This window comes from Nocardia asteroides (assembly GCF_900637185.1).
In the GTDB taxonomy this organism is placed as follows: domain Bacteria; phylum Actinomycetota; class Actinomycetes; order Mycobacteriales; family Mycobacteriaceae; genus Nocardia; species Nocardia asteroides.
Genome location: NZ_LR134352.1, coordinates 3,640,311 through 3,697,981, shown reverse-complemented (window position 1 = coordinate 3,697,981; position 57,671 = coordinate 3,640,311). Strand labels below are relative to the sequence as shown.

Below are 57,671 nucleotides of genomic sequence, written 5' to 3'. Positions count from 1 at the left end.
GCCCGGTACGACCGGCGAGACGCAGATCTACGATGCCGACTACCCAACCTACCGGGCCCGCTACGACGAACTCTGGCCCCAAGGCTGGCGGCTCAAGCTGATCGATGTCGTCAACGTCAATGGTGAACCCCGCTACACCGCGGCGTGGAGTCCGTCCACCGTCGGAGAATTTCAGATCTACGGCGCGACCCTGGCTCAGTTCCAACGACGCTACGGCGAACTCTGGTCAGCGGGTTGGCGGCTCAAGTTTCTGTCGACCTACAACCTCGACGGCGCACGAATCACCGCGGTCTGGCGACAAACGAAAGAACCCGAGGAGTGGGTGCACGGCTGGGATTTCGACGACCTGAAGACCCGCTACGACGAACTGTGGCCCCAGGGATGGCGACTCAAGGTCTTCGATCGATTCACCGTTTGACAACACCGAAGGAAGTTCAGCCGATCGCCTGATCGCCCACCTACCGGCGCTGGTGATGCCGAATGAGCATGTGACCCCATCGAATCGACGCACCCAACGATGTCACCGAGATCGCAACCAGCACACCGATCGCGATGTAGAAGTGGCTGACATCGTGGGACCACATCATATCCGCGCGCAGGGTTCCTGCCTCTTCGATTCCTACGACCGAGCCGAATCCGGCGATCGCCCAACGAACCGGCGAGAGATAGGAAACCCACGAAAGGACAACCGCGCCACCGCTGAGTTGCCCCAATGGAACCACTACTCCGGAGAACACGACACAGAGGGCAAGGACTGCGGACATTCCCCGTACCGCGGTGTCCATCGACTTCGCGCAGGTACTGATCATCGTCCCTACACAGACAGCCGCGACCGCCAGGCTGGCCAGGATCAGCCAGACACTCACCACCCAGGGCAGAGGGCCGATAGGATCCTCCGGTCCACTGCACAGCAGGGCGAGCGCGAGTGTCATGGTGGTCGCTTGTCCCACCGCGAGTAGCGACCGTGTGCCGGCGCGAGCGAGGATCGCGGAGGAGATGGGCAGACCCCACCGCCGCTCCCGCCATATGACCCGGTGGTCGGCGACGACCGTCGGAACCGACAACGACATCGCGAAGAACGCCGCAAGGATGCAGTTGACGGCGAGGACGATAGCCAGATCCGGGTTCGGGGCGAGCTTGGAGCCTTCCAGGCCGCGCGGTGAGGCAAGGTAGGCGATGAGGGGCCCGGTCAGGGGAACAGCGAATACCATCGCCGCGATCTTGTTCCATTGCAGACGAATTCGGGCGACTTCGCGTGAAAAGAAGACCCGAAAGGCATGCCCCCCGGACACACTGCCTCCGCGCCGGAACTGTGTGCGCGGGCGCGTCGGGTTCGGTCGTACGGGTTGTTCCGGGAGGAGGGCGGGCGCCTTTTCGCTGCGGAGCCGATCGAACACATCGGCTGTGGAGGAAGCTCCCAAGCCGGCGCTTAGATCGGCAGGCCGCCCGACGAATCCGATCGTGGAGGGCTGTTTGCCGGACTCGTCGCAGGTGAAGGCGGCTACCGAGTCTGCGATACCGAGATGTGGTGTGGCGTGGGTAACGACCACGACCATGCATCCCGACTGTGCGAGTTCGGCGAGATCGTTCATCAGGCTGCGGTCGAGCCCATCGTCCAATCCCGAACTCGGCTCGTCCAGCATCAGCAGGGCCGGTGTCGTGATCAACTCGAGTGCGATGTTCACTCGGCGCTTCTGCCCGCCGGACAATGTCGACACCCGGGATTTGTGTTGTGCCGTGAGGTGCACCTTTTCGAGGATTCCGTCGATCCGGCTGCCGATCTCGTCGTGGGTGACATCGCGTGCCAGCCGCAGGCGGGCGGCGAACCACATCGTGTCGTAGACAGTCAGTTCCTCGAAGAGTTCGATTCCCTGGGGTACGAAGCTCACCAGCACCGGATCCGGGCAAGCACCGCCGATTAGGTCGATTTCGCCCAGCGTCGCGCTTCCGGCAAAGACTGTCGCCTCGCCCAGTATCGCGTTGCAGAGAGTTGACTTTCCGGCGCCGGAAGGGCCGATGACGGCCAGCAGACCTGACTCCACGGTGAAGCTCACGTCCGCGATCTTGGCCTGGGCGACACTGCGATCGTATCCGGCGGTCAGCGAATCGACCGCCAGAACTTCGCCGAGGGTGAGGTCGGCGAATTCGAGATGGTTGGCATCGACGAGCCTGAATCTGGTGTGGCCGATGATGAACTGATCGCCCACTTCGAGCGCGGCCTGGATGATCGGCCGGCCGTCGAGGAATGTGCCGCTCCCCTGGCTCAGGTCACGCACCGCTGTCCCGGTCGAGGTCCGAATCACGCGTGCGTGGACCGCGGCGACGTCATCACCGCCGATCTGGATGTCAGCGCCATGCCCGGTCCGGCCGATGCTTGTCCGCGCTTGGGTCAAGGCGATGGATCGTCCGGAACCCCTGGCGATGTTTGGGCCTACCGGTACCGCGGGGGAGCGTATCGGCGTGGGGGCCGACATCGGGGGTTGTGCCGGTATCGGAGGTGGTGCTACACCAGCTGATGCCGTCGGGTTCAACGCGGCTTCGATGGTGTACTCGGAACCGGCGAACATCAGCTTCAGCCGCCGCGTTTCGCCGTCTCGGACACGGACGCGTGTGCTGCCGTCAGCCTCCGGCGGTATCTGCGTCCCTGATTCGACCAGTCGGATCTGCGGGTCCAGCACGGTCAAAGTCCACACGCCGGCGTACCGGAGGCGAAGCCACCTGCTGGGTCCGGTACCGGTCGCGATGTCGGCGTCTGGACCGTGTCCGACGACTACCGGCCGATCGGGGGCGATGTGGTGGGTTGTGCCGTCCGGCAGGACGAGGTTCAGGTGACCGGACATCATTGCCTCTCGAGCGATCCAGCGTTCAGAACAGCCAGTGCCATGCGACGACAATCAGCGCGACTACGATGCCGAAGCCCACGAGCAAGATCACCGCTCCGAGGATGGCCTCGAAACGCTCCGAGTCTCCCGACGGCGCCTGAGCAGTGCGAGATACAGTCTGAGTTCGCCGACCGGAGCTCACAGACGATGACGCGGTCGACCTGGTGCGTGTGGTGGATGTTGTTGCCGGTCGTCGGACGGCCTGATGGGCGGGGCTGCGGACGGGACCGGTTGCCGGGACGTAACAAGACTCGCCGTCCCACCGCACCGGAATAACCGCGTTGCCGCGGTATCCCCGTTCGCCGCGTACCCCGACACACGCTTTCCATGCCGCTGCCATGCTCGACGCGTGGGCGGCCGAGGCATCGACCGCTTCCAGTCGCAGGAATCGGTTGAGCATGTCGCGGTGATGTCGCAACATATGGATTCCGACGGTGTCGTCGACGGCCAGCGACGATGTCTTGCCTATCGACTGAACCGCCACCAGCCCGAACTTGTACATATCGGTTCGCCGATCGAGTCGATCCGGCCAGCCGGCGAGGTGATCTGCACGCGAGCCCTCTCGCTCAGCATGTTTCAGCGCGCGCTCGCCATCGATCAGGGTCGCGTCACAGTCGAGCAGATACGTCGCCGGTGTCGTGTCGAATCCGCTGATAAGGATGTTTCCGCGGTGCAGGTCGCCGACGACGACCCCGCGCTGATGCAGGAATGCCAGTGTCTCGAGGAAATGGCCGAGCCGCGCCATTGTGTGCGGCACATTGAAGAACTCCTTGTCATGCCGACGCGCGCGGTCGCGCTGGGCCAGCAATTCCCCCATGTCCCGAGGCACGGTCGTGCCGAGTTTGCTCATCCAGAAGGCGTCCGGGGCCGCGGGCACGATCACTCCCGCGACATTCGCGTCGGCATCGAGCACCACGTGGCGCACCCAGGCAGCGCGCCCGTCGAGGTAGGCGCGATCTGCCACGCTCAGCTCGCGGCGCCAGCGTGCCCAATCATTCAGCCGCTCACGCGAATCCGCCATCAGCGAGCTGTGATCATAACGTTTGTAGAGCGCCACAGAGGAGTCTGGGAGCAACTTCCAGGCGATCGCACTGGACTGTCCGCCGCCGTCCATCTCTGCGATTCCGGCATCGAGGAGGTCTCGTTCTCGGATTTCGATGTCAAGTTCAACCACGCCAGCACCTGCTCACTGCGATTCGAACATCCCCGGTGTGATTCCCTTTGCCATCACGATCGTGCGATCGTCGTTCAGCCCGCCGATTTCGAAATCGAGCAGAGTCGCGAACTTCGCGGCCGAGACCTGGGTGTGCCATGCCTCGGCCAACGCCTTGGCGAAATCCTTCGGCGCCATCGCGATCGCGTCACCGACACCGTCGCTGGCCGCGACGACCACCTGATCCGGCTGAAGTGCCAGCGAACCAAACTGCAGTCGTCGCTCGTCACCGGGCAAAGCCGGTGTCGCCGCGGTGGGCGGGTTGGTCGGCTGTCCCGATACCCATTGCCAGGTGTTCGTCGACAGCGACAGCAGGAGCAGCGGGCTGTCGCCGTAGGCCGCCCAGTACAGCTTCGACCGTTCGCCGTCGTGGCGAAGCACGAACCCGGTCAGCGTGGATTTCGGTGGGGCCATGCTCTTTCCCCGCTGCGAGGCAGTCGCCGGGCCGGCGCCTGGTGCGGTGGGGATGCTGCGCTCTTGCACCGCGTAGAGCTGTTGATTGACTTCCCGTACAGCCGTGCGGGCAGTGTTCTCCCATGAACCCGCTGCCGAGTTTGCTCGGCACACCGACGCGGTGAATGTCAGCACGGCAGCGGTGGAAGCCACCGAAGCGTTGGCGGTAGAGCCGAGCCCGTCGCCGACCGCGATCACGCAGTTCGTGTCGTTGACGGCGTCAGCGGCGTAGGCGTCTTCACGGCGAACGCCCTCGAGCGCATGCGACAAACCGACGGCCGAAGCAGCATAGATCCAGGAGTTCCCCACCACTCCGGCGTCAGCCGCCAATGCCGCGCTCGCCGAATTGACCGGGCTCGGACACCGCCGCAGCGGCAGCTGGCCGCCCCTCCGAGTTGCGCCTGCGGGCTGTGAGTTCGCGACGTTCTGCGTATCGGGCGGGGTGTTGTCCGAGTTCGCATGTTCTGGACCGGTTCCCCGGGGCATCATCTGCGCACCCAACCCCTTTATGGCCTCGACCAAGCTCGGTCTGCGACGGGGCTCGGCCCCCTCAGCCTCGGTCATGGCCGGACCGAATCCAGGCGCTGCATTCCCTCGGGCACCGTGAAGACGAAGTTGCCGCCATCGGTCGACAACGAGATCGACTTGATGATGACATCAATGATCGACTTCAGCAGGACATTGGCCGGGACACCAGCCTTGGCCAGACAGGCTGCACCTGGTGGGTCGTCCGATCTCAACGCGAGAACGGTCGCTTGGTTGACATCGCCCATGCCCAGCGAGACAACTCGCGGGCGCAGCCGGTACATGCCGTCACACAGCGCATCCTTGATGGGCCGCCAGGTGGTGATCGGCTGCGAGATATTCTTCGCGCCCGCGTTCCCGTCGGTGATGAAGAAGATGACCGGCTGCTTGAGGTGGTAGTTCTGCCTGGTCAGGCGATCCATGTCCGCGCGGACCGTGGCGTTGAGGTGTTCCCACGCCCCGACGAAGTTCGTCCAGCTCCCCTGCGGCAGAGCCTCACAGGTCGCGGGGTCACCGATCGAGCGCAACGGGTAGTGCGTCCATGCTTCGTGGGCGAACGCGATGATCGAGATGTGTCCGATGAGCGCAGCCTCGTTGTGGCTGTCGAGAGTGTCGAGCATCGGGGCGATCGAATCACTGACGATCTCCCACGGGGTCGTGCCCGAATGCCACGAGGGTAGCCACATCGATTCCGAAACATCGCACACAACGTAGAACGGCCATGCCTGCTTGATCGAGTTGGCATCAAGCACCGGCATATTCGACATACCGATGGTCATCTGGTGACTCCCTCATCGCCTCCGCGACGAGGTCGGTCGCGGAGAGTACCCGAGTACTCTAAAGCCGAAACCTGTTCGTTTGCAGGGTAACTGGCGGGTAGATGATCAAGCGGCTCAAGTCGGTACAGGCCAGGAGCTGATGAGCCGACCACGGCCAGGCATCATCGTCGTAGCGTTGACAGATAGCGTGCTTCACCGAGGTAGCGGGGCGTCTACGATATTGTCGAGTCCGCCGACCTCGAGTTCGACTAGCTCGCGCAGCGGATTCTCGATCAACGCCAGATCCTGCGTCGCAAACTCCTATCCGGTCAAGCAGGACCCCCCTGAGGACCCGAAACTTGCGCGGCCGGCCGGCTGGCCGCGCCGTGCAGGTGGGCCTGCGGGCGGGAGCGATCGGGCGGCGCTCCCCGGGGTTTGACGTCGTCGGCCGTCTATGAACGAGACGACAACCCGGCGACCGTATCGGCCGTCGAACAGGTAGACCTGAAGGAGCCGGGATCGCGAGGCTCGAGCGCCGATGAATCGGTTGCGTCGCTGGGCCAGGGCCGCAGCATCCTCGGAGGTCAGCACGACCCGCGCAACTGCGGCCGCGAGCTACCCTGGTACCCCCAATCGCATCAGCACCCACCCAGAACACCGAGCGGCGCTGGAGGAAACGCGTTGGAGGTATTCGCGATTGGGTACCCGGCCGCACCCAGGCTTTGAATGGTCGGCGCAGCGTCACCTCCTACTCCGCAGCCACCGGGCACTGCCGACGGGAGCGCCACCCAGTAGCGATCCCCTGGCACTGCACCCGCCGCGCGGGATCGGCAAGATATCCGGTATGCGATCGAAACAGCTGCGCAAGACCGCACGCCCACATCAGATCTCACGCTCAGCTGGCCTCGCACTGGGCGCGATATTGCTGTCGCTGAGCACCGCAGCCTGTGCAGGGACCGTGTCCGGGCAGGCCGAACCCACCGCCGGCATCGCCGACCCGAAGCTCGACACCACAACACCGAAGCTGCCGAAAATCGGTGACTGCACCAAGATAGACAACTTCACCCACCACGGCCCGATCACCGTCATGGACTGCAACGATCCCACCGCAACGAAGAAGGTCACTGCGGTCGAAATCGTCACCGACGACCAGAAACGCACCGTCGACTGCCTCGACAAAGAAGTCACCCTGATCATCTCCGGACTCAAGGACGGCTCGTTAGGCGTAGCCCACGGCTGCGCCGGGCAGAACCTCACCATCGGACGCTGCTATGTCCCCATGGTCAGCCTCTTCACCTACGACTCCACCTGCACCGACCCCGGATCGATTCGACTCGATCGGACACTGACCGGCATCACCGAGATCAGCCAGTGCGACCCGGCGTTCGCCCCCAACGACTACGCCGCCCAGATGAAATACATCACCGCGAAGGTCTACAACTTCATCGACAAGCGCAGCGGAGTCGCCTACTGCTTCCGAGAGAAGTGAACCGGGTGGCCACTGCCGCCCGCGCACCAACTCGCCCAGAAGGCTCCGACCAGACACACAACAACCACACATAAATGACCGGATTCAGCGGGAACCAACGGGAACTAGCGAGTTTCGTCCCAACCTTAATCATATTGTCTACCAGCATCTTTGGGGATCCATCGGCACCTTCCGACTGAGCTGAACCTTCCCCAGGCGGACTCCCATCTCGCTGCCCTACGCGCAGCCGGGATCTGCCGGAACTCTCCGAGAAGATCTCCACCCGCGCCCAGGCCCGCCCCGAACTCGACCGTGCAGTCAGACTCGCACGCGGAATCCGAGCCTCGGTGCCGAGAGATACCCTGGTCGTGCACGACCACGAACTGATCAAGCGCGGCTTCGAACTCGCCACTCTCGCCGAGCAACTCGAGGTCGGCGATATCGGCCTGGAGTTCCTCACCGGGAAACCCCAGGGCCCCTGAACCGTCCGGGGTGGTGTTCACCGTGCTTGCCGCCATGTCGGTGATGGAACGCGAGTGCATCCGCGACCGCACCCTCGAAGGCCACGAATCCGCCCGGTCCCGCGGCAAACCATCGGCGGCGCCACCATTGCCGATGACGCCAGTTCTCGATGGAGAACCAGTGCCGTCTGACTGTCAGCGGGCGCCGAAGGCCGACGATGTGTCCCGACCCTGGCGATATTCGCGCGGAGTCATCCCCGTGTCCTGCTGGAACAGCCGGTAGAAGTGCCGTTCGGAGGCGAACCCCGAGGCGAACGCGACGGCGGCAGGCGACAAGGAGAGGTCCCGGGTCAGCAGCGCCTTGGCGTGGCGCAACCGCAGTCTGCGCACCACAGTCGCGAAAGTGTCCGGAGTGCCATCGAAAAGGCGAAACAGCGTGCGCCGGGAGATATGGCAGGCCAGGGCCACCTCCTCGATCGTGAGGTGTCGATCTGTGTAGCGTTCGCGCACATAGCGCAGTACGTGTTCGCGGCTGAGTGCCTCGGCCGAGGTCTCCCCGGGGCGCACTCCGGCGGTCAACAGCACAGCCGAGGAGATCAGGTCCAATGCGTTGCCGGCGAGCAGGTCGGCTTGATCCGGGGCATGCTGCCGAATCCGGGCGAGGCTGCAGAAGAACCCGGCCACCACCCCGGCCGCGCTCGACGCCGGTACCGCCACCGCTGTCGGCAGATCGAGCCGATCGAGGCCTGGCTGACGCCGCAGCAACGAGATCGGGATCTGGACCACGACCTGTTCGAAGGCCGAGTTGTTGGTCCAGTGGTAGGGCTGGGAAGTGTTGTAGAAGACCATGTCACCGCCACTGACTGCCGCTGCACGTCCGTCCTGGTTCAGGCAGGCCCGACCCTGGGTGTGGATGCTGGCCAGCAGGTACTCCTCATCGGAGCGGGCGATATGACGTGCGGCGCGACGGAATTCCTGGTGGCTACCCGCAACCGTAGTGAGGCTGAAGTCAGCCGGACTGACCAGAGTCCCGGTCGTGACCCGACCGTAGAACGGTGCTTCCGGGTGGGTGTCGACCGAGAGCGGCACGTAGGTCTGCGACATCAGCGACTCCCACTCGTCGCGCGCGTCGCTGCGTGGGGTCGGCGATGAGAACGTCAGAGTCGTCGGAACTTCAGCCACTACCCACCCCAAGAGAAACGCCAACTCGCACCGTAGACGAGGGTACGACAACGGTCGAGGGTAGCCCCCATCATTGACATCCCACGGTTCGAAAGCTCACCGAATCGGTGAATGGGACATTCACGTGCACCGCCAAGTGCTCCTTCCCACGAGCGTGCCCGCGGCGGTGAGTACCAGGCGGGTGCGTGCCCGCGCCGTCAGCACACTCCGCCGAAGTCGCCTTCCCGGCACTACGGCCGAGCCACGATCTGCTCACCGCCGCTCGCAGCGAGCAGGTTCGGGCGATGTGGCTCGACCTCGGCGCCGACCAGCGAGCGCGTTTCCTCGAATTCGCCGCTACCACACTGCGCCACCGGCGCTGTTTCCTGCGACATCGCCCCGAAGGGTCACAGCGAAGGCCTGCATTCGGCTACCGGCGTGAAACGCTGATCTTGAGGAGCCGGTGCGATAGCGCTGGACATGCGCTGGCGCATCGATTAGTCGAGGTAGGACGTACCGCACCAGCCCGGCACTGGCGCGAAGTCCGGGGGATGTCAGCGCCTGGTCACGGGCATCGAGTGGTTCGAGTACAGCGCGGCCGGCGGCCTTCGGGCCACGCGAGTGCGTGACGAGATGAGCCTGGCACCTATGACCGGACCACCGACCGACGATCGCCATCAGGACCCACCGGTGTGCGGCGTCTCGGCGTAACGCCATCCGCCGTCACCACGTAGCATCGGCATCCGCTGCACATCGACGTGACGTGCCCTCCGAATCTGATTCGTGCTCAGGACAATTGTCCGCGAAAGCGTGCAGCGGGATGGGGATGAGGCGACATGACATCAGCCGCGACCGATCGCGCCGACGAATTGCTGCTGAATAGGCTGACCGGTGCGGATCAAATCTGGCTACGCGTGTGCCGCGCCGCGGTGGCCGACGGCCCAGAGGCTACGCGTGCCCTGCTTGCCGCCCGCCCGGAGACCACCGTGCTTGCCCGTAGCTCGCTCGCGCGGTGGAAAGGACAGCGCGACGAAGAGGACCTGCTCGCCGAGGAAGCGGAATACCCCGACGCGGAGGGATTGCGAGCGACCGCGGACTTCTCCGCTGCCATCGCTTTTGCCGAACTCGCCGGCGCCTTGACCGGATCACGCCCGGCCGATACCGCGGCGGCGACCTTTCTCGATCACGCCGAGCGGGCGGGCCTCAATTCCGTGGGCACCCAGCTCCTCCCCGCCGGCACCCCGTTGACCAGCGGGTCCGGCCATCTCGGCGCCTTGGTGCTCCACCTGCTCGGTCGAGGTGATCGGACGGCCCGCGGCTTCGCCATTCTTGCCGCCTCGGAACTGGCGGGACAGCGCCCGCCGACGCTGCGCACCGCCGAGACCAACGTGCTCTTCGTCGATGCCTATGGAAGCGGCCGAGTCGGCCTGCTGCGACTCATCGAAGTTGCGGGCGGCCCGAGCGGTCTGCATCCGGATCCGGCGCGCATGGGTTTTCTGCAGGCGGACTCCGCGTTCACGGCCAGTCTCGCCGATGCCTGGCAGGTGAGCACGCTGGCTACCACCGACGCGTGCGTGCTGTGGTCGGTGACTACAGAACTCGGCGCACCCGCCAATGACATCAACGGCGAGTCGCTCGGCGCGGCAATCGCTGTCGCGCTGGACGATCTAGCGCCCCGCCTGCGATGGGCGCGCCGGCTCCGGCCGCGCCGCCTCGACCCGGCCTGCGCGGTCACGGCAGGCCTGAACGACCACACCCTCACGAAAGTCGGCGGATACGCGGGGAAGCTGAAAGCGGCGGACCAGCATTCTCTCCGGGTCGTCGTCGCGGCGGCCGGCGTGACGGACGCGACCAGTGCCGCACCGCCGCGCTTGCTCGACCGAATCGACTCGGCGGACACGGTCGAGGAAGCGATCGCCCGCACCCGCACGCGCCCCAACCTCGCGCTGTGGTCGTCGATCGCGGCCATCGTCGCGGTCCTCGTCCTGATGACCGGTGGCCTCACCGCCGTAGTACAGCAACGGATCGAGAACTCCGTGGTCCGTGCCGAACTGAGCTCCCGACTGTATGCCAACACCGCTCGTCAACACATGGTCACCGACCCGGCGCTTGCTCAGCAACTGGCGCTGGCGGCGTATCGCACCCGCCCGACAGCCGAGGCGCGCGCAGCGCTCATCGACAGCAGCGCCGCGAATGCGCCGCTGCGGGTGACAACAAGGTTCGGATTGGATCGGAGACTGGATTTCATCACCGACGCGCCGCGGCTGGCGACGACACATCACGGCGACCTCATCGCGATCGGCGAAGTCGACGGCACGATCGAGCTCGCCGGGGTCACCGATGCCGGCCTGACCCGGTGGCCGCGATTCGATACCGGAAGCGGAGCAGTGACCGGGCTGGCACTCAGCAGTGATCAGCGCCTGCTCGCGGTCGCGGGTGCGACGCGTACGACGATCTGGAATATCGCCGATCGCGGATCACCACGCCACGCTGCCACACTCGATCTGAGTGGCGGGCGTTCGTGGTCTGCGGCGTTCAGCCCGGACGGACGCTATGTCGCGGTGAGCGGCCAGCAGATGCCGGATCCGGCCGACCTCACCGCACAGTCCCATGCCACGCTGGCCGTGTGGGATCTCGCCGCTGGACTGCAACAGCCGATGCAGGTATTGCACCGCGCCTTTGCGGGTGCCACGCAAATCAGTGTCACGCTCACAAACCAGATGCTCGCGGCAGCGGTACCGACCTTCTCCATGAACACCTTTCACTGGTCATCAGAGTTGATTGCATGGCGGACAATGGATTTTCCCAGCGGAGAGCCGTTCCACACCGAACTGATCAGCGGCGGGGAGGACCGTGAGGCCCGGTCGGCCGAATTCAGTGCCGACGGCTCGACACTGACGGTCGGCATGAACCCAGGCCACGTGCTGCGTTGGGATTTCACGAATCCGGCAGCGCCAACGCCGCTACCCGGACTCACCGATGTCGAGAACCAGTACTTCGATGTGGCATCCAGCCCGGACGGTGCGGACGTCGTTGTGGTCGGGGGTGATTCGACAGTTCGCCTACTCGACGTCCACGAGCGCGAAACGGCGGCCACCTTCCCCGCCGAATGGGTTGTCCGAGCACGATTCCTGCGATCGGGACGCTCGGTCGTCACGAGTAGCATCGACCATGGAATCCACGTATTCGAGGTCTCCGGAGCGCCTCTGCGCACGGGAACACTCACTCTCTTCCGACTCCCTCAGGATCGCATCGACGCTCCGGCATCCACGCAGCCCGACGCGTTGTTTCCCGCACTGCGAACCATCGCACGCCGCCCCGTCGATCCTTTCGCGGACAGCCGACACGGTGACCCGCCTGGACTGCTGGGCAGGGTCGCTATTTCCCCGGATGGCCGACGGGCTGTGGAGATCAACGAACGTGACCTGGTGGTGTGGGACATCACCGGTCCCCGAGCCCCCAGAAAGCTGGGCGAGCTCGATGCCACCGATGTAGATCAAGACGGTGTGCTCTTCACGCCGGAAGGCACTCTCGCGGTACAGCATTGGCTACAGCAGTCGATCACGTTCTGGGATGTGTCGGGCCCGCCTGTACGAGTGGCTCGCGCATCGGTGGGTGTTCCCCTCGCGGGGTCTCTCGCGTTCAGCGCGGACGGCAGGCAGTTCGCGGTGGGCAGCTATGTGAACGGCCGCGTCGCTGTCTACAACAGGGGCGACCCGGCGGAGCCCGTCGCCGAGATACAGCTCGACCGCTACGGCGGCTATCTGATGGCGCTCGCGATCGCCGGGAACCGGCTCGCTGTCGGGGGGCTCGGTGGCGTCGAACTGTACGACATCGCCGAACCCGGCCGACCCAGGCGGCTGGATCTCCCCCTCGGGCCCGACACGCTGACGGGAACCGTGGCCTTCGACGCCGCCGGGACGAAGCTCGCCGCGCCGGGTTCACTCGACGTCGTCCGGATCTGGGACCTCAACGACCCCGATCGGCCGCGACTGGACGTCGACCTGCACCGCGGACTGACCCATTGGAAGCGCACCATGATCGCCTTCGCCGATCATGGTGAGGTCCTCGCCGAGTCCGCTGCCGACGGCACCCTCCGGCGGTGGCATATCGATGCCGACGCCATCGCCCGCGATATCTGCGCGAGTGGAACAGCACCGATCACCGAGCAGGAATGGGCGCGGGTGCTGCCGGGCAGGCCGTTCGTTTCGACCTGCCCGGCCTGATCACGACCGAACTCGTTCCACGAAGGCGCTGTAGGCGTTGTTCATCGGTTCGTTGACCACGCAGTGCAGATCGTGTCCGACAACCACTTCCACGTCCACGTGATGCGCGGTGAGATCGCGGGCCAGCTTGGCGTGCAGGGGCGACGGCACCACCGTGTCGAGGGTATTGACCATGAGCAGGATCGGCTCGGTATACCCGCTGGTCGGTACCGCCATATAGCCGTCGAGGATCGTCCGCAGCGGTTCACCGTCGAGCCTGCGCGCGAAGAGTTCGTGTTCGGCGGCTGCCCGCTCGGTCTTGTCGGCGATCGTCATGATGCAGTCGGCCGCGATGTCGTCGAGCAGCGCACGACCGTGCTCGGTCAGGTAGCTGTCCACATCTGCATCGGGGCGAGCCTTCCGCAACCCCGCGAGCAGCGTCGACAAGAAACCCGCCCCCAGCTTCAGGTCCGGCACGATCGGGATGCCCGGTCCGATCAGCGGCAGCAGGTGCTCGACATCGGATTCGGGATCCAGGGCCACCGACCCGCGGTAGTCGAGCTCGGGGACATGGCTTCGATGGTGCCGTCCGACCGCCAGCGCGACCTGCCCACCTTGCGACGTGCCGAGGGTGAACCATCGAGGCGAGAGGTCGGCACGCAAGGTGTGTGCTGCCCGGAGCAGATCCGTCGTCGCGGTGACCTCGGTGTCGATGTTCAGGTAGGGATGCGGCCCGGTGTCGAATCGCCCGAGGCCGAGGAAGTCGGGGGCGATCACCACGAAGCCTTGGGTGAGCAGATATCCGATGGATCCGTCTTCCATCCGTTCGCCCAACTCGGTCACGTACTCGGCGGGATTCGACTGCGGGCTGCAGCCGCTACCCAGGCCGGCGGTGCCGTGCAGATACACCGCAACCGGCCTGCCTCCCGGTGGTGGAGCACCGATCGGCTCGTACATGACGCCGCTGGCCGGTTGCGGCGAGCCGTCCGTCCCGGTCGTCCAGTATTCGACGATGCTGCTCACGGCCGCACCGTGAAATCCGGCGGCCTGTGGTAGCACCGCGATCACGGCACCCGGTGCCGCCGACGCCCGCGCCGGAGTCACGGTCACGGGCGCGACCACGGCCAGCATGAGCGCGCACAGGGCGGCTGCGCGCTGCCTGACACTTCGATGAAGGGTCATCCGAGACAACCCTCGAGCCACGACACGGTCTCCGCGCGCAGCACCATGTCGTTGTGATCGGACTCGACTCCGGGAAAGACGTCTTCGAAGACCTGATTTGTGACGCCCGGCTCGTCGATGAATTGCGCCGTCTCGATTGGCGTGTTCCACACCTCGCCGCGACTGGCCAGCACGCAGTACCGCACCCCTGGTTGGGTGAGCCCGCCCCGGTGCAGATCCTCGAGCACGTCCGAGCCGACGACGACATCGCGCAGCGAGGGAATGGGCGCGGTCACTCCCGCCACGACGACTCGGCTGCCCGGCAGCTCGCGATCCAGTCCGCTGACCCCACCGGGCACCAGTTCGCCGAGCTCGGTTCCCTTGCTCACCGGTGCGATCAACGCGACGTGCGCCAGCTGCCGGGCGCCGCCGAGAAACTTGGCGTAGTAGTGGGTCACCAACGCACCGAGCGAATGGGCCACGATGTCGACTCGGTCGCTGCCGGTTGTGGCCCTGATCCGGTCCAGCACAGGCGCGATCTCCCGCGCGGAGTCAGCCACCGACCGCACCCCGTTCACATCCGCGACCACCCCGTACGGCACGTAATAGGCACATCGACCGGCGCCGGCCAGCGCCGCCCGCAGCGGTTCGAACGCCTGCGCACCGCCGGACAGGCCGCCACCGGCCAGAATCACCACCGGCACGGAACTGCGGACACAGCCCTGATCACCGGGTTCCGCAACCGCCGACCCGGGTATCGCCCCGCCGATCAGCACGCCGACAGCGACCGCTGTCCCCCACCACCGTCCACCCATGGCCGCGCGGTTCCTCTCCCTCGAACACACTGTGCCGAAATCGTATTCACCCTACGCCGCCCGCGCAGGCGCGCTGGTCCGCGAACCGGATTCGCGTGATTCCGCATCTGTGAGTTGGAGTCGGCGAATCTCCGCGAAAGACGGCGCGCCCGACTCGAATACCCTGCACGATAGGAGATTCGATGGCCATGGAGCGGCCGCCCGGTGACGGCACCCCCACCGATGATCACCCGTTCGCCAAATGGCAGCGCCGACCGATGATGGAGGTACCGGAGCCGGACCAACCCGCGGTGCGGGAGTGGATCTTCCGTCCGACGTCGAAGGATCGAATGCAGGCGGATCGGGCGTCGCGGCACTGGTTCTACAGGTCCATGCTCCACCATGCGACCGACCAGGCCGCGAAGTCGCTCCGTGACCTCGGGCGCAGTCTGCGACTGCTCGATGCCGGCGACATCTCGCACGAGGTGATGGCCCGGATCGAACAGCGACTGCCAAACCGGATGCGCGCGGACGGCGCGTGGCGGGCATACCTCGGCGTCGCCACTCGTCAGCGGGTGTTCGAGGAACTGCGGAAGGTCGACGGGCCGCCTTCGGTGAACAAATCCGAGGAGCAGCGGCGAAAGCCGAGGACGACCTACCTGCCCGAGAGCGCCGAACACCTGTACGGCGAGCACACGGACACCGCACAGCAGGACTGGATTCCGCTGCGCGACCAGCTGCGCCGCGAGGTTCCACCGCGGTTGCGCGATGCCAGAGACCGCGCGGTGTTCGACGCGTGGATGCCGATTCCGGACTACGTCTGGGATATGGACAGTCATCGATCCCGACGCGAGATCGCCGAGCTGGTCGGGCTCGACGAGTCGATGGTGCAGCGAATTCAGGAGTACATCAAGACGATCATGAGAGACGTACTGAGGAGATGGCTGGGTGACGACGATGACTGACAACGCACAACAGGGCAGGCAGCGAGAACTGTTCGAAATCCTGCTCGCCGTCCTCCACGAGGAGGATCCGCCGGACTCCCGGACCCCGATCACCACAGCTTCGTCGCAGTTGTTCGCGGCGAGCGGGAGCGAACCCCGTCGACATGGCGTCGAGGTGGTGCACCCGGAGTCCGGGGTGCGTTTCCGGCTCGAGGCAGGTCAGGACGGGGTCACGACGTTGACGGTGACACCGCAGGACCAACGATCGGCCGCCACCGGTGATCTCGTCTGCTACGTACCAGCCGATGCCGTCCCCTGGTTGGTGGTGCTCTACAACGACGGGCAAATAGTGACGGCCCAGCTCGCCGTGCGCGGTCTCCCGGTCGACCCGGCGGGCTCGACCTCGCGACGGTTGGCGCTGGGTGATCTGACACCGGCGGATCTGGATCTGGTTCCCCGTTCGGTGGCGGCCGCCGGCCCCGGGCTCAACGCGTGGCGGAATCTGGCGCTTATGTTGCCGCCGGACAGCCCGCTACGGGCCGCGATTGTCACCGGCCTGACCCAGAATGACAGCGAGGGCCAGCACTGAACCCCCCGTTGCCCGACAATTTGGCCGATCCCGACCCGATCGGCGACGACCGGACGCGGCTCACCAGCCTCACCGGCGCCGATCAGCAGTGGCTGAAGGAGTGCAAGTCCGCCGTCGACGCTGGGGCCGCGGCTACCAGCCGGCTCCTCGAGCCGGGGGGCGCCGACCATCGAATCCTGCGCTATCGCTCGGGGACGACCTGGCTGCGTCGCCTGCCCGATGTGCTGACCATCGACGACGGTCCGGATTTCTCCGCAGCGCTGGCGCTGTCGGACCTCGCCCGCGCCTTGACCGGAGCATCCGGGGTCGAGCAGGCGACAACGACCTTCCTGCACCACGCGGACCGCGCGGGACTGCGTTCCACCGGCATCCAGTCGATCGGCCACCACCTGCTCACCAGCACGGGATCCGGCGCGGTGGTTCATCGGCTGGGCGCGGTGATCCAGTACCTCAACGCGACGGAGGAAGAGTCCGCGACCGGCTACACGGTGCTCACGGCGCTGGAGCTCGCGTCCCGTCGCCCACGCACCGTCCGGACCACCGCCGTACCGGTGCTGCTGTTGCGCGGCAGCGACGGCGCGGCAGCAGCGGTCGGCACCCTGACATTCACGGTGCTGCGCGCGGGCCCGAGCGGGCTCCACCCCGATCCGGCGGTCATGAGCTTCGCGCAGATCGCCGACGAATTCCTCGCGGGCCTCCAGAAGGCCTGGGGGACTACCGCTCTCGCTGCCCGCGGGTCGTGCGTGGTCTGGTCGGTCGCTACGAAGGCCGGACCGGCCAACAAACTGGTCGGCGATTCCGCCTCGGCCGCCGCCGCCGTGGCCCTCGACGATCTCGATCCGCGGCGCCGATGGCTACGTACCATGCACCTGAGCAGATTGCGCTGGCACACCCTCGACCGCCGGTGCGCCGTCACAGCGGGACTCGACGGCACACAGCTCACGAAGGTTGGCGGCTACCAGCAGAAGATCGACGCCGCGGCGGCACATCGCCCCGAGCTGCGGGTTGTGGTCGCCGCCGAGTATCGCGACGACATCGCCGGGACCGCGCCGCACGGATTCGGCGACCGCATCACCGGCGCGTCCGACCTCGCCGCGGCGATCGCGCAGACACGCTCGAAGATCAATCCGCTCGCGGTCGGCGTGCTATTGATGGTCGTTCTCCTCGTCGTGAATGTCGCGGCGCTGGCCACGATGCAGATTCGCGGGGACCGGACGCGACTCGAACAGGACACCGCCGACCGACTCACCTCCGATGTCCGCCAGATCCTGCGCGGCGTACAGGCCGGTGGCGTCGAACGCGCGATCCAACTCATGCTCGCCGCCGAAGCGATCCGACCCGGCCAGGATCCCGGCGCGCTGTCGGACACGCTCGTTGGCCTGCGCGGCGTGGTCACCGCCGAGCCAACCAGGATCAGAGCCGTCGCAGCGACGCGGGAAGGCAGCCACGTGGCGTTCGCCACCGAGACCGGAATTCGTTTCCGGGACATGCGATCCGGAGCCGCTCGCTGGATCGGCTTCGATGGACGACCGCCTGCCGACGCCCTCGATCTCGACAGCACCGGCGCTGTCGCGGCTACCGCCCACCTCGATGGCGCCGTGCGGCTGTGGAACACCGCCGATGGCACCCTCGCCAGGGAACTGCGCACCGGGCCCGCGCGCAGTGTGGCGCTCGAAGACAACGGGCGGCGCGCGGTGGTGGGTGGCGCCGACGGCTCAGTCACCGTGTGGAGCGTCGCCGACGGGTCGGCCGCGGCGCCGCCGGTGACACCTCATGTCGGAGTCGTGAGCGCTGTCGAATTCGAGCCGGACGGACACCGAGTGGTCTCGGCTGGCCATGACGGCGCGGTGTGGCGCACCCAGATCGACAGCGCCACGCCGGTTCTGCTCGCACCCGCCGGCCCGAAGAAGGTCGACAGTCTGGCCGTGAGCGCCGACGGCAGGCACATCGCCATCGGCAGCGAGGCCGACTTCGTGCTCCTTTGGGACGTCAGCCGAGCTGTCCCCGAAGGCCGTATGCTCCTAGGCCACGACGGTCCGGTGCTCACCGTGCAGTTCGATGCCGCGACCGCGAGCGTGGTGTCGGGTGGGTGGGACGCGACGATCCGGCGCTGGGACATCGAGAGCGGCAGCGCGCTCGGGAACCCCCTGGTCGGTCACGGTGGTGCCGTTCACGGCCTCGCGATGGCGGCGGGGCGGGTGCTGACCGGCGGTGAGGACGGCACGCTGCGGCAGTGGGACCTCGGCGCGCAGGCACCCTCGGGTACCGAAATGCAGCCTGTGGACCGGGCTTTTCGCGGCATCGCATTCAGCCACGACGGGTCGCTCGCGGCAGCGGGCGGGTGGGACGGCCGCGTCGCGCTGTGGCGGATGTCGGACCGGTTGCCGATCGGCCCGCGTACCTCGGTCACCCACGTCGGCCCGACCACTGCCGTGGTCTTCGACAAGTCCGACGCCGTGATCGTCTCTGGTGGGACCGACGGTGACATCCGGCTCTGGGACAGCCCCACCGGCGACTCGCTGGGCGTACTCGTCGCCACCGAGAATGCCGTACGCGCCCTCGCGATCGACGCCGCCAACAGCACGGTCGCCTCCGCACACGACGATGGCACCGTCCGGCTCACCGATCTCGCCACGCGCACCGTGCGGCACACTGTCACCGCACATCGATCCGCGGTCACCGCACTGGCTTTCGACGCCACGGGCACTCGACTCGTGTCCGGGTCGGCCGACGGCACCATCCGGCGGTGGGATGCCGTGACCGGCGTCGCCGCCGGACCGGAGATCCATGCCGACTTCGCCACCGACCCCGAGGTATTCGCGGTCGTCGTCCACCCGGACGGCACCGTCTTCACCGGCGGCCGGGACGGCCGGATCAGGCTGTGGCGAAACGCCGAGGCTGCCGGGGAATGGACCGGCCACGCCGGACCGGTGTTCGGCCTGGCGCTCACCAATGATCACAGCGAGCTGGTCTCCGGTGGCCGGGATTCGACAGTCCGCCTGTGGCGGATCGCCACCGGCGCGCAGAACGGCGACTCGTTCACCGATTTCGGTCGCCGCTGGAACGAGCTGCTCTATCCGGTCAACAATGTGGCTGTACATCCGGACGGCCGGATCGCAGCCGCCCGGGATGCCCACGTGAACCTGGGGTATCCCAAGGACCGGTTCTGGTCAGGCGGTTTGGATGTCTCGACCAGGTCGTGGGACGTGACCTTCGACCGCACGGGCACCCGCCTGCTGTCGAGCGCGCACTACGGCACGATACATGTCTACGATGTCGCCACCCGAAAGCTGCTGCACGACAAGCGCGGTCATACCGGAATCGTATTCGGCACCGCGACCAGCGACGATGGCAGGTTGCTCGCGTCCACCGGCGCCGACGGAACGGTCAGGATCTGGTCGGCCGGTGACGATCCGAATCCACTGCGCACCATCGAGGTTCCCGCACGGCCGGCCATGACGGATCCCACCTTCGATCGCACGGGGTCGACAGTGCTGGCCGTCGGCATCGACGGACACCTCCGCGCCTGGGACGTGTCGAGCGGGAACCCACTGTTCGACATCGCAGTCTCGGATCAGCCGGTGACGCAGCTGGTCGTGAGCCCCGATCGCGAAATCGTCGTGAGCGCGGGCAAAGACGGCGTCGTGCGAATCCACGAAACCCGATCCGGCCGCACGATCGGCACCTTCCCACCGGTCGGCACCGTGATCAACACGGTGAACTTCGCCAACAGCGGCAAGCTCCTCGCCGTCGCGGGCGCTGACCACCGCGTGCGCATCCTCGATGTCGCCACACGCAAGCAGATCCGGGTGTCCGAGGACGGCCACCGCAACGAGATCACCGATGTCGCGTTCAGCGCCGACGACCAGCTGGTGATCACCGGCGGACATGACGGCGAGGTCCGCCTCTGGAACGCCGCCGATCTCCGCCAGGTCGGGCCGCCCTTACCCGGCGGTGGCGCCAGGGCCGCGCAGACGCTCGCCGTGGACAAGGACGGAACGCACGTGGCGGTCGGCTACGACGAAGGCGGCATCCGTCTGTGGCCGCTGCCGGCCGCCTGGGCCGCCACCGCGTGTGCCTTGGTCACCCGAAGCATGACCAGGGCGCAGTGGCGCGAATTCGTCTCGCCCGCGATCGAATACCGCCCCACGTGCCCCGGCAAGCCGACCGAATAGCCACCGCAGCGCCGTGGTCGTCTCGACCCCGCAGACAAGACGACCACGGCGATCCTTGCTACTTACCCAGCGACTGAATGATGTAGATCAGGTTGGCCAGCGCCGCCGTCCCGTTGGCGACGATCGACGACCCCAGGTTCAGCAGATCGAGGCCGAGAAAAAGTCCGTACATGATTCTCCCTAGTTGTCCACCGCGCTGATCCGCGGCACCGTACCGACATCTACGTAGATGCCTTCGCCCCGAACAATGGTTCACTCCAACGCATTCGCGCGGACTGCCACCGGGCGAACCGCGATTCGACGCCAGCGCATCTGTGGGTAGGCAGGACACACCGGCGGCGTCGACGACGCCGCCGCGGAGACGAGGAGTCGAATTTGATCACCTTGACAGGGGTTAAGCGATCGGCCGCGATCCTGGCTATGACCGGAGCGCTCGCGGGTATCGCGGCCGGGCCTGCGGCCGCTACCGAGGTCCATATCTGGTTCGGGCCATTCCAAACACAATTGGAGTGCGAGGCCGAACTCGAGGACCGGATCGCGATCATGGATGCCGATCCGGCCCAACGGGGCAACATCGCGCGGTTGAGCGCCTGTTCACACAACTCCGGAACTGAGAAGCCCTCACTCGGCGGCAAAGCACCCGCTAAGGGTCCCGGGTACTACTTCTATTTCTACGCGGGCAGCTGAGCGGGTTCCGTTCGTGGCGAGCTCATGATTGGTTCCTCGGCCAGATCACGACGATCGGGCCGACGAACCAATCGGGTCGGCAACGGCATCTCAGCGAACATGGACTTCCTTCGCCACGCACCCCGCCAACGCACGAGCAGCAAGACTCGTGCGAGTCGGCGGCGCATGACAGTCGTGCTACTCGCCGTCACGATAGCGGCCACCGCTTGCCTGCCGGCGGATGGATCCGCAACGTCGCAGCAGTCACCGATCTCTGTGGACCCAGCCGTTTTCACCGGCAAGGACCCCTGCGAAGGACGCAACGGCCCAGGCCGGATGTGCCGGGTGGTCGCGGTCGCCCCGATCAGCGGCAAGGACGCGGTCAACCCCATCGCAATCGCGCTCTCGGCCACGCCCTCCTATGAGTTGCTGGTCGGCTTGCCCGACACCGTCGCACGGTACGTGAGCACCCTCGAGGGCTACTACGACAGCGGTGACGGTCTCGGTCCGCACGGCTCCTTCACCGAAAAGCAGGAAATGGGACTCGTCGCGGCAACCGATATCACCGGTGACGGGGTGCCCGAGTTGATCTTCTGGGTCGGCGGAAGCGGGCGCAACAGCCGCTTTCGAGTCCTGCGGATGCTCGATGGTGGGATGCAGGTCATCGATTCCCCGATCGGCGCGGATATGTACTCGAATGCCGATACCTGGGCCACGTGGGGCAGCGATAGCGACAACTACGGAATCTTTCGGTGCTCCCCGGGCAAGGCCGTCATCACGCGACTGGCGGCCGATAAATCGTCACCAGGTCGACTCGAGGGCTCGGAAGTCGACTTCCACTTCGTCGACAACCACACCTGGCGACCCGGCGAAGCACGTAGCAACCAGCCTGTCCCGAGCATAGTGCCCGAATCGCAGGTCGCCTTCGACTGCCCGCACACCGAACGCCGGCTACCCGCGAGCGCTTCCGACAAGACCGCACCGGACCAGGAATTCACCTCCGAATCCGCGGTGCCGGATCAACCGTGCACGAGCCTGGCGCTGCCAGACGGCAGGGCGACCGAGATCCGCGCGATGACCGGCCCGATCACTTGTGTGCGGGCGGCGCAGGTATACGCCGACTACCGGAACCGCCCACCGGCGACCGAAGGCAACACGAATGCGATCGCCACGCCGGAGTGGATCTGCTCGACGCCCACCGCAGGGACGACCACCGAGACGGGCCGCGTCGCCACCTGCGCCGACGGCATCGACCACAAGACCTGGACTTTCGAGGTACATCTCGTCAGCTGACAAGAGACCGATCGCAGGTCTGAGCGAGATCGGTCTCTCGGCACCGGGGATACCGCCGTCGTTCCCCCGGGTGACCCCCGGGTCAGCCTAGATCTACCCACTGGGCGGCGACCATCGAACGCACCGGCACCTCGGTATCCGGCGTGTAGCCCTCCGGTTCGAGCCAGCGGCCCGGTTCACGGCAGCCGGAATCGGTGTAGAACCATATCTGAACGTCGGTCCTGTTCCAGATGGACGAGTGGGCTTTGGGGAGGCTGATACAGGTGTCACCCGGTGCAGCTAGAACTGACCAGTCTCCCTGATAGTTCGAGCCCGCCCAGAAGCAGACGGAGCCTTCGTCACAATAGAGTTCGGCATTCGCCGGTCCAGCACCGAGCCAATTCAGCACGAGGAGTGGTACCGCGAAAAGGCCTGCCAGCAGCCGATGAATCCGAAAACGATGATGACCCTGCATGACGATTGTCCCTCCGTCTGTGTCGACTACGCTCACGGATCCAGAGATGCGATGCAGAGACCGGCCGGTTCACCCAGAGCTGGGCGGCCCCAGGTTCACTCGGCTTCCTCGACATGGTGCCGCAGGCAGGCGTCGTCGAGGACTACGCCTGTGAGTGCGGCGATGATCAGCACTGTGATGGCCTTCCCGCGGGCGAGCCGCGAGGCGACGGCGTCGGCCACCGGGCCGACGATCTCGCACACCTGATCGGCGACGTCGTCACCAACGCTGTCCTCCGCACACGCGGGCACGACGAAACACATCGCCGCGACAACCGCGACACCGATTACCCTGCGTACCCTGCCATTCGGGGTCCAGCCCGTCCTGTTCATGTACCCTCGCCACCTTGAATAGGCCAATATCCGACACCTGCTCAGACGCACACGACGCGACGCGGGGTTCACCGACCGCGGCGCAGCCGCCTCACTTCTCGCTGCACAGCCGCACGCAGATCGCCACGATCACCGGCGCGACGAGAAAGCCGCCCACAAACACCACGCCACTGGCCACTGCCCACGACGGACCGTCGTCATTTCGGTGGACCACCGTCAGCAGCGCCGCCGGGAGGCCAGGCAACGCACCGCCGCCGAGCGCACTGGACAACGCCTCACTGATCGCGCCGTCAAGCAACTTCTTCACGACTTCCACACACACCGAGACCACATAGCCGACGAGGACTACTGCGCCGACCGACACCCCCAACCACGAGGTGGGCCGCGCCGGTTCGTCCACCAGGAACAGACCGGTGAAGATGTACTGGTACAGGTTCCCCCACACCACCGTGCACACAATCCAGGTCATCGGAACCACCATCAATATCGCGGCGATGCCGATTCGTATTCCGGTGCCCAACAGGTCATCTCGCTCGGAAAGTAGACGCAGACCGTGCCGGGATGCCCGGAAGACCCCGAGGATCGTCGCCACCCAGCTGAGCAGCCCCGCGAGGAACACCACCCATGGCTGATCGCTGAAGAGTTGCTGGAGCAGGCTCCAGACATCGGGTGCAGTCGAGTCGAACACGTCAATGTTGATGCCGGTTCGGCGGATCCAGGTTCGGCGCCCTTGCTCGGGCAGCGATGCCGCCGCCGGGATCGCACCCCCGGCCATCCGCGAACCGATGACTCGCCCGGCCGCATCTGACAGATGTGCCCCTTTCCACCACACACCGTCGGCCCGGCCGCACCGACTTTCCCGCATACCACGCGGACACCACACCGGCCGCGGGAGACTGCCCGTGACCGACCCACTCGACCAGCAGATCCGCGAATGGCAGACGGCCGAGCAGCAGGCGGCCGATGGTGAATTGCGGATGGATGAAGGCATCGGCGAGGCGCTGCGGGCAGCATGTGAGGCGTATCGCGACCGGCTGGTCCAGCTCCAGCACGACGCGCTCGGCCTGCAGACGCTGTCCGGCTACGGCGGCATCCCTTCCGCGCAGATCCTGCGCGCCAAGTTCCAGAACAAGGCCGTGCACGGGGATTCGGACGACAGCACCGATTCCGCGTTCACCCGTCTCGGGCAACACATCGAGATCGCGACACTCATGCGCGACACCTACGCCGCGACGATCGGCAAGGTCGGCACGGTCGACCAGCAGAACGCGGCGGAACTGGGTGCGAAGGGCGGTCAGCTCTGATGGTCGCCGCACATTCGGACGCGTTGGCCGCCCTCGGTTCACTGGCCGAAACCGGCCAGATGCGAACCAGCGACGGTGCGCACAAGTCGGAACCTCGCGAAGCCGCCGTATTCCGGGAACGTTCCGACCTGACCACCCGCTATCAGGATCGTTACGCCGCAACCAAGATCATCCAACACGAGAACTTCGCTCAGTGGACCCACGAACAGATCTGGAATGCTCTGCACGGCGCCAGTTCGCAGGTCGACGTCGCGGCGATAAACACCGGCGCCGACGGCTGGCGCCGGCTGGATGAGGGTGGCCGCGGCAGCGCCCACGGTGGCATGCGGGAGGCGGTGGAGACCTTCCGTGCCGACGTGGAGAAAGCCATCGCCACCCATTGGCAGGGGCGCGCGGCCACCGCGGCGATGGTGAGCACCCGCGCCTACGTCGTCGAGGCCGAGAAGCTCTCGCTCACCTTCGAGTTGATGGCGAACTGCATCGATACCCTGGAAGACGCGCTCAGCAAGGCGGCGAGGTCGATCCAGCCGCCACTGGACGTCTCCGGCTTCGATCAGGCGAACGTCGCGATTCCCCGCACCGGCGCGATCAAGGAGTCCAAGCACAGCGCCGACGAGGCCGAAGCCGAGGCCCAATGGCTGATGAGCACGATCTATCAACCCGCCGCGAGGGAGGTCGACGAGCGAACACCGCGACTCGCGCAAGCGGTGAACACCTTTCACGGGGGAAAGACGCCCGAACCCGCACAGCCGCCGAAGAACCCCTCCACACGCAAGTCGACCGGCGAACCCGCCGAAAACAGCACCCAGCCAGTGGATTACCAGCAGTCGGCCACCCGAGTCGGCTCACCGGAGGAAACCGACCCCGCTGGTACGCGAACCACACCATCGAGCACCGCACCCACCACTGCCGATCCCTCGACAACACCCGGTTCACCGAACCCGGGAACCGCTCCGGGCACCGGTGCGCCCACGAGCGGCTCCCCGACCGCAGGTCCACCTATCGCAGGCAAGGCAGTACCTGGTCATGTGGCCAAGCAAGCCGGTGCCCCTGAGCGCACGGCGAACGCAACTGCCGGCCGCAACGGCCTACCAGGGATGGCCGGAATGGGAGCACCGGGCGCACGCGCCAAGGGAGACGACGACGGCGAACACCGGATCCCGGACTACCTCGTCCGCGACCGCACCACCGAACTCCTCGGTGAACAACCTTGGGTCCTGCCCACCGGCGGGGTGATCGAATGACCGGATCACGCTGGCGCATGCAAGGTCTCACCTTCAGTATCGCGCTCGAAGCACTCGGCCGAGACCGCCTGCCGTACCCCCTGAGTCACATCCCCGACCCGACCGAATTCCCCGACCTCGACCGCAGCCGCGCGGCCGCCGCAGAGCGCCTCCGCGCCCGCCTCGACGACCACCTCTACCACGCGCTGACGGTGTTGCTCGAGCCCGAGTACCGGATCGAGGTCTACGGGTTCCACGGACCCGAGCAGACCGCTACCGTCCGGATACACGCGGGAATCTCGGGCGAGCTGGCAACTCTCGCCGCCCAGGCACCTGGTCCGACTCGTCGGTACGGCACCGAGGTGACCATCTCCACCCTTCCCGCGATTCGCGTCGGGCAAGCGATCGTCGCCCTCCTCCCCCGGGTAACCGCAGGCAGCCTCGGTCCGGTCCGCGGACAGCGCAGCGACCTCGACACTCGCGCCGACTGCATAGCGTCCCGAACCCCCGAATCGGCGGAGTTACGACGCTTCTTCCGAAGACCACGCATCGGCACCGGCGAGATCTCGGTAGTGCGTGGAGCCGCCATCGACTCGCGTTACACCGCCGGCCGCGGATTCCTGTGGCTCGACTATCCCGACGATGGACGCTACCTACTCACAGACGTGGGCTCCGATCACATAGTCGCCGTTCCCGGAACCCCCAGGGCGATGATTCGAAGAATTGGCGCGAGTTGGTGAGCGAGACCCCGACCAATACCCCATTCGTGGAAGGAACTAGGAGATGAACAGTATCAACGTCGACACATCATGCCTCTACGGGTTCAGCCTGGATTTGCTGGACATCGCCGCATGTGCGAATACTAATCTCTCCCAACTGAGCCCGCTGATCTCGTTCCCACCGGGCACTTCAGAAATCGGCGGCGGGTTGACTTCTTCATTCGATAGATTTGCCGAGGAATACACCCGGTGCGCGCATAACGACTTCGCTGCGATCGAAGTACTGGGAAACGATCTGTCCACAGTCGCCGCATTGTTTCGATCGAGCGATCGAAACAATGCCACTTATATAGCGGCAGCAGGCGAAATATCCGCCTCGGACGACTCGCCAGGCCTGACACGATACGGCGGACTACAATTTCCCACCCTCAACCAAAATATCGATACTCAATGTTCCATACAGGAGCTTATCGAGTCAACAATTACCACACTGACACCCTACGACAAGGGTTTGGCAACGACTTTAGGCGTCAATCCGACGGTAGAATATCTCACCCCATTCTCAGCTGATTGGGAATTATTGAATGAAGTCGGCTCGAGGATCGAAAGACTCGGTATCAACGACTTCGTCACAGCCCAGAATCTCACGTCGGGCGCCGACTGGTTGCGTTCACAATGGTCGGGAACGGCGGCGACATCCTTCATCGCGAAGCTCCTGGAACTAAGCAATAGTAGTTCAGACCGAAGTATATACATGGAAGCCACATCGAAAATAATCTGCGCGGCCGGAAAATGCCTCGAACAGTTGGCACGAAATCAAGCAGCCGATCTTATCGAAAGAGTGCTGCAGACCATCAAACACGACATATTCGAGTTTCCCCTCGGCGCATGGGCAGGTGATACAGGCGTACCCCTCCCCACTGAACTGGAAGTGCAGATTACCGCAGAAACGGCCGCGCTCCAGCAGTCCGCATCTGGACGCCGCGGCACGCTATTTACACTTGCAGAGGCGATTTCTGAAGCGTTGGACTACTACCCCACACGAACCTCCCCTACCTATAACCCAGCAGAGTTCGATATTCCAACAGTTATCACGGTAGACCCCGGGAACCGGCGGTACGGCATTGCGGAGACTGTCTGGTGGACTGAAAGTATCCACACCTGACATAACCACCGATTCCATCGACCCCGGAACAACGTGTCACCACGGAGAACATATGACTCCTCAAATCCCCGCAATGCCGACGCCACCTCAACCAGACCCGGGCGCTGGCCCACATAATTCACAACCAGCCAATGAGCGCGATGACGACATTGAGTTCTTTGCCGTTGCTCGCGGCATCTACTATGGCGCTCTCGCAATCGGATACAAGAACGCGGCAAGAGGCTTGAACAACTATTTGAAGAACAAAGGGGAGGATCTCTCGATCGACCCAGACGATGTAATGAACAGCGTCCCAGGACTGAGGCGGCATGCTGAGCGGCTGGTCGTCGAGGCGGTGAGCACTTCAGCCCGCGCCAACCCGACCAGCCCGAACCCACCCATCACATTTACTACCGCATGGAGCGGCTACTACATTCTACAAAGCGAGCATTCGGATTGGTTCTACGCAATGGGCGGCATCTCCGTGTGCGCAACAGGAGTGGTAACGATCACCCACACCGGATCGGGAAGCGATCGACCAGAAATACTACTGGACTACCGTATCCACATTTTCGATAGATACAATTGGGACAAGAAGAAGAAGGTGACAATCGCTGGCAAAACGGTCACGGATGAAAAAATGGGCGGCCTGCATACCGCAGGGCTGGCAATGGAGTTCAACCAGTTCGGCTCCTCGACAGTCAAGCATTTCAAAGGCCCACTGCCCGACGAGATCAAGATCGATGGAAGGCCTTCCTGGCCAAGGTGATCACCTCCCATTTCCGCGAGAGATCGCCTCGCAGAACGACAGCCCACCCTGGCCGATGGGGTAGGAACATGACTGCTGTGGCCACCGCCGAGCGAAAATTGTCAGCCCGGAGACAACAAGTGTCGTCAAAACGGCTGACCAGACCGCCCGGACCCGATAGCCGGTCCCGCCCTCGGCGAGCCGGATAGCCTCGTCGACAGTTCGGGCGGCGCTGATGTTTGCTGCGAACCGCGGCGGTGCGGCGCGTACGGCCTCGGCGAAGCCGCTGGCGGCGACGACTACGCGCAGCGAATTCTGCTGAGCTGCACGGAGTTTTCCTGGATAGCCACCGACTCCGCCCAACATCTCACCGCGCAATTCAGCGGCGATCGCGCAGGACGGGTCGAGCCGATACCGGAGGTATCGGCGCCACCGCGTCTGCGGCGCCAGGTAGTGGAGGCAAACGGCGAATGCTGCGCCTAGGGAGCCGCCGGTGATGTCATTGGCGGGCGCACCCCCGTCGAGCGTGACGGACCAGAGCACGCAGGCCGCGGTAGTCGCGAGTTCGCTGCTCGCCCACGCGTCGACGAGCGCGGCATCGAACGCCGCGTCAGCTTGCAGGAAGCTCATGCGAGCGGGGTCGGGATGCAAGCCACTGGGACCGGCATCGACCAGCGTCAGCCGCAGTACTGCCCGGTGGCCTGCGCCGTACATGTCGACCAGCAAGACGTTGGTCTCCTTGGTGCGCAGCGTCTTCGGTCGGCGCCCCGCCAATTCCAGCAGGGTGAGAATCGCAAACGCACGCGCGGAGCCGTCACAGTGCTCGCCGAGGCTACGCACCAAGGAACCGAGGTGGTCTGACCCTGTGTTCCACGTGGCATCGGCGGGCATCGACATGCCACCCGCGGAGTGCAGCCCTGCGCGTTCCGCGTGGGCGAGAAAGCAGGCTGCTGCTGTGCCGATATCGGTCGCGCCGGTCAGTGCACAGGCCAGGTTTCCCAACGCACGCGCCGCCGAGAGATCGGCGGATTCGCGCCTGCCTTGGTCGTCGAGCGAATCCGCTTCCTCGACGAGCAGATCGTCCTCCTGGTCGAAGCACTTCCATCGCGCCAGAGACGCGCGCGCCAGCACCACGGTTTCCTGCCGTGGCGCGAACAGCGCGCGGGCAGCCGCCGCGCCCTCGGCCACAGCGTCGACGCAACAGGCCAACCAGGCCTGTTCGGCGCCCGTCAGCTTGTCGATGACGACGTGGTCCGGGAGCGCGCCCGGTTGGCCGATGACCGGATATTCCACGCCATGAACGGGACCAGCCGACCCCGAACCACCGAGATCGAACTGAGTGCGAAACATGCCCTACTCCTTGCTTCGCGAAGCCGCATAGCCGCCAACTGGAGTTCCAGTGTCACGCCTCAGCACAGTGCATCCACAGTCCACGGGTGCCAGCCCACCGACATGGAGTGCCGATTTCCGCTACGCTGTGCCGCTGTCGAGCAGGCCGCGGGGGACCCGTCACCACCGCGAACCACCCTCACTGTCAACGGCATCAGTGTAGGAACGCTTCCCGCACTGGAGGTCGATAGATGATCGGGGTCGACGGACGACAGCCACCACCGACGGTAGAATCGGCGCCGAAAGTCGCGCGAGGCCTGGGGTGCGCGCGACCTCTACGGGCACCGCATCCGGTGGTGCGGCCGCCGATCGAATGGGGGCACGAGTTGAGTCCTGATGATCCCTTGGACAACTGGCTGGGCGCGAAGTGGGGCGAAGTACCCCCACATCTACGTGGGGCGGTCGTGACTCATATTTTCGGCGTCGATCTGGTCACCATGGCGACATACGCCGCGGGTAAAGCGCGCCACGTGCTCGAGCGGGTCGACCCCGACATGCGCTCGGACTTCGAAGACGTCGCGCAGGACGCGATGGTCGAACTGACCGCGACACTGCCCGCCGAACGGATTCGACATTGGAAAACCCACGTGCTCCAGCAGCTTCAGTGGCAGGCGTTGCAGTCCCGGCGCCGACGCACCGCGGAGAAGCGGCATCCGGGCAGCAGGGTCGACTACGACGCGGCCGTGCTGACCATGGAGGACCGCGCCACCAGCGAACAGGACACGCGCCTGGCAGACCGCTCGATTCTGCTCGCTGCGCTGGCGGGAATCGAACACCAGGAAACCGCCGCCGTACTTCGTGCCACGTTCGTGCTCGCGGCGGACGGCAGCTTCGCCGATGTGCAAACAACCAAAGAGGTCGCCGACGCTCTCGATCTGCACCAGGCGAAGGTCAAACGCCTTCGCGCGGCCGGCGCGAAAATGCTACGCGAAGCGCTGGTCCGGGAACTGGCGGCGCGCGAGGACACCGACGACGAGGAGGCATCGTGACCGCGCGTGATGAGGGCAGGCACCGGCTCGACCTACCCATCGATATCGGCATGTTGGTCGACGCGATGGACGACAACCTCGACGACGACGCGGAGATCGCCGCCGCGGGTGCCCGCATCGCCGCCCGACTGCTCGGGCCGGATGCCGGCGTTTCCCTCCTCGGTGCGCGGCAGTCCTTCCTGGTACCCGGCTGGCGGGTCAATACGCTGGCCGCGGCCCCGGCGCGGGAATCGCCCGCAGAACGCACCGCGCAGCGCCGACTCGACACCGAGCTCGGCATCGAATTCACCCGCGCTCCTGCCGGTCCGGAACGAACTCTGATTACCGTGCGGTCCTTCGGGTCCGACGCGGTGGCAGGCGATATCGTCCGAATCTCCGTGCGCGACGGCGGCGAACACCTGGTGGTGCTGTACTCGGCTGACGAACAGGCACTCAGCGGCCAGTTGACGACCACCGCGCTGACGATGTCGGAGGATCTGGAGATCTCGATCATGTCCCGGGAAGCGCTGCGCCCCGACCACGCCGCCGCGGTGACGGCCGCAGTACTCGGGTCGGCAACCGCGGGTCGCAACGCCTGGCGGCGGGTCGCCAAGGAATTGTCGGTGGGCGACCCGGTCAGAGCAGCCGTCCTCGACGGGCTGCGCTGATCGTTGACGGTCAGGTCTTGAGATACCACTGCTGATCGGCTTGCAGAACACACTCGGGAATCAACGCGAGACCGTCGTTCCCGTTTTCGTCCTTCGGAATTCGGATTCCCACCCCGTGTGACGCCGTGGTGCATTCGTCTTCAGAGGCGAACGGGCCGATGTACACGGGCGCGAATCCAGCACTGGCGATATTCGGCGATGCTGCGGGCGAGCAGAGAATAGCGACAGCGATTGCCGCGAAAACCGGTGAGTACACGCGGTCCTCCTTCGGGTCGAAACACGTTCGGTCGTACTCAGCAGATGCCACAGCCCACCGCTTCGGTTCGATGCCGCTGGATCTTCCCTTCTCCTGACGAACTGACTCTCGCCCGGATCGCATCTGTGGTCATAGGTATTTCGACAGGAGGCTCTTCGATGATTCGACTCGCACGGGGATTTGGTGCTGTCGCAGTGTGCGCGCTCGCCGTCGCGGTAACGAGTTCGTGCACCGCGGGTCCGGGCCAGGAGCACCGGTGGCCGACCGCCGCGGTGAAGCCGATCGCTGTGCCGGAGTCCATGCGCCTCACGCAGCCGACCGTGGACGCCGGGCGGTTGGTTCCCGGCGAGGCCGGGTTGCCCTGGCTGATCGGCGGTAGCTACGCCGAACCGGGGCGGCCTGGCACACCGGCGGTGTGGCTGTCCGACGACGCGGCGGCGTGGTCCAGAGCTCCGGTCACCGACGCCGTCGAGGGCGACTTCGACGGCTGGGCGGAGGGCAGCGCGGAGCTGACGGCGCTCGTGGGGTCGGTGTGGCACGACGGCCTGCGGACCAACAAATTGTGGACGTCCACCGATCGCAGGCACTGGCGCGAGCGCGTACTGCCGCAGGCGCTCACGGGCGGGGCCGAGGTCACCGATCTCAGCGTCGACGGTACGAGCGTGGTCCTGCTCGGCACGGACAGTGACGGCGAACAGGCCCTACTGCGACTCGACGCGAACGACAGCGTGACCTCGGTGCCACTGCCCGCAGTCGCTTCCGGTGAGCGGCTCGCCGGATGGGAGCTGGTCGCGGCGGGGCCGACCGTCGTCCTGCTCGCCTCCACCGGACCCGAGGGCGCCACCACGGCACCGGTGATCTATCACTCCGGCGACAGTGGGAAGAGCTGGTCGTCGCGGATCCGATTGACCGGCGACCGCGGCTACTTCGGCGGACTCACCCGCACGCCGGACGGGTTTTCGCTCGTCGGTTCCGTGCGTGCTGACAACGGACCGAACGCTCCGGCGCTACCGGCGGCGTGGCGCTCCCCGGACGGTGTTTCGTGGACACCCGAGCGGGTCCCTGTGCCCTCAGAGGAGACCGATCTCGCCCCAGCCAGCGGTGTTTCGCTGCGCTCACCTATCGCGGCCAACGGCACTGTCACCGCGATAGGTCAGGGACCCGACGCCCCGGTGGCCGGGCTCTATCGGCGCAACGGCGATGGTTCCTGGGAACTCGCGGGCACCACGGACAACAACAAGTACAGCGGAGCCCACGGCTCGGTAGTCGCGCAACTCGACGGCTCGATCGTCGGCCTGATCGACGACGGCGGCGTCCGGATCGGCCGCCTCGCTGCCGACCGCACCTGGACCGATCTTCAGCGATTGTCCAGCCGCGCTGTACCGTTCGCTTGGCCGATCGTGCTCGATCCCGCACGTCGGCTGCTTCGCACCGGACGCAGCGTGTGGCAGGTCGAGCCGAACGGCCGGCGATCGCGCTCAGGCGAGTTCACGCTCGTCACACTGCAGGGCGACTCGGCGATCGAGACAGACTGGCAACCGCGCGCAGCGGAATCGATGCACGGCGCACTTCTTTCGACCGGCCCTGACGGTGTCGAGGTGGTACTCGGCGCGGAATACGATCCAGCGACAGGGTCGGCGCCGGCGCGTGGCTGGTGGCGGTCACCCAATGTGGCTGACTGGCAGTCGGTTTCGGGGTTCCAGCCGGAGACCACGCTAGATCTCGACAGCCTCGACCACTTCGGCGATCGGTGGATTCTCACCGCACGGGGCCGACCGGATGTCGGCTTCACCACGCGGAGTTCCGCCCAGATCTGGAGTTCCCTCGACGGTATGGTCTGGCACCAGATGCCCATCCAGACCGACGGCGAACTGTCCTCCCGGATCAACGATGTCTGCGCAACCCCGACGGGCGATCCCATCGCAGTCGGATGGGTCGAGCGGTCGCCCGGCATCGCGGTTCCTGCCGCGTGGCGGCTCGATGGGCTCTGGCAGCGGTTGAATCTGGGACCGTTCGACGACATCGACGGCCAACTGTCCGGTTGCGCGGCAGGACCTTCCGGAATCGTCGCCGAAGGCACCGTCGACGGCAGGTCGGCGATCTTGCAATCGATCACCGGAGACGACTGGCAGCGTACCGTCGAGCTGGCCAGGGGCGAGTCACTCGCCGATGTCACGGCCCGCCCCGCCGGCTTCATCGCCGGTGGCCGGTTGCAACAGGCCGGGATGAGTGCGCCCGCGCTGTGGGTTTCTCGCGACGGCCGGACCTGGAAGCCGGTACGCGTGCCTAGCTTCGGGCCCGCGACGGCGCGAATCGGTGACCTGGGCAACGGGGAGATCGCGGTCTTCCTGCCCGCCGATGCCGGCGACCCGATCTCTGTCATCGGGGACGTCGACAGCCTGATCAACGAGTACGGCGGCTGACTCGCCTGGCCGAGAACGACGGTTGTATTTCTCTGCACTACAAGGATCGTCTTCGAAATTGGAAGTAGTCGGGCGTCGTGCTGGAGGCGGACGCCCGGGCACCTGCGGCGAACATACCCCCGGCGACTTGCCCATCGCGGCCGGAGGTGGCACGCAATCGACGGCTGCGCAGCAGTTCTTCTCAGCACTGGCGCACTCCTCCGGAACGGCGGTCCACGTCCATGATGCGGGCGGCCACAACGAGCGATCGAATCGGCTCCAGACATGCGTGGTCTCAGCTCTCTCGCCGAACGGCGAACTCGCCGCTGGCACGGCAGGCGTGCATTGCGTTTCACAGCGATGGACCCCGCAGCCGTCGGTCCGGGGTCGGCGTAGAGCTGTGGAAACCGGTCAGGGTCGGCATGGCGGCCGCAAGAAGGTTGGTTCGAACCGCCCTATGGACCGCGGCGCGAACCAACACACAAAAACCACACAGAAATGGCCGGAAAGGGCGGGAAGTGACAAGAATCAACCAGCAGGCCGATCGCGTGAATCTTGCTATCTACCAGTAGTTTTGGGTGCCATCCAGCATCCTCTGGACGGCGCGAACCGTCGCCAGGTGGTCGCAGGTTCAAATCCTGTCAGCCCGACAGGCGAAACCCCTCTGACCTGGGTCGGAGGGGTTGTTCTTTTGTATCCGGGGATTTGACGTGCCGGAGCAGGCCCCTGACACTCGCTCGCGGTTTCGTCGCCTTCGTTTGTGGTTCCGGCGCCAGGGTATGGCCCCCACTGTACGAGTTACCGAAGCCGGTCCGTGACGACAACAGACGCGGACCGGGGAAGGAGTACCTGTGAGCACGGTTGCCGCAACTGTCGATGTGGACGTCCCGATCCGTACCGCCTACAACCAGTGGACGCAGTTCGAGACGTTTCCGCAGTTCATGGAAGGGGTGGAGCAGGTCCGTCAACTGGACGACCGGCACACCCACTGGCGCATCCACGTCGGTCCCTCGACACGCGAGTTCGACGCCACCATCACCGAGCAGCACCCCGACGAGCGCGTCGCGTGGAAGTCCGACAGCGGACCCGATCACGCCGGAGTCATCACTTTCCACCGCCTCGACGACACCCATACCCGCATCACCGCGCAGATGGAGGTCGACCCGGATGGCTTCGTCGAAACCGTCGCCGACAAGCTCGGTGTGCTCGAGCACCGCGTCAACGGTGACATGAAGCGCTTCAAGCAGTTCATCGAGAGCGAGGGACACGAGACCGGAGCCTGGCGAGGCGATATTCCACGACCCGACGCCGGGATCTGAGCCGCTTCCGACTCGGCTCCGCCGGCAGAACGACGCCCCCTGCTCGTAATGAGCAGGGGGCGTTCATTGTTCACGACCTCGTGTCATCTCCCGGCGGGCAAGCCGCAGCCGAACAGTGCTTGACAACCCGGCAACCGTAGGCAGCGAGTGGGCAGTCCTCGACGAAGGCCGGTAACAAGGCGGACGCGCACGGCTGCCTCGCCGGCGACGACCCGTCGCGCCCCAACCGAACCGGTTTGGACACTCGCCCTCGCCCGAGGTACCGCCCGATCGATCACCGGCAACACGATGAGCTGCGCGGTCTCGGTCGACGGGCGCTCCGCGAACGGTGCCCTCCCAGCTGGCGGTGGTGAGCGATTCGACAGCAGTAGGGGTTTGGGCGTTGTTCCCTGGTTGCGGGCAGTCCCCCGGCTATCGCGAGCGGCCCAGGCTTTCCAATACCGCCAGCGCCGATCGCTCACCCGAGGTCGCGGCGTCGGCCAGTGACGGCACATCGAGCTGGTAGTCGCCGGCGAGGTAGATGGTGCCGAGCGGGTCGCGCAACGTGGGCAGCGACTTGCGCCGGCCGGGCGCCCAGAACGGGACGACCCGGCGGTGCCTGCGCAGGATGCCCTCCCCCAGCTTGCCTTCCAGCTCGGGCAGCAGGCTGAGCAGGTCGTTCCGGAAGCGCGACACGATCTCCTCGTCGGGCAGGTCGAGCAACGCGTCGGCCTTACCGCCACCGGCGAAACAGGCCAGGGCACCGCCCGGCTTGCGGTCGTCACCGGTGCGCAGCGCCGCGGCGTGGTTGAACATCGCCTGGAACGACAGCTGTGGCGCGGAGATGCCGAAGAACTTGTCCCACCGTTGCGGCCCGACTTCGTCGGTGAAGAAGCCGACGACCACATAGCGCCCGTAGGTGATGTCGTCGAACGCGTTGCGGTAGCGCTGCGGAAGGTCCGGGATGATCCGCTCGGTGATATCGGCGGGTGCGGTGACGATCGCGCGTTGCGCCCGCAACCGCTTGGGGCGATCGCCGTCGAGATAGTCGACGACCACGCCGTCACCGTCGCGACGTACCGATCGAACGACCGAGTTCAAGCGGATGCGGGCACCGAGATCCTCGGTCAGCACGTCGGTCAGCGTCTGGTTGCCGCCCGCGGGCAGCGAGAAGTTCGGCACCTTCTCCGGGTCGGCCAGCGCGATGCCGACCGAGTAGACGAATTGGGTGGCGGCCGTCTCGTCCGGCTCGCATCCCATCCACTGCGCCGACCACGACCGGACGATTGTGGCGGCCAGTTCCGAGCGGACACCGTTGAGCAGATACGACGCGAGTTTGGCGTCCAGCTTGGCACGCACCCGCTGGGCGAAACGGCTCTGCGACTCGAGGAACGGTGTGGCCGCGAGGATCCGAGCGCCGACTACGGCAAGGCCGAGCCGATCCATCATGGTCATGCGCGTGCGGAACATGAGCGCCAGGGGATTCGAGGTGTCGACCGTGGAGCCGTTCAGATGCAGCCCGATGCTCTTGCCGGCGAGTGAACCCATCTCGATGTTGTGCCGGTCGAGCGCGTCGATCAGTGTGCCGGTGCCCTCGGTGAACTGGGTGCCGACATTGATCCAGTAGTCGCCTCGACGGACGGTTTCGACGCGTCCGCCCGTGCGATCGGTGGACTCGAGCACTACTACCTCAGCTGCGGGCGCGAGGGTGGTCGCGGCCGTCAAACCTGCCATTCCGGCGCCGATGACGACGACCTCGGTGGTTTCTTCTTGCCTGTCTTGCGTTGCCATTTCGGCTCCTGTCTCTGGATCGTTCGAAGCGGGTCCGGCTATCGGGCCGTGACCGAGGCGTCGCCGATCGCCGCCGGGGCATCCACGCGCTTGTTGCAGGCGTCGAATGCCCGGTAAGCGCGGAAGTACGTGAACATCTGCAGACCCCACGTCGACAGCGCGAAGATGTAGAAGATCGTGTGCTCGGCGTCGTCGCCGGGAATGTGGACGAAGTCATAGGTGGCAGCCACCAAGAATCCGCACGCTGTCGCGATACCGGCCCACACGGCGTGCCCGCGCTCACCGATTTCCCACAGACGCTTGCTGAAGTAAATCAGGAAGAAGGTGGTGAGCACGTTGACCACGATGTAGAAGATCTTGCCGGGGGTGCCGATCTGCTCGGCGTAGGTACTGAGGGCGAAACCGACCGCACCCGCGAGTGCGAACGCGCCGACGTCGACCGCCGCCGACGGCTTGTACCGATGGGTGACCTTCATCAGCCCGAGCACCAGGATCAGCGTGATACCGACGGACCGGGAGAAGGCGTCCAGGAAATAGGCGAACGCGTACATCGGACTGTCGTGACCGGCTTTCAACAGGCCGTAGATCAGGAAGTTCGTTCCCGACGTCGCCACGATCATCCACTCGATACCGAGCAGATAATTCTTGTAGTTCCGGATGAACTTGATGCCGTAGGTGAAACCGACGGCGATCATCCAGATGTCCGCGGCCGCGAAAAGCAGTTCCTTGATGGACATGATCTTTCTCCTCGAGAGGTGACACCCGCCGGCGAGCGGCAATGGGTCGTTTCGTCAGCGCTGCCGAGCGATCGAGAACGGGTGGTCGTCTCGCTTCGGCAATTCAGGGGTCCGACATCCGGCCGCCGAGCGGGGTGCGCTCGCGTAGCCCCGACGCGGTCGGGATGTGATGCCTGTCATAACGGTACCGTGAGTGAGTCATATGATCAAGGCAATTGATCCAGTAATTCGAGAACTATCCCCAGTCAGCAGTCGAAGGGTCACTCGAACGCACAAAGCCGCCGAACCTGCAGGTATGCGGGTTCGGCGGCGAGGTGCGGACTGAGAAGTGGACCGCCACCGACCTTGTCGTCTAGGTCATATGACTACCTTTTGAGCGCGTTCACCCGGTCCACGGTACGGTCGGCGAGCCAGCCCAGATACAGCGCCGGATTGCTGACGAAGCTGGGCCAGAACCGCTTGCTGCCGTGCCAGATCGCTTCCAGGTCCTCGTGCCGCGGTGCGCCGGTGACGTGGTCGGCCAGCAGATGGCCGACGTACTGCGCCTGGGCGAAGCCGTGGCCGTTGCAGGCCAGTGAATAGAGCACGTTGCCGGAGGCCTCGCCCGCGACGGGCAGCCAGGTGGAACTCATGCCGATCCAGCCACCCCAGGCCCGCACCGGCTTGATGTCGCGCAGGCCCGGGAACCGGTCGTGGAAACCGCGGACGAGGTCGTCGACGACGTGCGGCGCCGGGGTGCGATCCGGCAGCGGGTTGCGGCCCGCCTGGATACGGCGGGTGCCGAACGCGATGGTTCCGCGCGGAGTGACGCGGTAGCTCTCCAGGATCATGTGCAGCGTGACCATGGGAGCCCGGCTGGTCCAGCCGATCTCGTCGAGTCGCTCGGGTGGGATCGGTTCGGTTTCGACCAGGGAGGTCCACACCGGGGTGGCGAGATGCTCGGGCGCCGACGACAGGTTGTTGCTCGCCGCGTTGGTGGTCAGCAGCGCCTTGCGGGCCCTGACCTTTCCGCGCGGGGTGTCGACCACGACACCGTTACCGACATCGGCGATGTCGCGCGCGGGAGTGGACTCGTACACACGCACACCCGCGGCGATCGTCGCCGCGCGCAGGCCGAGGGCGAACTTGCCCGGGTTGACCGTGCCGCCGACGCCCTCCCGGATGCCACCGAGGAAGCCCTCCGGCAGACCCGCCTCGGGACCCTCGACGAATTCGCCCGCCGAGCCCGCCTCGGCCAGGACCTTCGCGTTGCGGCGTGCGTGCCGCAACTGCCCCTTCGACACCGCGGCCATCACGATGCCCTCCTGCTTGTAATCGCAGTCGATCCCGTGGTGCTCGATCGCGGCCTCGGCGAAATGCACCGCGTGCTCGGCGTAGCGATACAGCCGGCGCAGCCGCTCACGCTTCAGCAGGAAGCCCAGCATCTCCGGATCGGCGGCGACCGAGTTGGTGATGTATCCGGCGTTGCGCGAGGTGGCACCCCAGCCCAGGGTCTTCGCCTCGAGCAGCACCACGTCGACGCCCTTCTCGGCGAGGCGAAGGGCTGCCGACATGCCGCCGCCACCGCCGCCGATCACCACGACATCGCAGTCGATGTCTCCGGTGAGCGGCGGCTCGGCCGTAGCGGGTTGTCCGGCCCAGCCGGTGTCGTTGATCAGCTCCACGGCGCCTACTCCGTTCCGGCCGCGGGGATGACCGCGGTGCCGCGAGCGCGCACCGCGACCAAGGGAGGATCGAGAACTTGCGCGCGGCCGGTGTCGTCGGAGCCACGACAGACAACCCGGAGTTCGAAATCGACTGTGCGGCTTCGGTTTCCCTTCTTCACCAGGGTCGCCTCGGCCTCGACCACGTCGCCACCTCGGATCGGGGCCAGGAAGTCCACCGACGAATACCCGGCGAACAGGCTCTCGTGGCCGTCCAGTTCGATCGCCAGATTGGTGCCGACATCGCCGAAGAGCTTCAAGGCGTAGGCGCCGTCGACGAGGTTGCCGGCGTAGTGCGCGTCGGAGAAGGCGACATACCGCCGGTGAACTGCCTTGCTCATGCGATCTCCTCGTGAATCGGGCCCACGGTGCGCGACCGCGCTTCGCCGTCGATCGCCACACCCGGGTAGCCGCGCTTGGCGATCTCGGTGCACATGCGGCGGTACTTGCCGACACCACCCAGGTAACCCAGGAAGGTGTTGGGCTTGCCCTCGACGTTGGAGCCCCGATACCAGGAGTCGGTGGTGGCGTACAGGGTCTGGGACACGGTCCACTCGGTGATGTCGACCCACTCCCGCTGGGCCTCGGGGGTGGCCTCGATCAGCGTGGCGCCGTTGTCGCGGGCGTGCTCGAGCAGCTCGGCGATCCAGTCGACGGCTTGCTCGATCGTCACCACCACGTTGCTGGCCAGCGCGGGACTCAGCGGTCCGCCGACCATGAAGAAGTTGGGGAAGTCGGCGGCCATGAATCCGAGGTAGGAGCGGATGCCGTCGCTCCAGGCTTCCTGCAGCTTCCGGCCGGAAGCGCCGGTGAGGTTGAGCCCGTAGAGCGGCCCGGTGAACGCGTCGAACCCGATGGCCAGCACGATGGCGTCCACCTCGTAGGTGCCCGCCGAGGTGACGATCGCGTTCTCGGTCATCGTCTCGATCGACTCTTCACGCAGCGAGACCAGCGACACGTTCGGCCGGTTGTAGGTCTCGTAGTAGTCGGTGCCGAAGACGCTGCGCTTGGCGCCGAGCGGGTGATACTTGGGCACCAGCCGTTCCGCGGTGACCGGGTCCTGCACGATCTCGCGGATCTTGTCGTGGATGAATTCCGAAGCGGTCCGGTTGGCCTCGGCATCGAAGAGCAGATCGGCGAACTCGCCGCCGACGCCCTGAAAACCACTGCGCTCGTAGGCCGCCTCGTAGCGCCGCCGGCGTTCCTCGTCGGAGACATCGAAGGCGCCGTCGGTGACAGGGCGATCGGGGATGCCACCGGGCGAGTGCCTGCACTCCTCACGGATGGCCACATAGTCGTCCTTGATGGCAGCGACCTGTTCCGGCGCGAGGACGGCATTGCGCGCGGGCATCACGTAGTTCGGCGTCCGCTGGAACACCGTGAGATGTTCGGCGACCTCGGCGATCAGCGGAATGGCCTGCACACCGGAGGAACCGGTGCCGATCACCGCGACCCGCTTGCCCGCGAGATCGTCGAGGGAGATGTTCCACCGGCTGGTCGACACCTGCAGGCCGGCGAAGTTCGACAGGCCCGGCACGTCGAAGTCCTTCGGGGTGGACAGGCCACCGGCACCCGAGATCAGGTAGCGGCTGCGCCGGATCTCACCGTTGTCGAGCCGCACCTCCCAGAGCTTGTCGGCCGCGTTCCAGGTGGAAGCGACTACGCGGGTGTTGAAGGTGAAGTGCTTGCGCAGGTCGAAACGGTCGGCGACGTGCTCGATGTAGCTGAGGATCTCGGCCTGCGGAGCGAAGCGCTGGCTCCACGTCCACTCCTGCTGGAGCGCCTCGTCGAACGAGTACGAGTAGTAGATGCTCTCGACGTCACAGCGCGCGCCCGGATAGGTGTTCCAGAACCAGGTGCCGCCGACGCTGGGGCCGGCTTCGACACCGGCGAAGGTCCAGCCCGCCGTCGTCAGCCGGTGGGCGAGGTAGATGCCGGTGAAGCCGGCGCCGACGCCGATGACGTCGACGATCTCTGCGGTGGGGGTGGAGTTCATGGCAGAAGCCGCTTTCGTTTGTATGGGTCACAGTCAAGGGGTGGGCGGAGATTGTTCCGTGTTCGCTACATCGGCAGGTCGGGAGAATCGACGCCGACCACGCGGTCGCCGCAGAAGACCCGCACGGATTCACCGGGTGCGTGACCGCCGATTCCCGAAGTGCCCCAGAAGCTCTGGGCCGATCCGTCGGCCAGGTCGGCGACCTTGGCGCCGTTCACGCGCACCTCACCCGAGAGCACCCGCGAGCCGACCTCGACGGCGCGGTCCAGGTCGCCGCCGAACACATAAGCGTCCAGACCCGACGGGTTGGCGTTGGCCACCCGCAGCGCGTCCTCGTCGGACTCCACGGCATGCAGGCTGATGAGCGGACCGAACAGTTCGGCGGTCGCCAGCGAGGCGTCGACACCCGTCGCGACGGTGGGCGACAGGAAGAAGCCGTCCAGGCCGGGCAGCTTCGCGGGCTGATGGATGGTCGCGCCGTGGGCCCGCAGCCCGTCGATACGGCGCTGCAGCGTCGCGAAATGCGGGGCATTCGAGATGGGACCGAGCTCGGTGCTCTCGTCGAGCGAGTTGCCGATCTCGATGTGGGCGATGCGATCGAGCAGCGCTTCGAGCAGCGGCTCGACCAGGCTCTTGTGCGCCAGCACCTTGCCGGGGCCCTCACACCACTGACCGTTGAGCTTGGTCATTCCCTCGAGGATGCCGTCGGCGGTCACGTCGATATCCGCGTCATCCAGTACCAAAGCCGGGTTGTTGCCACCCAGCTCGAGCTGGAGCACCTTGAAATCCTCCGCCGCCGCGCGGGCGATCGCGCGGCCCGCGTTCGGGCCGCCGGTGAAGGAGACGATCTTCACGCGCGGGTCACCGGTGAGGGCCGCGCCCACGTCGCCCGCGCCGTGCAGCAACTGCAACGCGCCCGCGGGCAGCCCGGCCTCGACGAAGCTCTCGACGATGATCTGGGCGCTGCTCGGCGCGTGCTCCGACGGCTTGAGGATGACCGGGCAGCCGGCCGCCAGCGCGCTGACCATCTTCGCGGCGGGGATGAAACTCGGGCCGTTCCAGGGGGTGAGGATGGCTGCCGGACCCCACGGGACCTTGTAGAGCCGCACGTCACGGCCACCGGCCGCCAGTGCGGTGCGACGCGGGATGGTGCGCAGATCCGCGGCCGAGGAACGGATGCGGTGGGGCAGGAACTGCGCGACCATCCGGGCCTTGGCGATCGGGACACCGCTGGTGAGGGCGTCGGTGCGGGCGATGTCCTCGATCCGGGACTCGACGATGTCGGCCGCGCGCTCGATGACGGCGGCGCGTTCCTCACTCGCGGCGTCGTCCCAGCGTTCGAAGCCGTAGGACTGTTCGGCGTGGCGCAGAGCGCGTTCCACGTCGGCGGGTGTGGTGGTCACCGTGCGGTGCACGGGCTCGCCGGTGTTGGGATCGAGGTTCCACGCGCCGGGGATGGTCGCGCACTCGGACCACTCGTCGGCGATGTAGTTGATCGGTTGGGGCAGTTGCGGATTCGACATCAGGTGCTCCTTCGGTGCTCGAGTGGGAACGGGTTCACACGGTGAGGTCGGCGACGATGCGGGTGACCTCGCCGGACTTCATCGCCTCGAAGCCCTTGTCGACGTCGCGGAACGGGATCACGTCGCTGACCATCTCGTCGAGCAGCAGACGGCCCTGCAGGTACAGGCGAGCGAACTGCGCGATGTCCTCCTGCGCCTGGCCCGAACCCATGTAGGAGCCGATGAGACGCTTCTCGCTGAAGAAGAAGTTCCAGGCGGGCAGCGTCAGATCGGTGCCGTCGGGGGCGATACCGACCAGGCACGCGGTGCCCGTGGGGCGCAGCACCTCGAGCGCGGTGGCCGCGGTCCGCGCGCTGCCGACGGCCTCGAACGAGTAGTCCACACCGTCGCCGAGCAGGTCCTGGATCTCGGCGGGCACATCGGCCGCACCGTTCACGATGTGGGTGGCGCCGTAGGTCCGGGCCGCGGCCAGGCGGGCATCGTCGAGATCCACGGCGACGATCGCCGAGGCGCCGGCCAGGCGCGCACCCTGGATGATGGCCGAACCCACACCGCCGCAACCGATCACGGCGACAGTGGAGCCGGGACGCACCTCGGCACCGCGGAACACGGCGCCGACGCCGGTGATGATGCAGCACGAGAGCAGGCAGCCCACGTGCAGACCCACCTCGTCGGCCACCTGCACCAGCGAGTTCTCCCGCATCAGGGTGTGGCGGGAGAACGCGCCGATGTCCCCGAGCCGGTGGACGGCCTGACCGCTGGGCAGCTGGAAGGCGGGCCGTGGCCGCTGACGGATCTGCGTGACGCGCTGACACTGGGTCGAATGCCCGACCTGACAGTTGCGGCACGACCCGCACGACGGTGTGAGCGCACCGACGACGCGGTCGCCGGGACGCAACGTGGTCACCGAGGAGCCGACCGACTCGACCACACCCGCCACCTCGTGCCCGACCACCACGGGCAGGTCAGCGCCGACGGTTCCGGTCATGTAGTGCAGGTCGCTGTGGCACAGGCCCACATTCGAGACCGCGAGGCGTACCTCGTCGGGCTCCGGGTCGTCGACCAGGATCTCGGTGAACTCCAGCGGCTCGTTGACCGCCGTGAGGACAGCTGCTTCGGTGGTGATCATGATCGACTCCGATCTCGGTTGCTCTGCGCAGGCGCCGACGACGCCGCGTTCTTCGATGTCCAGAAGCCCTCGATGCCTTCGCTGAAGGCGCCGGACTCCCACGACTGGCGGGCGGCGTCGTCCTCGCGGGCGAAGGCGGCCTCGATGTCGGCGGGCAGCGGCCGCAGCAGGCCCAGGTGCAGCGCGGTGATCCGGGGGTCGGAGTTCCACTGCTGGACCACCTCGACCGCACGGCCGACCAGTGACTCCGGGGCGGAGATCTCGTCGAGCAGCCCGATCCGCAGTGCTTCCTCGGCGCCGATCCGCTGTGAGCCCAGAATGATCCGCGTCGCGTGGTTGCGGACCAGCCGGCCCAGCAGGAAGCTCGAGGCGTTGGAGATGATGATGCCGCGGTGGTTCTCCGGCTGGAAGTACTCGGCGGCCGGGCTGCCGATCCGCCCGTCACAGCACAGCGTGATCTCCGAGGCACCGCCGACCGCGATCCCGTTGACGGCCGCGATCACCGGGATCTTCGTTTCGAGAATCGCCCGGGTGATGTCGTGGAAGGTCGCGAAGGCCTCGCGGATCTCGTCGTAGGTGCTGGGTACCGACTGCAGGTCTTCCCCGGCGGAGAAGGCCCGGCCGGTGCCGGTGAGGACGATGCCGCGCACGAGATCACCGGTGCCGAACTGGCGGATGGTCTGCGCGAGCCGCACCCGGGTGGCCACGTCCAGCGCGTTCAGCTTCGACGGGCGGTTGAGGGTGAGCACCGCGACGTCGTCGTCGATGCGGGTGTCCACATAGTTGTCGGTCATGTCCGGCTCCTCAGTCGCGCGGGGGTTGCAGGTCATAGGTGGTGCCGGGGTGTTCGGCCGCGCGGGCTTTCAGCGCGGGCTTGGACACCCGTTCGGACGGGGTGCGCGGGAAGTCGGCGACGAATTCCACGAAGCGCGGAAGTTTGAAGCGCGCCAGTTGGTTTCGCGCGTTGCCGAGGATCCGCTCGGCGGTCTCGCGGCTCTCCTCGACACCGGGAGCCAGCTGCACGAAGGCCTTGACCTCTTCGCCGAACAGGTCGTCGGGGACGCCGACGACCGCGGTCGCGACGACGACGGCGTCGCGTTCGAGGGCCCGTTCGACCTCGGCGCTGGCGATGTTCTCCCCGCCGCGGCGGACCATGTCCTTGATCCGGCCGACCAAGCGGTAGCTGCCGGCCTCACGGACCGCTACGTCGCCGGTGTGCAGCCAGCCGTCACGCAGCGTCTGCGCGGTTTCCTCCGGCCGGTTCCAGTAGCCGAGCATCATCGGCTTGCCCGAGGTGATCAGTTCGCCGGACTCACCCTCGGCGACCTCGCGGCCTTCCGGGTCGACGACTCGGATCTGCTTGGAGGGAACCGGCTGACCCAGCCGTCCGCTGCCGACGTCACCGGCGCTCTCGGGCAGGCTCACCATGTCGACGCCGCTCTCGGTCATCCCGAAGATCTCCCGCCACGGCGCGCCCCACCGCTGCTCGAGCTCCGCGTGCAGTGCGGCGGGGATGGCCGAGCACAGCACGATGCGCAGGTCGTTCGCCCGGTCCTGCGAGGTAGGCGGCTGTTTGAACAGCAGCGTCGGCATCGAACCGAGCACGTAGCAGAACGTGGCCCGGTGCTTGCGGACATCGGCCATGAAGCCGGAGGCAGAGAACCGGGGAAGCACCACCAGCGGCGCTCCGATCGTCAGGCACAGCGCGGCGTTCCACTGCGGGTCCATGTAGGAGAACGGCTGCGAGGTGAGTGCCACGTCGTCGCGGCCGAGGCCGGTCGCGTTCGCGCAGACCCAGCCCAATCGAGTCCAGTAGTCGTGGGTCAGCATGCAGGCCTTGGGGAATCCGGTTGTCCCCGAGGTGTATTGGAGGTTCGCGAGGGTCTCGCCGGTGACGGCGACCGCGGGGCGGTCCGCCGGGTGAGCCGCGAGCTCGCGGGGTGAGGCGGCCGCGACGATCCGGACATCGGCCAGCTCGTTGTTCGCAGCGCGCACTTCGTCGACCAGCGCGGCGTGCTCGGAGTCGGTGAACAGCACCCGGGCACCGGAATCCTGGAGGACGAATTCCAGGTCGGCCCGCTGATACGACGAGTTCACCGGAACCGTCACCGCGCCCGCTTTGAGGATCGCCAGCCAGGCGACCGGCCACTGCACGACGTTGGGCAACATGATCGCGACCCGGTCCCCCGGTCGCACGCCGTCCTCGGTGGCCAGTCGCCGGGCCAGCCGTGAAGTCCAGTCGTCGATCGCGGCGAAGGTCCAGGACCCGTCCACGAACCGCAGGAATTCACGGTCGGGCGCACGGAGGGCCTGCTCGGCCAGCAGTCCGACGAGGGTGTCGATCGGCGGCGCCGCGGCCAGCCGGCCGAGCGCGATCGCGCGTTCGGGGTGGACCGATTCGACTTGGGTCATGTCGTCCTCTTCGCGGGGGTAGCAGGTGGTAGGTCGTCGATCGACCCGCGATCGCCGGGCTGCGATACCGGCGGGGCAGGCACGCCGGCACGGATGTCTCGATTGGCCCGGATCGCCAGGAATGTGAGGCCTGCCATACACAGTAGCGATAGTGAGTCATTTGATCAAGGCACATGACTCACTAATTGCGACTCGACTCGTCGGACAGCCTCCTCGGGCCAGTTCGAGCTGGTAATGTCGATGTTGACTTGATCAACCGTTCAGATCTGATCGAAGGAGTGCCGCATGGCTCGCATCCCTGCCGCCGAACGTCGCGCCGAACTGGTGGCCGCGGCCGTGCGCGTGATCGCCGCCCATGGGGTGGACGGAGCCACCACGCGCCGCATCGCCGAGGAGGCGAACGCTCCGCTGGCGACGCTGCACTACTGCTTCGCCACCAAGGAGGTGCTGTTCGCGGCGGTCTTCGAATACCTCGCAGGCGAGTACCGCGACGTGCTGAACCGCAGCGATGTCCACAGCGACGTGCAGAGCACGGCCCGGGGACTGCTGCGCGGCGTACTCCGGTGGTACCTGGAGAATCCGGACTTCGGCGCGACCATCCTCGAGCTGATCAGCTGGGGTCAGCGTGAGGGCGAGCAGGCCGAACTCGTGTACAACGCGGCTTACGCCACCATGCGCACGATCATCGAAGGCACCACGACCGCCGCGGGCAGGCCGATCGACTCGGACACGATCGACCAGCTGATCTACGTGGTATCCGCGCTGTCCGACGGCTTCGCCCTCAACTGGCTGGTGTTCACCGACGACGCGGCGGCACGGGCACAGTTGGAGCTCACCGTCGGCGTCCTCGACGCGTGGATGGCGGCCAACCTCGGCGAGGTCGCCGCACCCGCGGTCCCACCGGCGGACATCGCGCCCGAACCGGACATGCGGTCACTGGTGTCCTGGGTGCGCGTGGATTGACCGCGCCGAGACTGCAGCGGCACTGTGGCCGTCACCGAAAAGGTGACGGCCACAGTGGTTCACGCCTGCTCAGCGCTCGCCGGCCGCGTCGACGAGCCAGCGCAGGGCGCCGTCGTCGCCTTCCATCCACTCGGGATGCCATTGCACTCCGAGCACCGGGGCCCCGGGGAGCTCGATGGTCTCGGTGACACCGTCGTCGGTCCGGCCGGTGACCACCAGCCCGTCACCGCAGACGTCGACCGCCTGGTGGTGCCACGAATTGGTCACCAGCCGATCGCCGAACACCTTCTGGGCGATCGTCCCCGCGTCGAAGGTGACGAGGTGCTCCGGATCGCCGTCCGACAGCGGCCCCGTCGGCATGAGGTGCCTGATCGGCCCGACCGGCAGGTCGGGAATCAGCGTGCCGCCGAGGGTCACGTTGAGCACCTGCATGCCGCGGCACACGCCGAGCAGCGGGATCTGCCGCTCCAGCGCGACCCGGGTCAACGCGATCTCGAACTCGTCGCGGCGGGGATCGTGCACGGAAGGGTCGGCGACCGGATCGATCTCGCCGACCACCGACTCGTCCCCACCCCAGCAGCTCGGATGTACGTCCTGACCACCGGTGATCACCACACCGGACAACCAGTCGCCCAGCGCCGCCGGATCCGCGTCGTAGGGCAGCATCACCGGCACGCCGCCCGCGCGCGCGATCCGCTCCGCGAAATCGGCGAAGAAGGCGTCGGTGAGACGCCGGCTGTATCCGGGGTGACTGCCCTGGATCAGCCCCATCCTGAACCGCCTGCCCGTCAGCCCGATCAGCGGCTTCGCGGTGGCCGAGCGCGCGGTCACGGGAACTCGAAGTAGCGCGTGGACTCCCACTCCGACAGGTCGGCGAACGGGTCACCGCCGGTGGTGTGGAACTGCATCCACTCCCAGCGACGCGTGCCGACCCAGTAGTCGACGAACTCGTCACCGAGCTGCTCGCGCAGGATCAGGTCGGCCTCGAGTGCGTCGGCCGCCTTGGTGATGGTCTCGGGCAGCCGCTCGAGGTCGGGCGCGCACCAGGCCATATCGCTGATCGGGTCGGCCGGTTCGAGATTGCCGTCGATCCCGGCGATCACGCCGCCCAGAATCGTGGCCACCGCGAGATACAGGTTCGCGTCGGCACCGGGCACGCGGTACTCGAGGCGGGAATACTTCGGATGACCGCAGACCGCGCGCACCGCGGTGGTCTTGTTCGCGATGCCCCAGGTCACCGTGGTCGGCGGCCCGCTCAGGTCGACCAGACGACGGTAGGACGTGATCTGCGGCAGCATCACCGAGGTCGCGCCGCGCATCGTCGCGAGCAGCCCCGCGACCGCGTGCCGCATCGTGTCCGACGGCCCGTCGGGGGCGTAGAAGGCGTTGACGCCGTCACGCTGCAGCGACAGGTTCACGTGCGAGGCCTGGCCGTAGCCTGCGGTCGGCTTGGCCATGAAGGTGACGGTGTGGCCGAGTTCGAAGGCCACCTCGCGCATCACCTGCCGGGCGCGAGCCCAGTTGTCGCACACCGAGATCGGGTCGGCGGGAACGAGATTGAGTTCGACCTGACCGGCCGCGTCCTCGTCGCTCCACGCCTCCCACTCGATGCCGATCTCCTCGAGACGCCGCGCGACCGCCGACATGTAGTCGACCCAGTCCTTCGACTTCGCCAGGTTGTAGGCGGTACCCGCCGAGCCGCCGAGGGGCGTGAGATCGCGATACCCCTTCGCTCGGGCCACGTGGACCGACTCCTGGAACAGGGTGGCTTCGATCTCGACCGCGATGGTCGCGGTGTAGCCGCGCGTGGCGAGCCGATCGACCATCGTGCGAGCGAGATTGCGCGGACAGGTGCCGATCGGGGTGCCGTCGGGCTGCCAGTAGTCGCCGATCACCGACTGCACACCGGGCGCCCACTGCACCAGTGTGGACAGGTCGGGCCGGAACTGCAGATCGGCCAGATGACCGCGCCACGCGGGGTAGGCGAACCCGAGGGTCGGCGCGTTGCCGAGGTCGAGGCCGAAGAGCAGATCGGCCATCGCGAAGCCCGATTCCGCGCACGTGGTGAACTTCGCCGGCGAGACGTTCTTGCCGTGGAAGGAGCCGTCATGGTTGGTCGACTCGATCCGCACGGTGTGCACACCGGGTTCGAGAATCGTTGCGGTGGTGGCGATTTCAGACATCGTAACGAACCTTCCAGGATGCTGCGACCAGCACGGACAGCTGCGAGAGCGTGCCACGCACGCCCATGAGGCCGGTGGACAGGGCGGCGACCAGGTCGACCGCACCGGTGAAGACGGCCGCCAGCAGATCCGCCGGGCCGGCGATGATGTAGTGGGTCTCCCCCTCGCCCGCGATGACCTGGTCGACACCGTCGGGGCCCTCGATGACGGCGACCAGCACGTCGGGGATGCCCGGGACCGCTCGGGCCTTGTCCCAGAAGCTCACCGCGGCGTCCTTCCAGTCCGGCAGCGGCGGCGACAGCAGCGCGGTGGCCACGGCGATCAATTCGGCGGAGCCGCGGGGCTCGCCGACGGGGGCGAAGAACTGGTTCAGGTCGACGGTCACGTCGAGGCCGGGCGCGACGAACACGCCGCTCGACACCGAGATGGCACCATCGGCGAGGGTGATCGTCGCGGACTGCGGGGTGTCATGGGAGCGAATCGCGATCGCGCCTTCCAGCCCAGCGGGCAGGAGCGAGCTGTCGGCGCGCAGGGAATCGGCGACGGTCCGGGCGATCAGCCGGACGATCGGACTGGCGTCGTCCTCGATCCGGATGTCGACCCCGCCGACCGCGTCAGCCCCGCGCGTCGCGGGACCGATCGTCGTTTCGGTCATCATGTTGTCCTTTCGATTCGACGAGATCGCGTGCGCGGTACACCGTCGACAGCGGATCCCAACTGGTACGTGAATTTTTAGTCAAATGTCTGGGTCACGTGACTATGATGGTGAGGCACAGATCACTACTTGTCAACGAGCTTCGAGGAATTCTCATGAACGACGCTGCGCCCGCCTGGCGGGCTCTACTCGATGACCAGGCCACGGCCGTGGCCGGCTTGATCAGCCAGCTCCTGCCGAAACCCGTGTACGACCTGGGACCCGAGCAGGCCCGCGCGCTGGTGAACTCGGCGCCGTCCGCCGAGCCGATCACGCGACTGGAACAAGTCGAACAGTTGACCATCTCGACGCGAGCGGGCGCGATCGCGGCCCGCATGTATCGCGCGGACGCTACGCCCCCCGACAGTGCCGCACCCGCTCTGGTCTACCTCCACGGCGGCGGTTTCGTCCTGGGCACCCTGGACGGTGCCGACGAGCTGTGCCGCGCGATCGCCGCCGGATCCGGCTGGACGGTCGTTTCCCTCGAGTACCGCCTGGCACCGGAGAACCCGTACCCGGCGGCACTGGAAGACTGCGTCGACGCCTACGCGTGGCTGACCCGATCGGCACCCGAACTGGGCATCGACCCGGCGCGGATCGCGATCGGCGGCGACTCTGCCGGCGGCAATCTGGCCGCCGCCCTGTGCCTGTACCGGCGTGACGAGGGCAGCGCTCTGCCGGTGGCGCAGGTGCTCGCCTATCCCGCCGTCGACGACACGTTCACCCGTGCGTCGTGGTCGGATTTCGCCGACGCGCCGCTGCTCGGCGCCGCGGAGGGGCGCTGGTTCTGGGAGCAGTACGTCGGCGCCGGACACCCGGGGGGCGATCCGCTCGCGGCGCCGATGCGCGCGGCGTCGTTGCACGGTCTACCGCCGGCGCTGGTCATCACCGCGGAGGTCGACCCGATCCGCGACGACGCCGAGGCCTACGCCCAGCGGCTGCGCGACGCGGGCGTCCCCGTGTCGTCGACCAGGTACCCGGGGGTTTTCCACGGCTTCTTCACCGAGGTCACGGTCTTCGCGCAGGCGGGGCAAGCGGTCGACGTGGTGTGCCGGTACCTGCGCGGCCGGATCGATGAGGACATCGATCCGCCGCGACGGTGACGGGCAGGGTCGGGCTACCTGTCGGGTAGTTGTTCGCCTTGTACGACCTCGATGTCGAGTTCGATTTTGACGGTAGTGCCGACGGCAGCCACTCCCGCGCGCACCACCGCGTTGTAATCGATCGCGAAATCGTTGCGGTGCAACAATGTTTCGGCGTGGAACGCCGCCCGCACCCCACCCCACGGATCCTGCCCGAAGCCACCGTAGGTCACCGCGAGATCGATCGGGCGGCGCTGCCCGTGCAGGGTCAACTCGCCGGGCATCACCCAGGTGTCGGCGCCGGTGCGGCGCAGTCCGAGGCCGGTGAACGTGATCAGCGGATAGCTGTCGACGTCGAGGAATTCCGGTGAGCGCAGATGGTCGTCACGCATCGAGATACCGGTATCGATCGCCGCCGCCTTGATTTCGGCGTGCCCCGTGGACCGTTCGAACGGCTCGGCGATCTCGAGTCGCCCGCTCACCTCCGCGAATCGAGCCTTGATGCTCGCGATGCCGAGGTGACGGGCGGTGGCGATGACCGTCGAATGTGCGGGATCGATCGTCCACGTGCCCGGCGGCGGCGCGGTCACTGTCGCGGCCGACGGGGCCAGCACCACCTCGCCGAGCGCGCCGCTCCCCGTCGCGGAGATCTGCGCGATCCGGGCGACCGGCTCGAACCCGACAGCGGTGAGCACGGCGGTGTGCATCCCCGCGGGCAATGGTTCGGTGCGCACCGTTCCGGTCTCGTCGGCCTCCGTGCGGGCGATCTGGCGGCCCGACATATCCGTCACCGTCAGCACGGCGTTCGGCACCGGCCAGCCCTCCGCCGTGCGGACACGACCGGTCAACCCACTCATCAGTGGTTCCCGGCCTCGTAGCGGAGCCGCACGTCGTGGGCGACCTCGGCTCCGGACACGCTGACCTGGTCGGTCACGGGCGGGTAGCCACGGGTGATCACCGTGTACTCCCCTTCGAGCAGATCGGCCACGACATAGCGGCCGTTCTCGTCGGTGCGCGCCGTCGCCGTCACCTCCCCCGCGGCGTCCAGGACGCTGACCAGTGCGTCGGGCACGCCTCGGCCGTCGTCGGCGAGCGCGGATCCGGTGAGCACCGCCATCGCGGACAACTCGATGTCCTGGCGCAGCACGCCGCTGTCGGGCACCGTCAGGGTGATCGCGCTGGGACGCCTGTGCTCCGCGGCCGCGACCAAGGTGTACACGCCCGAGACCACGCCGTGGCACGCGTAGGCACCGTCGCCACCTGTGACAGCGGCCCCGATCACCTCACCACGCGGGTCGGTCACCGTGACGGTGGCACCCGGCAACGGCGTGCCGTGGCCGGCGGTACGGACGACGCCTGTCAGCTCACCGGAGCCGGCCAGACTCAGGTCCACTCGCTGGGGCCGCTCGCCGACCGACACATTGACGGCGGTCGGCTGGTGTCCCATCGCCGACACGATCAACACGTAGCCACCCGGCGTCGGTGCGCTGATCGCGTAACCACCGTCGGCGGCGCTGCTCGTCCGGGCGACCTGACGGCCGTTGTGATCGATCAATGTCAGCACCGCGCCCGGCAGCGGCTGACCGTCCTCGCGGCGGACGTGGCCGTCCACCACGCCGCTGCCCGTGTCGGACAATCCGCTGGTCGGCACCGCGTTCCGCGACGACGCATCCATCGTGGCCGCTCGATGACCGTTCTGTTCGGCCGTCGCCTGTCGCCCGACCACTGCCGCCGGCATCGGTTCGGCCTCGGACAGCACCCGCTCGGCGCCTCGCCAGACCTGCTTCCCGTCCCAGTCCGACTCCGCGAGGGCAGCCAGTTCGGCGTCGAGCGGATCGGTCGTATCAGCGTGTGACGCAGCTTCTTTCGCCATCGGGTCGAGGGCAGGATCGATGTCGATCGTGTTGCGCAGCGGGCGGTTCGGCAGCAGGGCGGTGGCCAGGAGCGCGATGACCGCGGCACCCGCGGCGATGAGGAAGATCCGTCCGGTCGCATCACCATAGGCGGCGCGCACGACCGTGACGACCGGTGCGGGCAGCGCATGGAGGTTCAGGCTGCCGCCACCGGCGGAACCGCCGCTCGGCAAGCCGAGCTGGGCGAATCCTTGCGCCGACAGTTCGGTCACCCGGGAGGCCAGGACCGAACCCAGCACCGAGACGCCGATCGCGCCGCCGAACGTGCGGAAGAACGCGACACTGCTGGACGCGGCGCCGATATTGTGCACGCTCACCGTGTTCTGCACGGCCAGCACGAGGTTCTGCATCAGCATGCCGACGCCGAGCCCCACCACGGCGATGTAGATGCCCACCAGCCACAGGTTGGTGGCGTGATCGAGCGTCGAGAGCAGCCCGAATCCGACCACCAGCAGGAAGCCGCCGGTGACGACGAACGACTTCCACTTGCCGAACCGGGTGATCAGCTGTCCCGAACCGGTCGACGCGACGAGCATGCCCATGACCAGCGGGATGGTCAGCACGCCGGCCATGGTCGGCGAGTAGCCGCGCGCGGTCTGGAAATACTGTCCCAGGAAGGTGGTCGACCCGAACATGCCGACGCCGACCGCGATCGAGGCGATGATCGCCAGACCGGTGGTGCGTTCGGTGACGATCGACAGCGGGATGATCGGTGACTTGGCTCGCGATTCGACCACGACGGTCGCGAGCAGCAACAGCACACCCGCACCGACATACAGCGCGGATTCGCGGGAGAACCAGTCGTAGTAGTCCGCCTTCCCGGCGAACGACACCCAGATGAGCAACACCGACACACCCGCGGTCAGCAAGGCGGCGCCGAACCAGTCGATCGACACGCCCTCCTTGCGTTCGGTGGGCAGCCGCAGGGTTCGCTGCAGCAGGAACAGGGCGATCACAGCCAGCGGCACGCACACGAAGAAGCACCAGCGCCAGCCGAGCGGGCTGTCGACGATGACGCCGCCGAGGATGGGTCCGCCCGACATCGACACCGCCATCACCGCGCCCATGTAGCCGGAATAGCGTCCGCGTTCACGCGGCGAGACGATGGAGCCGATGATCGCGACGACGAGTGCGGTCAGTCCGCCCATGCCGATGCCCTGCACGACCCGCGCCGCCAGCAGGATCGGCACCGTGCTCGCGAAGCCCGCGATCACCGAACCGACGACGAAGATGACGATGGCCGACTGCACCAGCAGCTTCTTGTTGAACAGATCGGCGAACTTGCCCCAGATCGGGGTGGACGCGGCATTGGCCAGCAGCGCCGTGGTGATGACCCAGGCGTACGCGGTCTGCGATCCCTCCAGGTCGCCGATGATCGTGGGCAGCGCGGTCGACACGATCGTGGTGCTGAGCAGCGCGGTGAACAGCGCCGCCAGCAGGCCCGTCATCGCCTCCAGGACCTGACGGTGCGTCATCGCGGCCCTGGCGGGCCGGGCCTGGGTCTCGACTGAACTAGACATCCACTTCCTGACTTTCTGTCGAAACCGGTCGGCACTCACCCACCGCGATGTGGGGCGGAGCGGCCGCCAGTGAATTCCTCAGCTTCTGGACAACCGCGGTGGCCTGCTCGGCTTCGGCTTCGGTCCACTCGGCCAGCGCTTCGCGCAGTCCCCGCGCCCGCGACTCCCGGACACGCCGCAGCAGGTCACGTCCCTGGTCGGTGACACTGATGAGGGTGGCTCGGCCGTCGAGGGGATCGGCATGGCGCGCGATATTGCCGGAGTTCACCAGCTCGGCGACATGCCTGCTCAGCGTCGACTGGCTGATGCACAGGTCCGCCGCCAGATCCACCTGCCGAGACGGTCCCCTGGCCTCGAGCGAACCCAGCACGCCGACGCCGCCGGGCAGCAGGTCCCCTTCCTCAGGGTGTGCGAGCGCGGCACGGATCGCCCGGCCCATGTAGTAGAGCTCCCGGATCAGGCCCTGAGCCGTATCGGGTGACACTGCCATGCCGACTCCCACCTGCGAATAGTTGCTTGTGCTAACCAACCATAGACACACTACTTGCATTATGCAACTAACTATTGCCCGCTCACCGCCCTCGGATGAGCGCGTTCGGGTGCTGACGCCAGCCTGAACCCGACGAAGCCCGCGAGTGACCGAGGCTGGTCACCATGGGTATGACCACCTGTGTGATCGCGCGGACTGCGCGGTGAGGAGACATCATGGCCGTCAATCCCGGTCTCGGCCTGGTCTCGCTGTGCGTGGCGATGGTCGTCGCCGCGGCTCTGGTCCACCGGTTCGCGCGGCTGGGATCGCCGGCCGCGCCGCGCGCCTGCTGGTCCTCGACAACACCGCGGTCGATGCTCTGATACCAGGGCTGGACCAGGCCCGCACGGTCGGGTTGGTCACTCTCCCTGGCGCTTTCATCGGCGTACTGCTCACGAGCGGGTCGGCCCTGCAAGCCGGAGCCGTGCAGATCCTGGTCCTGATCGGGATGATGCTCTCGCAAGCTTGCGCGGTCGCGGTGACGATCGAACTCCTCGCGCGAACACACGTCCATCGTCGACGCCACTGAACCGAGTCCCCCTCGTCGGCCCACCTACCAGCGCGGCGGCTTCTCCGGCGAACCCTTCACCGACGACAGCCGCGAATACCGTCTTTCACCACCCGGCGCCCGCATCGCGCCTAGCAGAACCGCTCGGGTCAGCACGTCCCATCGCATGGAAGCAAGCTATTGGCCTGCGGATACTTCTTGCCACGCAACTGTGGCAATGACAATTTGCGTACGACGCAACAATGGCCGATCAGCTCGATCCGAATCTGCTGCGAGTGTTCGACGGGCTGCTGCAGGACCACAGTGTCACCGGCGCCGCCGAGCGGCCGCACCTGTCGATCCCCGCCACGAGCCGCGCGCTGAGCCGGTTGCGGCGCGCGATGAACGACCCGATCCTGGTGCGCGCCGGGCGGACGATGGCGCCGACCCCCTTCGCACGGCGCCGCGCGTGCGCTCACCGCTCGACGAGGCGTCGGCGCGCTGATCATCGCCGACCGCGGCCTCATCGCGTCAGATCTGCAGCGCACCTTCACCATTCGCATCAACGACGGCATGGTCGAGGCGACGGCAGCTAACCCCAGGCATCGGAGGTCCGGGGATCGGCGAGGGCTTGGCCGAGGTCGACGAGGAAGTTGGTCAGCACATAGATCGCGCCGAGCGTCAGGGTAATGCCGGCGATGGTGGTGTAGTCGGCGGCTTTGACCGCTTGCGCGGTGTAGAGGCCGATGCCGGGCCAGGCGAAGATCAGTTCCAGCAGGATGTCGGCGCCGAACAGGGCCGCGACCTGCATGCCCGCGATCGACAGCGTCGAGGTCACCGAATTCCGTAGCGCGTGTCCGGCGACTATCCGCGGTTCGGTCAGGCCTTTGGCGCGGGCGGTGCGCACGAAGTCCGAGCGCATGGTGTGTTGCAGGCTGCTGCGCAGCGCCCGGCCGATGGCGACCGCGGGGACCAGCGACAGGCACACGACGGGCAGGATCAGGTGTTCGACAGCATCGAGGAAGACGCTCGGCCGCCCGGCGAGCAACGAATCGACGAGCAGGAATCCGGTCGGCCCGTCGGGCGCGTCCGCGTAGGAGCTGCGCCCGCGAGCGGGCAGCACCCCGAACTGCTTGTAGAACACCAGGATTCCCAGGAGGGCAGCCAGGAATACCGGTATCGACGAGCCACCGATCATCACGAGCCGGAGGGCACCCGCCCCCGGCCAGCGCAGCGCGGTCGCCACGCCCAGCAACAACCCGAGCAGCACCGCCAGCAGGAACGCGCAGATGACCAGTTCCGCTGTGGCGGGCAGGA

The 57,671-nt window shown here is 66.6% G+C and carries 51 protein-coding genes and 2 pseudogenes (2 of these 53 cut by a window edge); 23 read left to right on the top strand and 30 right to left on the bottom strand.

The genetic code is table 11. The annotated features are described in order from the left end of the window. A protein-coding gene (locus tag EL493_RS17390) for a hypothetical protein (RefSeq protein WP_022566631.1) crosses the window boundary here: on the top strand, positions 1-418 show its end. 1,418 nt of this gene lie to the left of the window's left edge; 418 of the gene's 1,836 nt are visible here — the last part of the coding sequence; its start codon lies off the left edge, out of view; its stop codon occupies positions 416-418. A 40-nt stretch (positions 419-458) separates the two neighbouring features. On the opposite strand, the gene EL493_RS17385 is transcribed toward EL493_RS17390, so the two are convergent. From EL493_RS17385 to EL493_RS17370, 4 genes are all read right to left on the bottom strand, one after another. Continuing rightward, positions 459-2,393 (bottom strand): ATP-binding cassette domain-containing protein, encoded by a 1,935-nt coding sequence (locus EL493_RS17385; protein WP_019049082.1) that lies wholly within the window; start codon positions 2,391-2,393, stop codon positions 459-461. Positions 2,394-2,865: 472 nt separating this feature from the next. Then, on the bottom strand, positions 2,866-4,056 hold the full coding sequence (locus EL493_RS17380; protein ID WP_019049081.1) for a protein kinase family protein: 1,191 nt from the start codon (positions 4,054-4,056) through the stop codon (positions 2,866-2,868). 12 nt (positions 4,057-4,068) lie between these two features. Continuing rightward, on the bottom strand, positions 4,069-5,112 hold the full coding sequence (locus EL493_RS17375; RefSeq protein WP_022566633.1) for a protein phosphatase 2C domain-containing protein: 1,044 nt from the start codon (positions 5,110-5,112) through the stop codon (positions 4,069-4,071). Then, positions 5,109-5,852, bottom strand: a complete 744-nt coding sequence (locus EL493_RS17370; RefSeq protein ID WP_019049078.1) for a vWA domain-containing protein — start codon at positions 5,850-5,852, stop codon at positions 5,109-5,111. The genes EL493_RS17375 and EL493_RS17370 overlap by 4 nt, the downstream gene beginning before the upstream one ends. An 823-nt stretch (positions 5,853-6,675) precedes the next feature. Between EL493_RS17370 and EL493_RS17365 the strand changes: the two genes are divergently transcribed. Then, the gene (locus EL493_RS17365; protein WP_126405755.1) at positions 6,676-7,320 is read left to right on the top strand and encodes a hypothetical protein; all 645 of its coding nucleotides are present in this window, start codon (positions 6,676-6,678) and stop codon (positions 7,318-7,320) included. Positions 7,321-7,646: 326 nt separating this feature from the next. Next, positions 7,647-7,781, top strand: coding sequence for a hypothetical protein (locus EL493_RS33595; RefSeq protein WP_022566635.1), 135 nt, complete (start codon positions 7,647-7,649; stop codon positions 7,779-7,781). A gap of 174 nt (positions 7,782-7,955) precedes the next feature. Here EL493_RS33595 and EL493_RS17360 read toward each other — a convergent pair whose 3' ends face one another. Together EL493_RS17360 and EL493_RS32395 are read right to left on the bottom strand one after the other, a co-directional pair. After that, positions 7,956-8,864, bottom strand: coding sequence for a helix-turn-helix transcriptional regulator (locus EL493_RS17360; RefSeq protein ID WP_126405753.1), 909 nt, complete (start codon positions 8,862-8,864; stop codon positions 7,956-7,958). A gap of 308 nt (positions 8,865-9,172) precedes the next feature. Further along, positions 9,173-9,316, bottom strand: a complete 144-nt coding sequence (locus EL493_RS32395) for a hypothetical protein (RefSeq protein WP_019049074.1) — start codon at positions 9,314-9,316, stop codon at positions 9,173-9,175. Positions 9,317-9,757: 441 nt separating this feature from the next. Here EL493_RS32395 and EL493_RS17355 point away from each other — a divergent pair, with 441 nt between their 5' ends. Further along, positions 9,758-13,147 carry a WD40 repeat domain-containing protein gene (locus EL493_RS17355; protein WP_022566637.1) on the top strand — a complete coding sequence of 1,130 codons (3,390 nt, stop codon included), beginning with the start codon at positions 9,758-9,760 and terminating at the stop codon, positions 13,145-13,147. Here EL493_RS17355 and EL493_RS17350 read toward each other — a convergent pair whose 3' ends face one another. Together EL493_RS17350 and EL493_RS17345 are read right to left on the bottom strand one after the other, a co-directional pair. Then, entirely contained in the window at positions 13,148-14,149 is a 1,002-nt protein-coding gene (locus EL493_RS17350; protein WP_126405751.1) for an alpha/beta hydrolase, read from the bottom strand. A 155-nt stretch (positions 14,150-14,304) separates the two neighbouring features. Continuing rightward, positions 14,305-15,102, bottom strand: coding sequence for an esterase/lipase family protein (locus EL493_RS17345; RefSeq protein WP_126405749.1), 798 nt, complete (start codon positions 15,100-15,102; stop codon positions 14,305-14,307). A 182-nt stretch (positions 15,103-15,284) separates the two neighbouring features. Between EL493_RS17345 and EL493_RS17340 the strand changes: the two genes are divergently transcribed. The 5 genes from EL493_RS17340 (at position 15,285) to EL493_RS17320 (ending at position 22,748) form a co-directional block, all read left to right on the top strand. Continuing rightward, on the top strand, positions 15,285-16,046 hold the full coding sequence (locus EL493_RS17340) for a sigma-70 RNA polymerase sigma factor region 4 domain-containing protein (protein WP_022566638.1): 762 nt from the start codon (positions 15,285-15,287) through the stop codon (positions 16,044-16,046). Then, positions 16,039-16,614: a hypothetical protein gene (locus EL493_RS17335; RefSeq protein WP_155982484.1), complete on the top strand. Its 576-nt coding sequence runs from the start codon at positions 16,039-16,041 to the stop codon at positions 16,612-16,614. Before EL493_RS17340 ends, EL493_RS17335 begins: the two co-directional genes overlap by 8 nt. Positions 16,615-16,622: 8 nt before the next feature. Further along, the gene (locus EL493_RS17330; RefSeq protein WP_022566639.1) at positions 16,623-20,789 is read left to right on the top strand and encodes a WD40 repeat domain-containing protein; all 4,167 of its coding nucleotides are present in this window, start codon (positions 16,623-16,625) and stop codon (positions 20,787-20,789) included. A 375-nt stretch (positions 20,790-21,164) separates the two neighbouring features. Further along, positions 21,165-21,476, top strand: a complete 312-nt coding sequence (locus EL493_RS17325) for a hypothetical protein (protein WP_019049066.1) — start codon at positions 21,165-21,167, stop codon at positions 21,474-21,476. A 324-nt stretch (positions 21,477-21,800) separates the two neighbouring features. Continuing rightward, the gene (locus EL493_RS17320; RefSeq protein WP_126405747.1) at positions 21,801-22,748 is read left to right on the top strand and encodes a hypothetical protein; all 948 of its coding nucleotides are present in this window, start codon (positions 21,801-21,803) and stop codon (positions 22,746-22,748) included. 82 nt (positions 22,749-22,830) lie between these two features. On the opposite strand, the gene EL493_RS17315 is transcribed toward EL493_RS17320, so the two are convergent. From EL493_RS17315 to EL493_RS17305, 3 genes are all read right to left on the bottom strand, one after another. Further along, positions 22,831-23,238 (bottom strand): peptidase inhibitor family I36 protein, encoded by a 408-nt coding sequence (locus EL493_RS17315; RefSeq protein WP_126405745.1) that lies wholly within the window; start codon positions 23,236-23,238, stop codon positions 22,831-22,833. 59 nt (positions 23,239-23,297) lie between these two features. Beyond that, positions 23,298-23,573 carry a hypothetical protein gene (locus tag EL493_RS17310; RefSeq protein ID WP_022566642.1) on the bottom strand — a complete coding sequence of 92 codons (276 nt, stop codon included), beginning with the start codon at positions 23,571-23,573 and terminating at the stop codon, positions 23,298-23,300. 91 nt (positions 23,574-23,664) lie between these two features. Then, on the bottom strand, positions 23,665-24,348 hold the full coding sequence (locus EL493_RS17305; protein WP_019049063.1) for a hypothetical protein: 684 nt from the start codon (positions 24,346-24,348) through the stop codon (positions 23,665-23,667). Between the two features lie 127 nt (positions 24,349-24,475). Between EL493_RS17305 and EL493_RS17300 the strand changes: the two genes are divergently transcribed. From EL493_RS17300 to EL493_RS17280, 5 genes are read left to right on the top strand one after another with little or no spacing between them, the layout of a single operon-like run. Continuing rightward, positions 24,476-24,877 (top strand): hypothetical protein, encoded by a 402-nt coding sequence (locus EL493_RS17300; protein ID WP_019049062.1) that lies wholly within the window; start codon positions 24,476-24,478, stop codon positions 24,875-24,877. After that, entirely contained in the window at positions 24,877-26,121 is a 1,245-nt protein-coding gene (locus EL493_RS17295; RefSeq protein WP_019049061.1) for a hypothetical protein, read from the top strand. The genes EL493_RS17300 and EL493_RS17295 overlap by 1 nt, the downstream gene beginning before the upstream one ends. Continuing rightward, on the top strand, positions 26,118-26,840 hold the full coding sequence (locus EL493_RS17290) for an ESX secretion-associated protein EspG (RefSeq protein ID WP_022566643.1): 723 nt from the start codon (positions 26,118-26,120) through the stop codon (positions 26,838-26,840). Before EL493_RS17295 ends, EL493_RS17290 begins: the two co-directional genes overlap by 4 nt. A gap of 43 nt (positions 26,841-26,883) precedes the next feature. Next, positions 26,884-27,984: a hypothetical protein gene (locus EL493_RS17285; protein WP_022566644.1), complete on the top strand. Its 1,101-nt coding sequence runs from the start codon at positions 26,884-26,886 to the stop codon at positions 27,982-27,984. 52 nt (positions 27,985-28,036) lie between these two features. Beyond that, positions 28,037-28,732 (top strand): hypothetical protein, encoded by a 696-nt coding sequence (locus EL493_RS17280; RefSeq protein ID WP_126405743.1) that lies wholly within the window; start codon positions 28,037-28,039, stop codon positions 28,730-28,732. Here the strand turns inward: EL493_RS17280 and EL493_RS17275 are convergent, their stop codons facing one another. Beyond that, complete coding sequence (locus EL493_RS17275; RefSeq protein WP_022566646.1) at positions 28,733-30,061, bottom strand: hypothetical protein; 1,329 nt, start codon at positions 30,059-30,061, stop codon at positions 28,733-28,735. Between the two features lie 443 nt (positions 30,062-30,504). Here EL493_RS17275 and EL493_RS17270 point away from each other — a divergent pair, with 443 nt between their 5' ends. Both EL493_RS17270 and EL493_RS17265 read left to right on the top strand, forming a co-directional pair. Then, positions 30,505-31,089 carry a hypothetical protein gene (locus tag EL493_RS17270; protein ID WP_126405741.1) on the top strand — a complete coding sequence of 195 codons (585 nt, stop codon included), beginning with the start codon at positions 30,505-30,507 and terminating at the stop codon, positions 31,087-31,089. Next, complete coding sequence (locus EL493_RS17265) at positions 31,086-31,736, top strand: hypothetical protein (protein WP_019049057.1); 651 nt, start codon at positions 31,086-31,088, stop codon at positions 31,734-31,736. Before EL493_RS17270 ends, EL493_RS17265 begins: the two co-directional genes overlap by 4 nt. Before the next feature lie 10 nt (positions 31,737-31,746). Here the strand turns inward: EL493_RS17265 and EL493_RS17260 are convergent, their stop codons facing one another. Then, positions 31,747-31,992 (bottom strand): hypothetical protein, encoded by a 246-nt coding sequence (locus tag EL493_RS17260; RefSeq protein WP_022566648.1) that lies wholly within the window; start codon positions 31,990-31,992, stop codon positions 31,747-31,749. Between the two features lie 320 nt (positions 31,993-32,312). On the opposite strand from EL493_RS17260, the gene EL493_RS17255 reads away from it, so the two are divergent. Beyond that, a complete protein-coding gene (locus tag EL493_RS17255; RefSeq protein WP_126405739.1) occupies positions 32,313-34,415 on the top strand; it encodes a hypothetical protein in 2,103 nt (700 codons plus the stop codon). An 830-nt stretch (positions 34,416-35,245) separates the two neighbouring features. Further along, positions 35,246-35,713 (top strand): SRPBCC family protein, encoded by a 468-nt coding sequence (locus EL493_RS17250; RefSeq protein ID WP_022566650.1) that lies wholly within the window; start codon positions 35,246-35,248, stop codon positions 35,711-35,713. A gap of 411 nt (positions 35,714-36,124) precedes the next feature. Here EL493_RS17250 and EL493_RS17245 read toward each other — a convergent pair whose 3' ends face one another. The 9 genes from EL493_RS17245 to EL493_RS17205 form a co-directional block, all read right to left on the bottom strand. Further along, positions 36,125-37,483, bottom strand: coding sequence for a flavin monoamine oxidase family protein (locus EL493_RS17245; protein ID WP_030202992.1), 1,359 nt, complete (start codon positions 37,481-37,483; stop codon positions 36,125-36,127). A 38-nt stretch (positions 37,484-37,521) separates the two neighbouring features. Beyond that, on the bottom strand, positions 37,522-38,220 hold the full coding sequence (locus tag EL493_RS17240; protein ID WP_019049053.1) for a hypothetical protein: 699 nt from the start codon (positions 38,218-38,220) through the stop codon (positions 37,522-37,524). A 365-nt stretch (positions 38,221-38,585) separates the two neighbouring features. After that, positions 38,586-39,884, bottom strand: a complete 1,299-nt coding sequence (locus EL493_RS17235) for an NAD(P)/FAD-dependent oxidoreductase (RefSeq protein WP_019049052.1) — start codon at positions 39,882-39,884, stop codon at positions 38,586-38,588. A gap of 5 nt (positions 39,885-39,889) precedes the next feature. Further along, positions 39,890-40,264 carry a hotdog fold domain-containing protein gene (locus EL493_RS17230; RefSeq protein ID WP_019049051.1) on the bottom strand — a complete coding sequence of 125 codons (375 nt, stop codon included), beginning with the start codon at positions 40,262-40,264 and terminating at the stop codon, positions 39,890-39,892. Further along, complete coding sequence (locus EL493_RS17225) at positions 40,261-41,919, bottom strand: flavin-containing monooxygenase (protein ID WP_019049050.1); 1,659 nt, start codon at positions 41,917-41,919, stop codon at positions 40,261-40,263. Before EL493_RS17225 ends, EL493_RS17230 begins: the two co-directional genes overlap by 4 nt. A 65-nt stretch (positions 41,920-41,984) precedes the next feature. Continuing rightward, positions 41,985-43,442, bottom strand: coding sequence for an aldehyde dehydrogenase family protein (locus tag EL493_RS17220; RefSeq protein WP_019049049.1), 1,458 nt, complete (start codon positions 43,440-43,442; stop codon positions 41,985-41,987). Between the two features lie 34 nt (positions 43,443-43,476). After that, on the bottom strand, positions 43,477-44,571 hold the full coding sequence (locus tag EL493_RS17215; RefSeq protein ID WP_019049048.1) for a Zn-dependent alcohol dehydrogenase: 1,095 nt from the start codon (positions 44,569-44,571) through the stop codon (positions 43,477-43,479). Continuing rightward, positions 44,568-45,365 carry an enoyl-CoA hydratase/isomerase family protein gene (locus tag EL493_RS17210; protein ID WP_022566652.1) on the bottom strand — a complete coding sequence of 266 codons (798 nt, stop codon included), beginning with the start codon at positions 45,363-45,365 and terminating at the stop codon, positions 44,568-44,570. Before EL493_RS17210 ends, EL493_RS17215 begins: the two co-directional genes overlap by 4 nt. A 10-nt stretch (positions 45,366-45,375) precedes the next feature. Continuing rightward, entirely contained in the window at positions 45,376-46,983 is a 1,608-nt protein-coding gene (locus EL493_RS17205; protein WP_030202994.1) for a class I adenylate-forming enzyme family protein, read from the bottom strand. Between the two features lie 285 nt (positions 46,984-47,268). On the opposite strand from EL493_RS17205, the gene EL493_RS17200 reads away from it, so the two are divergent. Continuing rightward, complete coding sequence (locus EL493_RS17200) at positions 47,269-47,946, top strand: TetR/AcrR family transcriptional regulator (RefSeq protein WP_019050631.1); 678 nt, start codon at positions 47,269-47,271, stop codon at positions 47,944-47,946. 69 nt (positions 47,947-48,015) lie between these two features. Here EL493_RS17200 and EL493_RS17195 read toward each other — a convergent pair whose 3' ends face one another. The 3 genes from EL493_RS17195 to EL493_RS17185 are packed head-to-tail and all read right to left on the bottom strand — an operon-like array spanning position 48,016 to position 50,787. Continuing rightward, positions 48,016-48,777: a gamma-glutamyl-gamma-aminobutyrate hydrolase family protein gene (locus EL493_RS17195; RefSeq protein ID WP_019050630.1), complete on the bottom strand. Its 762-nt coding sequence runs from the start codon at positions 48,775-48,777 to the stop codon at positions 48,016-48,018. Continuing rightward, entirely contained in the window at positions 48,774-50,129 is a 1,356-nt protein-coding gene (locus EL493_RS17190; protein ID WP_019050629.1) for a glutamine synthetase family protein, read from the bottom strand. Before EL493_RS17190 ends, EL493_RS17195 begins: the two co-directional genes overlap by 4 nt. Next, on the bottom strand, positions 50,122-50,787 hold the full coding sequence (locus EL493_RS17185) for a hypothetical protein (protein WP_232017241.1): 666 nt from the start codon (positions 50,785-50,787) through the stop codon (positions 50,122-50,124). The genes EL493_RS17190 and EL493_RS17185 overlap by 8 nt, the downstream gene beginning before the upstream one ends. Before the next feature lie 152 nt (positions 50,788-50,939). On the opposite strand from EL493_RS17185, the gene EL493_RS17180 reads away from it, so the two are divergent. Continuing rightward, positions 50,940-51,926 (top strand): alpha/beta hydrolase, encoded by a 987-nt coding sequence (locus EL493_RS17180; RefSeq protein ID WP_022565651.1) that lies wholly within the window; start codon positions 50,940-50,942, stop codon positions 51,924-51,926. A 14-nt stretch (positions 51,927-51,940) separates the two neighbouring features. Here EL493_RS17180 and EL493_RS17175 read toward each other — a convergent pair whose 3' ends face one another. The 4 genes and pseudogenes from EL493_RS17175 to EL493_RS17165 all read right to left on the bottom strand — a co-directional run bounded on the left by EL493_RS17175 (position 51,941) and on the right by EL493_RS17165 (position 55,828). Next, positions 51,941-52,762: a YceI family protein gene (locus tag EL493_RS17175; RefSeq protein WP_022565652.1), complete on the bottom strand. Its 822-nt coding sequence runs from the start codon at positions 52,760-52,762 to the stop codon at positions 51,941-51,943. Next, the gene (locus tag EL493_RS33180; protein ID WP_232017331.1) at positions 52,762-53,580 is read right to left on the bottom strand and encodes an MSCRAMM family protein; all 819 of its coding nucleotides are present in this window, start codon (positions 53,578-53,580) and stop codon (positions 52,762-52,764) included. The genes EL493_RS17175 and EL493_RS33180 overlap by 1 nt, the downstream gene beginning before the upstream one ends. Before the next feature lie 215 nt (positions 53,581-53,795). After that, positions 53,796-55,293, bottom strand: a pseudogene (locus tag EL493_RS33175) (MDR family MFS transporter); the annotation flags it as partial. A 37-nt stretch (positions 55,294-55,330) separates the two neighbouring features. Then, complete coding sequence (locus tag EL493_RS17165; protein WP_019050624.1) at positions 55,331-55,828, bottom strand: MarR family winged helix-turn-helix transcriptional regulator; 498 nt, start codon at positions 55,826-55,828, stop codon at positions 55,331-55,333. 215 nt (positions 55,829-56,043) lie between these two features. Between EL493_RS17165 and EL493_RS33170 the strand changes: the two genes are divergently transcribed. From EL493_RS33170 to EL493_RS17155, 3 genes and pseudogenes are all read left to right on the top strand, one after another. Then, on the top strand, positions 56,044-56,190 hold the full coding sequence (locus tag EL493_RS33170) for a hypothetical protein (protein ID WP_019050623.1): 147 nt from the start codon (positions 56,044-56,046) through the stop codon (positions 56,188-56,190). After that, a pseudogene (locus EL493_RS33165) lies at positions 56,130-56,396 on the top strand (ABC transporter permease); the annotation flags it as partial. The gene EL493_RS33170 and the pseudogene EL493_RS33165, both read left to right, overlap by 61 nt. Positions 56,397-56,617: 221 nt before the next feature. Then, complete coding sequence (locus EL493_RS17155; RefSeq protein WP_022565655.1) at positions 56,618-56,950, top strand: LysR family transcriptional regulator; 333 nt, start codon at positions 56,618-56,620, stop codon at positions 56,948-56,950. Here the strand turns inward: EL493_RS17155 and EL493_RS17150 are convergent. Next, positions 56,947-57,671 carry the 3' portion of an ABC transporter permease gene (locus tag EL493_RS17150; protein WP_019050621.1) on the bottom strand. 280 nt of this gene lie beyond the right edge of the window, so 725 of the gene's 1,005 nt are visible here — the last part of the coding sequence; the start codon falls outside the window, past its right edge; the stop codon is at positions 56,947-56,949. The genes EL493_RS17155 and EL493_RS17150 overlap by 4 nt on opposite strands.

Coding starts and splice junctions, on each gene's coding strand:
- EL493_RS17275 (WP_022566646.1), bottom strand. CDS start 30,061: ATGTTTCGCACTCAGTTCGATCTCGGTGGTTCGGGGTCGGCTGGTCCC.
- EL493_RS17290 (WP_022566643.1), top strand. CDS start 26,118: ATGACCGGATCACGCTGGCGCATGCAAGGTCTCACCTTCAGTATCGCG.
- EL493_RS17280 (WP_126405743.1), top strand. CDS start 28,037: ATGACTCCTCAAATCCCCGCAATGCCGACGCCACCTCAACCAGACCCG.
- EL493_RS17200 (WP_019050631.1), top strand. CDS start 47,269: ATGGCTCGCATCCCTGCCGCCGAACGTCGCGCCGAACTGGTGGCCGCG.
- EL493_RS33180 (WP_232017331.1), bottom strand. CDS start 53,580: ATGGATGCGTCGTCGCGGAACGCGGTGCCGACCAGCGGATTGTCCGAC.
- EL493_RS17370 (WP_019049078.1), bottom strand. CDS start 5,852: ATGACCATCGGTATGTCGAATATGCCGGTGCTTGATGCCAACTCGATC.
- EL493_RS17210 (WP_022566652.1), bottom strand. CDS start 45,365: ATGACCGACAACTATGTGGACACCCGCATCGACGACGACGTCGCGGTG.
- EL493_RS17375 (WP_022566633.1), bottom strand. CDS start 5,112: ATGACCGAGGCTGAGGGGGCCGAGCCCCGTCGCAGACCGAGCTTGGTC.
- EL493_RS17245 (WP_030202992.1), bottom strand. CDS start 37,483: ATGGCAACGCAAGACAGGCAAGAAGAAACCACCGAGGTCGTCGTCATC.
- EL493_RS17225 (WP_019049050.1), bottom strand. CDS start 41,919: ATGAACTCCACCCCCACCGCAGAGATCGTCGACGTCATCGGCGTCGGC.
- EL493_RS17185 (WP_232017241.1), bottom strand. CDS start 50,787: ATGATGACCGAAACGACGATCGGTCCCGCGACGCGCGGGGCTGACGCG.
- EL493_RS17355 (WP_022566637.1), top strand. CDS start 9,758: ATGACATCAGCCGCGACCGATCGCGCCGACGAATTGCTGCTGAATAGG.
- EL493_RS17190 (WP_019050629.1), bottom strand. CDS start 50,129: ATGTCTGAAATCGCCACCACCGCAACGATTCTCGAACCCGGTGTGCAC.
- EL493_RS17240 (WP_019049053.1), bottom strand. CDS start 38,220: ATGTCCATCAAGGAACTGCTTTTCGCGGCCGCGGACATCTGGATGATC.
- EL493_RS32395 (WP_019049074.1), bottom strand. CDS start 9,316: ATGTCGCAGGAAACAGCGCCGGTGGCGCAGTGTGGTAGCGGCGAATTC.
- EL493_RS17215 (WP_019049048.1), bottom strand. CDS start 44,571: ATGATCACCACCGAAGCAGCTGTCCTCACGGCGGTCAACGAGCCGCTG.
- EL493_RS17295 (WP_019049061.1), top strand. CDS start 24,877: ATGGTCGCCGCACATTCGGACGCGTTGGCCGCCCTCGGTTCACTGGCC.
- EL493_RS33170 (WP_019050623.1), top strand. CDS start 56,044: ATGGCCGTCAATCCCGGTCTCGGCCTGGTCTCGCTGTGCGTGGCGATG.
- EL493_RS17155 (WP_022565655.1), top strand. CDS start 56,618: ATGGCCGATCAGCTCGATCCGAATCTGCTGCGAGTGTTCGACGGGCTG.
- EL493_RS17305 (WP_019049063.1), bottom strand. CDS start 24,348: ATGGCCGGGGGTGCGATCCCGGCGGCGGCATCGCTGCCCGAGCAAGGG.
- EL493_RS17180 (WP_022565651.1), top strand. CDS start 50,940: ATGAACGACGCTGCGCCCGCCTGGCGGGCTCTACTCGATGACCAGGCC.
- EL493_RS17285 (WP_022566644.1), top strand. CDS start 26,884: ATGAACAGTATCAACGTCGACACATCATGCCTCTACGGGTTCAGCCTG.
- EL493_RS17230 (WP_019049051.1), bottom strand. CDS start 40,264: ATGAGCAAGGCAGTTCACCGGCGGTATGTCGCCTTCTCCGACGCGCAC.
- EL493_RS17365 (WP_126405755.1), top strand. CDS start 6,676: ATGCGATCGAAACAGCTGCGCAAGACCGCACGCCCACATCAGATCTCA.
- EL493_RS17340 (WP_022566638.1), top strand. CDS start 15,285: ATGGCCATGGAGCGGCCGCCCGGTGACGGCACCCCCACCGATGATCAC.
- EL493_RS17335 (WP_155982484.1), top strand. CDS start 16,039: ATGACTGACAACGCACAACAGGGCAGGCAGCGAGAACTGTTCGAAATC.
- EL493_RS17175 (WP_022565652.1), bottom strand. CDS start 52,762: ATGAGTGGGTTGACCGGTCGTGTCCGCACGGCGGAGGGCTGGCCGGTG.
- EL493_RS17220 (WP_019049049.1), bottom strand. CDS start 43,442: ATGTCGAATCCGCAACTGCCCCAACCGATCAACTACATCGCCGACGAG.
- EL493_RS17360 (WP_126405753.1), bottom strand. CDS start 8,864: ATGTCGCAGACCTACGTGCCGCTCTCGGTCGACACCCACCCGGAAGCA.
- EL493_RS17205 (WP_030202994.1), bottom strand. CDS start 46,983: ATGACCCAAGTCGAATCGGTCCACCCCGAACGCGCGATCGCGCTCGGC.
- EL493_RS17310 (WP_022566642.1), bottom strand. CDS start 23,573: ATGAACAGGACGGGCTGGACCCCGAATGGCAGGGTACGCAGGGTAATC.
- EL493_RS17165 (WP_019050624.1), bottom strand. CDS start 55,828: ATGGCAGTGTCACCCGATACGGCTCAGGGCCTGATCCGGGAGCTCTAC.
- EL493_RS17345 (WP_126405749.1), bottom strand. CDS start 15,102: ATGGGTGGACGGTGGTGGGGGACAGCGGTCGCTGTCGGCGTGCTGATC.